This window comes from Methylocystis sp. WRRC1 (assembly GCF_020733155.1).
In the GTDB taxonomy this organism is placed as follows: domain Bacteria; phylum Pseudomonadota; class Alphaproteobacteria; order Rhizobiales; family Beijerinckiaceae; genus Methylocystis.
This window is the reverse complement of sequence record NZ_JAJFZJ010000001.1, coordinates 1181552-1239222: the sequence shown is the minus strand read 5'-3', so window position 1 is coordinate 1239222 and position 57671 is coordinate 1181552. Positions and strand designations below refer to the sequence as shown.

Genomic DNA, 57671 nt, shown 5'->3' with positions numbered 1-57671 from the left:
GCGTCTCAAGAGCAAAAAAGTAAAGTCGAGCAAGGAGGCCGATGAACATGCCGATCGTCAGTTCTCCCATGATTATCGCGCCGAGTTTTAGAGGATCAGCGCCCCGTAGGCCCGGTTGAAGGGTATCGATGAGCGCCGGCGCGAGCGCCAGCGTGACTCCGATCGCGATGTACAGTCGAATGCGCACCGGAACGCGCTCGCTCGAGAAGCCCGGGGCAACCATGAGACAACCGCCGATGCGGCAGAAAATAATGAAAGTCGGCGCGATGGCGCTTTCGAGCGGCGTCAAGATATCGTTCCAAGGGATTTGATCTGAACGCCACCGGCGATTTCGAGATGGGAGAGGACTGCTTGAGACGGAAACAATCGGCCGATGATAAGGCGGACATAGGGCCGCGCCTCGGGGGTCGTGAGGAGGACGAAGACCTCGCCGCGATCCATTCGCTCACGAATTGCCGAACCGCCATCTATCGAGAATTTCTCGACCAAGGTGGGATCGGCGTCGAAGCCGATGAGTTCGCCTTTGGCGTCGCGTTTGAGATGCTCGTGAAAAAACAGATCCCAGCGGTTGCCAAGTCGCAAAATATTCAGTGCCCCGTCAACAGAGAGATCGCTGCAGATTTGTGAGGCGAGGCGCGTGCGGACATGTTCGACGATCGGTTCTGCGCGGCGCGCGAAGGGCGCAATTTCTGCAATCGATTCGAGAATGAGCTCGAAATTGCGGATTGACACTCGTTCAGCGAGGAGAAGTTTCAGAACACCCTGCAACGTGGAATTGGTGATGAGGTTTGGAATCATATCGTCGACGAGGCGCCGATATTCCGGCTCGAGCCGCTCGATCATGGCGCGCATATCCTTGTAGGTAAGAAGCTGCGCGAGATTATTACGTAGTGTTTCCGAAACGTGGGTTAGGAGAACAGATACCGGGTCGACCGGTGTAAATCCCTGCCGCCTCGCTTCATCGACCATGGCGTCGGGAATCCACATGGCGCGCATTCCGAAAGCGGGATCGACGGTTTCCTCACCAGCGAGGTCTGGCGCAGCGCCACGACCAACGATGACGAGGTGATGACGAAGGCGCAGTTCATGTGCGGCGACAAGGGCGCCCTGGATGCGGATTTGATAATTCTTCGGGCGCACGTCGAGATCGTCGGTAAGCTTGATTTCAGGAAAGACAAAACCATATGTTCGGGCGAAGTTTCGGCGCATCTTGAAGACGCGTTGCCCGAGTTCGGCTTGTGCCGGCAGCAGCCCGGCCCAAAGTTGTTTCCCGAGACAAATCTCGACACTTGTCGTTTTTAGAATCTCCTTCGTCGATTCTTTTGCTTCCTGTTGCGCTTGCCGCTCGAGTGCAAGCTGACTTTCGCTTTCCAGTTGGCGCGCCTTCTCGGCCTGCTTCGGGATGAGGTAGGCGACAAACGCCATGACGCCACCCAGCGCGGCGAAGGGCGTCAGCGGCAGACCCGGGATTAAGGCGAGAACGAACATCAAGGAAGCTGCGACAAAAAGCGCCCGCGGATACATACCCAGCTGACGCAAGATGTTTTGCTCGGCGGAGCCGCGCGTGCCGCCTTTCGAAACGAGCAGGCCCGCCGATAGTGAGACGATCAGTGCTGGAATTTGCGATACGAGACCGTCGCCGACGGAGAGCTTTGTATATACGTCTGCGGCCGCGGCGAGCGTCATACCGTGGCGCGTGACGCCAATGATTATGCCACCGAAGATATTCACGGCGAGAATGATGAGGCCAGCGATAGCGTCGCCGCGCACAAACTTCGATGCGCCGTCCATAGAGCCGAAAAAAGCGCTTTCTTCCTCAAGCTCACGGCGCCGGACCTGCGCCTGTCGTTCGTCGATCAGGCCGGCGGACAGATCGGCGTCGATCGCCATTTGCTTGCCGGGGATGGCGTCGAGCGTAAAGCGTGCGCCGACTTCCGCGATACGCGTCGCGCCCTTGGTGATAACAAGAAAATTTACAGTTACGATGATAGCGAAGACTGTAAGACCGATGACGAAGTCGCCGCTCATCACGAGTCGCGAAAAGCCGCTGATGATGTACCCGGCCGCAGTCGAGCCTCCCGCCCCATTCGAGAGAATGAGGCGTGTGGTGGCGATATTGAGTGAAAGACGCAGGATCGTGGCGACCAGCAGGACTGTCGGGAAAGAAGAAAAGTCGAGCGGCTTTTGAATCCACAACGCGACCATCAGGATCAGCACGGAAAGCCCGATGGAAAATGCTAGCCCTGCGTCGAGAAGAAATGGCGGAATGGGCAGAAAGAAAATGCAGAGAATGAAGACGATCGACATCGCGAAACCGATGTCTTTCGAACTGCCTTCCGAAGGCCCCGGCCTCATGCCGACGGCGTCAGACATTTATTCGCTCCATCGCGCGGCGGCGCGAGCGGCCGCCGTCGTTTGCTTTCAGAAACCCGTTTCGATACGCGAATACACGAATTGCGCCAGGGCATAGATTTTCGAGCCGATGAATGGCGCCGATAGGCTCAGAACGGCGAGCATGGCGACGATTTTCGGCACGAAAGTCAGGGTCATTTCCTGCACCTGCGTGAGCGCCTGAACAAGCGCTACGATGACGCCGACGACCATCGCGGCGCCGACAAGCGGCCCGGAAACGAGTAGAATCGTGACGATCGTGCGATGCACGATCTCCAGAGCGTCGGCCTCGTTCATTCTCAGCTGATTGTCACGCCGGGGCCGAGCAGCACCTTGCGGCCGTCGGCGAGGACTGCAATCATTCCGCCGTCATCGATCATCACGGATTTGACGACGCCGCTCGTCTTTCCATCCGCAGATGAAACTGTGCGGCCAATGAGAGAGCTGGCCTGCGACAATGCGGAATTTTCATTGAGGGAAGCGAGCAGCGAATTTGTCTGGATGGCCTGTTCGACAGACGCGAATGTCGCCAGTTGTGTGACCGTCTGCGTCGGGTCCATCGGCTTCATTGGATCCTGATGCCGGAGTTCGGTTACGAGAAGCTGAAGAAAAGCATTGTAGTTTCCGGCGTCGGCTGCTGCGTTCGCGACGGACGCCGCTCTTGTGCTGTTGCTTGTCGCGAAAGGCGTTATTGGCGCTGTGACGGGCATGATGATTTTCTCCTTAGGCGACGTCGCGAGCGTGGACCTCGCTCGCGCGGTCTTTCAATTCTGCTTCGATGGGAAATAGCGCGCGCACAGCCTTGAGCGCCTCGAACATTCGCTTGTTGTCGATCTGGCGAACAGCAACGCCGAGGCCATCGAGTATGCGACGGTCGCATGCGCCCTCGTTGAGCGAGACCAGCAGATTCCGGGCCAGCTCCATCGCCGCGTCGCAATCATTGGGCGAAATCAATATCGTCTGTATGGCGAAATAGAGCTGCTTGAGGGGCGTCGTGGCCTCCTCTGCCTGCATGACGTGATTTTCCAGCAGGAAGGTGACGTCGTTGAGAAGTTCGAGGCAGACCTTTCGATCGACCCGCAGAACAGCTCCGTTGATGAAGATTCGTTCGCCGCGTCTTAGAGAGATATTCATATCAGACAAGTCCGTCTGCGATGAGCTGGTTGACTTCGATAAGGCCGTCGAAATTTACCGAACCGCCGGTGTCGATCAGATCAGCCTCGCGCCGAATCCAGAGACCAATGGAGATCAGCGAGGCGCGCAGGCTTTCGGGCAGTCCGTTTTCGTCGTTGCTGAGATCTTCCATGAATATCGCCCACAATCGCCTCAGATAATTCGTCGCCTCGAAAGCTTCGGGAGTCAGCGGGCCACGCGTCTTGGCGACGGCGAGTTTCTTGATGGCGATCTCGAGCGCTTCTCGCTCCTTCGCGCGGGCGTTTTTTCCAGATTCGCTGGCGATCTCGGCGTAGCGTTGCTGATACATCGCGCTCCTGCTTCCAATTCGACTGTCAGAGATATTTGGCGAGGCTTAGCTGCGTGATTTTCGCAGTGAGCGTGTATGCGGTTTCGATCTGTGTCATCAGACCGTTTACGCGAGCCGCCGCTTCGGTTGGGTCAACAGTTTCGAGGCTGTTCAGGTTCATTTCAATGGCGTTGGACTGGATCGTCATCGTTTGATTTGCATTTACGACATTGCGCTGCATGACGCCGACCTGAGCCTGGGTCTTGAGAAGCGCGCTGATCGAATCGTCGATCACCTCGGTCGCCGATTTCAACAAGGCCTTGTAGGCCGCGGAATTCATCCCGCTGGCGCCGAGATCGGTCATCATAGTGTATGCCATTGCGAGCTTTTGCAGGGCTGGAGCATTGGCCGTCACCGAAGTGTCGATAGTAACCGACATGGAAATTTGGCTCCGCAACGGCTGGTCCGACGCGTTCGACCAGTCCGTCTTCCACGCTTCAGGGGCGAAGAGAGCGGTCATGGGGCCTGAGAGGAACGCCTGCATTTGGTCGCCGGTGATGTCTGCGACGCGAGGGTCTGTTTGCGCAAATCCGAAGTTCGCGATAAAGGCGGCGTCGAGCGCGACTTTGTTCGGAGAGGGAGGATCGGCGAAGTAATTATTGATCGGCGCAACTTCGCTGTTTACGCCGGCGAACAGGAAGGAGTCGCCATCGCCGCTGTTCAACGTCGATATGAAATTTGAGAGCGATACGCGGGCCTGTGTTTCGATTGCGCCGACATCGCCGCCGTCGTCCAAGGAGGACATGAGCGTTGCGCGCATGGCTTGCGCATTGGAGAGAAGATTTGCGATCGCCGTCTGCGTTGTGTCGAGCCTTGTCGATACGAGGTCATTTGTGGCGAGGATCGACTGCGCAGTGTCATAGGTGTCGCCGAGCGAGTAGCTCAGTCCGGTCCGCATGCCAAGGGCGAGGCCGAGATCGGCGTGACGGCCCGTCGCCAGCTCTTTTTGGCTGCGGTCGAGATCGCGCTGCAATTCCACGAGCGTACGCCGGAGCGAGGTTGTGATGGAATATGTCGATGTAAGGTAGAACATGACGGGCACTCACTAACGAACCGCAGCGAACAGCGTGTCGAACATTGCGTTTATCGTCTCGAGAAGCTTGGCGGACGCCTGATAGGAGTTTTCAAGCGCGAGCATTTGCGACATCTGATCGTCGAGGTTTACGCCTGTCGCATTGGAAAGAGCCTGCGTCGTTTGCGCCACCATGGCGTCCTGATAGGTGACGTTCTTCTCTGCCTGCGCGCGTTGCACGCCGAGCCAACCAATCGAACCGGCGGCGATGGCGTTCAACGATCCGCTCGCGCCGAGTCCGGCCCCCGGATCGAAACCTTGCTGCGTGGACGGCGCATTCACGAGTTGCAGGAGGCGTTCTGAATAGGCGGCGCCGCCGCTCTTATTGTAGACGTAATCAGGATTGCCGGAAATGCCGCCGTCGCGCAGGCGGCTGACGACGCCGCCCTTGTCGGGGTCGACATTGGCGTTGATTGTGATCTGGCCGGCAAGCCCGGGAATAAGCGTCGATCCGGGCGCACCGGTTGCTCCGGGATAAGTGAAAAGACCGGGCAGGGGCGCGCCGCCACCACCGGTTTGATCCGTTTCAGCAAATGCGGCGACGAGTCCGCGCGCGATTTCGTCGAGCTGCTTTTGAAACTGCGGCGCCGTTACGTCCCGCACCTGAGCGAATCCATTTATTGCGCCGGACTTCAGCGCCAATGGCGAATCCGCCCCGGTGACCTGCACGCCGTCGATATAAACAGCGGCGCCCGCGACGCCGGCGGTCAGCGTGGGGGTCGGCTGGAAAGTGACTGATCTGGGCGTCGTCTCGAAAAGCGTGACGCCGCTGTCGGTGTAAATCACCATGTCGTTGTTCGGCCGCGTGACGGTCGTGACGCCGATCTCGTTCGAGAGTTGCGTCAGTAGCGCGTCGCGCTGATCGAGCTGGTCAGTGATATCTGCGCCGGCGGCGGTTCCCTCGACGATTTCCCGGTTGAGCGCCGAGAATTTCGCGAGGATGTCGTTGACGCCTTTGACCGATGACGCGATGTCTTCATCTGCCTGGCGTCGAATGCCCTGAGTGGTTTTTGTCGCATCGTTGAGCGAGGCGACGACGTCCCTCGCAGCGGCGAGCGCGAGTTCCGCCGCCGTTTCATTGTCGGGCGCTGCGCTATAGTTTTGCAATGCGGTCGTGAGCCTCGTGATCATCGAGGCTGGCGATCGACTTTGCGCGGGGTTGGAAAGATTGAGCGCCCGGTCGATCTGGTCCAGCGCATCGGAGATTTGCGCGGCGGAGCCTTGCGCGGCGGTCGCCGACAGCATGCTGCGAAAGAGCGTCACATTCGCCATGCGGCCGACGCCGAGGAATTCCGCGGAGCCATTGGGAGCCGTAGCGATTTGCGAATATTTCGCGTTCACGCCGGGACGACCGGCGTTCGATATGTTGCGCGAGACGACGCTGATCTGGCTCGATATGGTTCCGAGCGACTGCCCGGCAATTATGCTCGCGTTGGTCAGGGTCATGCTCACTGAACTCCGGCTTCTGTCACGCGCTTACTTTAGATTGTTGAGAACCTGCAGAATTTCCGACGCGACCTGGAACGACTGCGTATTGGCGGTGTACGAGCGCTGCGCGATGATCATTGTTGACAGCTCCGTCGCGAGATCGACGTTCGAGGCTTCGAGAGTCGCTGACGCAATGTCGCCGAAACCGCCCTTCCCGGGCGCGCCGACAGAGATGGGGCCGGAGGCGCCCGTCGCGGTATAGACGTTGCCGGTGTAGCTCGCGAGCTCCGTTGGCGCGGCGACATTGGCGATGCCGATCAGGTAGGCGGGCACCATCTGTCCGTTGTCGAGCTGGTAGCTCAGCGTGCCGTCCGACGAGATCTGCACCTGGCGGATAGCGCCGGCGGCGTTGCCGTTGACGGTGGCGTTGTTCACGACGAATGGCGCGCCAAGTTGCGTCGTATTGCTCATGTCGAGCGTTACCGACGCGCCACCCGGGACGGTGAAGTTGAGCGTGCCGCCGCTGGCGATGGATCCGTTGGCGGGGTTGAAGGTGAGCGTTTGCGTCGCGATCGGCCCGGAGGCATAGGGAAAGCCGCCCGATGTGGCGCCGGAAGCGTCATACATCGTCATTTCCCATGTGTTGTCCGCCGTCTTTGCATAATAGACGTCGAGAACGACAGGTTTGCCGAGATTGTCATAGACGGTGAGCGACGTCTTGGCGCTGAATTGCGCGCCGGCGGTGTTGGTCGACGGCAGATTCGCTGCGGGAACGACCGTCGCCGACACGGGAAGATTGGCGGACAGCACGCCCGACGTCGTCGGATTCGCGTAGAGTCGATCGTTGCGGATCTGCACGATGCTCATGCTGGAGAGCGCGTTTGTGGCAGAGGTCGTCGGCGCCGCGGGGCCGGCGGGAAAGCCCATCAGATAATAGCCGGCGGCGTTGACGAGCCGGCCCGATGAGTCCGGCACGAAGGAGCCCGCGCGCGTGAGAAAGGTTCCGCCCGCGCCATCGGAGACGACGAAGAATCCGTTGCCGCGAATAGCCATGTCTGTCGACGAGCCCGTATGCATGAGGGCGCCCTGGCCCGTGATGTCGTAACGGCTGCGCGTCGACACGCCGCCGCCGAACTGGTTGGAGCCTTGAAAACCCGAGAGCACGGTGAGGAAATGCGTCGTGGCGCGCTTGTAGCCGACGGTGCCCGAGTTCGCGATATTTTCGGAAATATTGGCGAGCGCGTCGGACTGCGCGGACATGCCCATAATGGAAGTGTTGAATAAACCAAAAGTACTGCTCATGGCGCGCTCCGGATATGCTGGCCCGTCGTGAGTAAAGTCCCGCGAGCTTGTCCGAAGCTTTCATCGGCGTTGTGTGGCTTATTGCTTGGCAACCCTTCATTCGCTTAACAAAACATTACTCGGTTCCGCGAGAAGCGTTCGGAGAACGTGCTTAATGGAAAAGCCTGTCCTGGATGGCGTGCGTCTCTATCGTGGAATGTCGATGCTCGCGCGCTGGCGCGCGCAGCGCAGCGGCGAGGCGACCTTCACGCGTCTCGAAGATGCGCCGCGCGACAGACGCGGCGAAAAGCGGCGCATTGCGCATTTGAAATGGGGCAAGGCGCTCGATTGCGCAGACCGGTTTCTGTGCGAATGTGTGTTGAGCAATCGCACGCGTGGGGGCGCCTGCTTGAGGCTCGCGCGAAACATCACATTGCCGCAAAAATTTCAGCTCTATGATGATGATAGCGACGAAATTTTTGACGCGCAGGTGATCTGGCGCCGTGGCGGCGAGATCGGCTGTCGTCTGTCGCTCACGCCGAGGACGGACAAGGCGCGCGTCGCCCGTCGCATGCGGGAGCGCTACTATGCCCTCTGAGGCGGTAGTGAAGCAGGCGAAGCTTCAAGCCTCGCCTGCGACAAAATATCTCAACCGTCTGGTCTGAGCCCATTGCGCGGCGCTGTCGGCGCTGGCGACGAAGGACGTCGCGTCGAATGGCGCACGCTTGTCCTCGGCCGCGCGGGCGACGAGGCCAGCTGCGATCGACAGCAGCACGGTCGTCGAGGCCTTTACGAAGAGCATGTCGTCCGCGCCGGCGTCCTTGGCCTCGGCGCGCATGCGCGCGATGAGGCTGCGGACTTCATAGTCGAGCACTTCGAGGTCGCGTCGCAGGGGCTGTTCGAGCCGCTGGCATTCTTCAATCGACATGACGGCGATTTCGTCTCCGTCCATAACGCTCATCTTACGCCTCCGGTTTACACAACGCTTCGCGACCTTCGTTCTGACGATGAAAGCCGCGTGTGAATAAAGAATTGTCGTTCGACCATCGAGACCGCGGTTTGACGCTTTTCCCCGCGAGGCGGCAAGCCTCGCGCACAATTTGCAAAGGGCTCAGCCCGGCCAGGCGACACAGCCCGATTGCTGAAGTTGAGTCTTGAGCGCAATGGTCTCGCCCTTGAGTCGTGCGACATCCTCTAGGCGGCTGCCCTCGAAGAATGTTCCCATCAGGGTCGGCACGCCGAAGGCTCGGATATCGTCCTGGGCAGCGATGTGGTCTTGCGCCATCTCGGTATAGACCAGCGTGCGTTGCGCCTTGTCGAGCATGAGTCCGAGCTGCCGGCAGGTGGCGCCGTCATAGTCGGCCGGATCGATTGGCAGGGGCATGATTTCATTATGGCGGGCGGCGCAGGCGGAAAGGCTGATGAGCATCGTCAATAGTCCCGCTCGCGCCAGTCGCCACATCCGTCGTCTCCACCCGCCGCCGGTCCCAGCGCCGACGCTGACACATTCTTGCAGGGAGAGGCTGGCGCGAAGCCTTCGGCGCTCATTCGGGGGTGCGGCGTCATGGCCGGCTCCGCCGCGTTTTGACCGATATTGGATTGTAATTATTCGGACTTATCTCAGGAAAGCCGCTTGCGGGACAGGACGGGCGGCAAGGCGGGAGCTTTTTTCGCGTCCGCACGAAGGATAGATCAAGACGCGCCGGGGCATTGTAGGCATACTGCCTTGCGGGACTCATTTGTCCCGACCGGCGAGCGCGTCGGCTGAATGGACAGGGAAGAGCATGAGCGTTGATCGCGAGCAGGAGCCGGGGGCCCTGCGGCGGAAGAAATCCGGCCGGGCCAAGCCGGCCCCGGAGGTCGAAGGCGGCAAGGTCGAAAGCGGCAAGAAAGCGAGCGCGAAAGCGGCCAGGCCGAAGCCATCGGCGAAGGCCAGGTCTGCTCAATCCGCGGGGGCCGGGAAGGCCGCCGCAAAAGCCGGCGCCAGGCGAGGCGAGAAGCCAGCTCCGGCCGCGCCCGCCCAATCAGTCAGGACCGAGACCCCGCTCGCCGGCGTGGAGTTCGGCCTCATGGCCGAGAACATGGCTCAGCTCGTCGATCAGGGCCGAAAGGCGCTCGCCGCCGCCATCGGCAGCGCGGACGGCGGGGGCGCGCGCAGCGAGCTTGCCGCGAGCGTCGCCGACGCCACGAAGACGCTTGGCGTCGTGGCGGAATACTGGCTGGCGAAGCCCGACCGCGCTGCGGCGGCGCAGGCGGAACTCTACAGCGGCCTGACCGACATCTGGCGCCAGACCCTGCGGCGATACACCGGCGAGGAGGTCGAGCCCGTGGTCGAGCCGGAGCCGGGCGACAAGCGGTTTTCCGCGCCGGAGTGGCGGGAAATCCCCTTCTTCGACTGGTTGCGCCAGTCCTATCTCCTTGCCTCCCGATGGGCCGGCGAGATGGTCGACAAGACCGAGGGGCTCGATCCACAGACCCGCGCCAAGGCCGCCTTTTATACGCGGCTCATCTCCAGCGCGGTTTCGCCGTCGAATTTCGTGCCGACGAACCCGGAATTGCTGCGCGCCACGGTCGAGGCGCGGGGCGAAAATCTCGTGCGCGGGCTGAAAATGCTCGCCGAGGACATTTCCGCCGGCGGCGGCGTGCTGAAAATCCGTCAAAGCGACGACAAGAAATTCGAACTCGGCGTCGATCTTGCGACTACGCCCGGCAAGGTCGTCTGGCGCAACGACGTGATGGAGCTGATCCAATATGCGCCGACGACCAACGAGGTCTACGCGCGGCCGCTGCTGATCACGCCGCCCTGGATCAACAAATTCTACGTGCTCGATCTCAATCCGGAAAAGAGCTTCGTGCGCTGGGCGGTGGAGCAGGGCTTCACGGTCTTCATCATCTCCTGGATCAACCCCGACGAAAGCAAGGCCGAGAAGGGCTTCGAAGCCTATATGCACGAGGGCGTGCTCACCGCGCTCGACGTCATCGAGAAGGCGACCGGCGAACGCAAGGTGGCGGCGGCCGGCTATTGTGTCGGCGGCACGCTGCTTGCGCTCACGCTCGCCTATATGGCGGCGAAGGGCGACGACCGCATCGACAGCGTCACTTTCTTCGCGACGCAGGTCGATTTCTCCGCCGCCGGGGATCTGCAGGTTTTCGTGGACGAGGCGCGGCTTGCGGCGCTCGACGAGAGCATGGCCAAGACCGGCTATCTCGAGGGCGTGAAGATGGCCAACGCCTTCAACATGCTGCGGCCGAACGAACTCATCTGGACCTATGTGGTCAATAATTACATGAAAGGCGTCGAGCCCGCGGCTTTCGACCTGCTTTACTGGAATTCCGACAGCACGCGCATCCCGCGCGCCAACCACTCGTTCTACATGCGCAGCTGCTATCTCGAGAACCGCATCACCCGCGGCGAGATGGTCATGGACGGCGTGACGATCAATCTGCGGCTGGTGAAAATCCCTGTCTATGAGATCGCCACAAAGGAAGACCACATCGCGCCGGCGCAGTCAGTCTACCGGGGCGCGAAATTCTTCGGCGGCGACGTGACCTTCGTTCTCGGCGGCTCGGGGCATATCGCCGGCATTATCAATCCGCCGTCCAAGGGCAAATATAATTATCTGACCGGCGGGCCAGTGAAGGGGACGCTGGAGGACTGGGTCGCCAACGCCAAGGAGACCAAGGGCTCCTGGTGGCCGCACTGGCTCAAATGGGTGACGGCGCAGGCGCCGCGCAAGGTTCCGGCGCGGCAGCCGGGCGGCGGCAAGCTCGAGATCATCTGCGACGCGCCCGGCGAATATGTGCGGGTGAAGGCGTAAGCCGCCGGAGGAAGCGATCCGGAGCCTTCATGAGCTCCGGATCGAGTCACCGCATTTTTCGGCGTCACCCCCGCATCGCCTTGACCATCTCCAGCACGGCGGGCAGACGGTCCCAAAGCCAGTAGGCGCCCGCGAGGCCGATCAGGAGCGAGACACCATAGACGAGCTTGTCGTGGCGTTTTCCGTCCGTGTGGCGGTCGATGTAGAGCAATATCGGAAGCACGACCATCACGATCGCGATCTGTCCCGCTTCGACGCCGATGTTGAAGGCGGCCAGCGCCGGCACGACGGCGCCCTGCGGCACGCCCATTTCGGTCAGCGCCGAGGCGAAGCCGAAACCATGGATGAAGCCGAAGAGGAAAGTGTTGCGCCAGCGGCTGTCGACGTCCTTCGACCAGAAATTCTCGGCCGCGACGAAAATGATCGAGGCGGCGATCAGCGCCTCGGTCAGCGCGGAGGGCAGGGTGAAGATGTTGAGCGCCGCAAGGGACAGCGTGATCGAATGCGAGACGGTGAAGGCGGTGACGATCTTCACCACCGGCATGATCCGATGCGCCCAGAGGATCAGGGCGAAGAGGAAGCAGAGGTGGTCGTATCCGGTGACGATATGTTCGACGCCAGCCTTGAAGAACTTCCACATCAGCTGGCCGGTCGTCTCCATCGGCCTGGAGAGATCGAGCGCCGGGTCTGTCGGATAGAGCATGGTCTCTCCGGCGTTCTCTGCTCCCGTGAGAGTGACGAGATGCTTGCCCTTGGGGCCCTGCGCCTGCAGCAGCCGGGTCGCGTCATAGAAAACCGTGCCGGTCGTTCCCTCGCAGTCGAAACGCATAACGACGAGCGCGCTGTCCTGGTTCGTGGGGTCTTCACCCGACTTTTCGACCTTGCCGACGCAAGCGCGGCCCGACTTGTCGCGCATGGCGACGCGCTTGGCGACGAATTTGCCGATTTCCGCTTCCAGGACGCCGGGCGGCGAGAGGTCGACATCCGAGCGTTCAGCCATGGTTTCCTGAAACATGCGTTCGAGGTCCGTGGCGAGGAAGCCGACGTCTACGACATAGACCCGGTTGGCCTGCGGCGCGATCTTGCCGGTCGAAATGTCCGGCGTATGCGCGAGCGCGGGCGCGGCGAGGCCGACGCAAAACAAGATTAAGGCGGCCAGTCTCGTCCACATCCCGGTCATTACGCGCTCCCCATGATTTTTGTTGGCGCGCACCATGCCAAAGGAGCCCGCAGCCGACAAGACCGGGAGCCTGCGTCGTTGCGGCGGCTGCGCGACGCCGTTAAAGAGAGAGGGGATGCGGCCAGCGACGGCCCGGCGGAGAGTTGCGATGCAGCGCGTGACGGTGACGATCGACGACGATCTGATGAGCGCCCTCGACGATTATATGGAAGCGGGCGGTCATCAGAACCGGTCCGAGGCGGTGCGGGACCTCGTGCGCGCCGGTTTGCTGAAGCAGCCCAAGGCCGACGACGCGGCGCGCCACTGCGTCGCGGCGCTCGTCTATGTCTATGACCACGAGACGCGCCAGCTCGCCAAGCGGCTGACGCACGACCACCACAGCCACACCGACATGTCGATCGCCACGCTCCATGTGCACATGGACGCGGCGACCTGCCTCGAGGTGTCTCTGCTCAAGGGCCAGAAGTCGGAAGTGGAGCATTTCGCCGGCCACATCATCGGCGAGCGCGGCGTGCGCTATGGCCAGCTCGTGGTTGTTCCCGCAGAGGCCGAGCGCTCCGATGACGTGGACGCGCAAGCCCATCGGGGTCACGCTCACGCCCATTATTCCGGGTGATCGGTTCTTGAGCTTTTAACGACCGGGGCCGCCCTTCTGCACGGCGCCCGTTCTGGAAATCACGGCGCTTGCGCCTGCCAGGCTGGCGTAATGAGCCGCCTCATCGACCGACGGGAGCAGACGGCTTTCCGCTGAAACTGGAGCGGCCGGTCGCCAGGCTCGCGGTTATGTCGGAGGCTTTATCGATGTTGTCGGAATGACGGGAGGTGGTCGCCCGCCGCTAACATTGCCCCCGAAGGGATGCTAGAACGGCGGTCCAAGACCGCAGGACGACCATGCGCTTCTCTCCCTCCTTCCTCGACGAAATCCGGGCCCGCGTGCCCGTTTCCGAGGTGGTGCGCCGAAAGGTGAAGCTCACCCGGCAGGGCAGGGAGTGGCGCGGGCTCTCACCCTTCAACGCCGAGAAGACGCCCTCTTTCTACGTCAACGACCAGAAGGGCTTCTTCCACGATTTCTCCTCCGGCAAGCATGGCGACGGCTTTACCTTTCTGATGGAGACGGAAGGGCTTTCCTTCCCCGAGGCCGTCGAGCGCCTTGCCGGTCTCGCCGGCCTGCCCATGCCGGTTGAAACACCGGAGCAGCGCGAGCAGGACGAGCGCCGCGCCACGCTCGGCGACGCGCTGGAATGGGCGGCCGGGTTTTTCGAGAAGCAGCTCGCCGGCCCCGCCGGACGTGAGGCGCGCGCCTATCTCGACAGACGGCAGATTTCCGCCCGGTCGCGGGCGCAGTTCCGGCTCGGCTTCGCGCCGGCCGAGCGCCATGCGCTGCGCGACCATCTCGCCGCAAGGGGCGCCACGGTCGAAACCATGATCGAGGCGGGGCTCCTCATTCATGGCGAGGACATCGCCGTTCCCTACGACCGTTTCCGCAACCGCGTGATGTTTCCGATCTGTGACCGCTCGGGGCGGGTCATCGCCTTTGGCGGGCGGGCCATGGAGGCTGACGCTCAGGCGAAATATCTCAACTCCCCCGAAACGCCGCTCTTTCACAAGGGCGCGACGCTCTACAATCTTCACAACGCCCGCAAGGCGGCGCATGAGTCTGGAGCCGTCGTCGCGGTCGAGGGTTATATCGACGTCATCGCACTGACGGCCGCGGGCTTCCCCCACGTCGTCGCCCCGCTCGGCACGGCGCTGACCCCCGAGCAATGCGGGCTGCTGTGGCGCATGGCGGAGGAGCCGATTCTCTGCTTCGACGGCGACAAGGCGGGGTTGAAGGCGGCTTTCCGCGCCGTAGACACGGCCCTGCCCCTGGTCGGCCCCGGCCGCACGCTCCGCTTCGTCCTGCTGCCCGACGGACAGGACCCTGACGAGCTTTTGCGGGCCGGCGGGCCGAGCGCGGTGGCGCAGGCTCTCGGCCAGCCCTTGCCGCTCGTCGATCTCCTGTGGATGCGGGAAACCGAGGGCGTCGCGCTCGACACCCCGGAACGGCGCGCAGGGCTCGAGCGGCGCCTGCGCGAGGTCGCCGGCCAGATCACGGATGAGACGCTTCGCCGCCACTACCAGCAGGAGCTGAGCGAGCGGCTGGACCGACTTTTTGGCCGGGGCGCGGCCCGCTTCACGGGACGCCGCCCGGACGCTTCGCCCCGCGATTTTTCCGCCCGCCGTCGCCAATGGGGCGGGCGGGGAGAGCCCGCCGGCGCCTCGGTGCGGATTGGCCAGTCGCTGGCCAATTCGCCGCTGTTTCGCGGCGTCAAGGCGACGATCACCCCTCGTGAGGGCCTGATTTTACTGATACTTATGAACCATCCCGAGGTGCTGGCGGCGCAGGTCGACGACATCGCCGCGCTCGATTTCGCCTCGCCCGAGGCGGCGGCCATGCGGGACGCTCTGGTGCATTGGGCGGAGGCGGGCGGCGGGGACAGGCTCGAGCTCAGGCGGTCGTTGGAGGAGAGCGGCTTCGCCAATCTGGCCGCCCGCATCGCGGGAATGGTCGCCCATGCGACGATCTGGAGCGTCCGTCCCGACGCCGCCCCCGCGGACGCCGCAGAGAGCCTGCGTCAGGCTTTAGTCTTGCATCGCCGCTCCTGCGCGTTAAATAAGGAGCTGCGCGCGGTGGAAGCCCGGCTCGCAGAGAATCCAAACGATCAAGATTCCGCGCGGCTGAGGGATATTCAAACCCAATTGACCGCGCTAGATGGCGCAGAGGCTGCGTTGGAAGGGTTCGGGACCCTTTCCGGACGCAACTCTCGCACGTTATAATCTTTAGTCTTGCCGTGCGATCTCGGTTTGGTTAGCGGGACGTTAAGGTCGCGCGGGGATGTTGGGGCGAATCGGGAGCGGGACGCTACGCGTCGGTCCTGACGCTGATGCACGGGGCCGGAGGCGGCGGTCCCGGTTAGAAAATTCGGAATATGCGAGCCCTGGCCGGCATTCGGAAGCCGGACGGTCAGGGACCCGTGTGGAGCTGTTCATGGCGAAGAAAGACGAAGAAAAGGTCGAAAACGAGGCTGGGGCGGCGGTGGACACCGCCGACGGGCCGCTTCTCGATCTCAATGACGCCGCCGTAAAGCGGATGATCAAGCTCGCGAAAAAACGCGGCTTCGTCACTTATGCGGAACTGAACGCGGTCCTGCCCTCCGAGGAAGTGTCCTCGGATCAGATCGAAGACGTATACGCCATGCTCTCCGAGATGGGCATCACCGTATCCGAGGGCGACGATCCAGATGACGTTGAGGCCGAGGAGCAGGCCGAGGAGGAAGAGGGGGAGGGCGGCGATCTCGTCGAAAGCCCGCGCTCGACCGCCGTCGCGACGCGCACGTCCGAGCCCGCCGACCGCACCGACGACCCCGTGCGCATGTATCTGCGCGAGATGGGTTCGGTGGAGCTTCTCTCGCGCGAGGGCGAAATCGCCATCGCCAAGCGCATCGAGGCAGGGCGCGAGGCGATGATCGCGGGGCTTTGCGAGAGCCCGCTGACCTTCCAGGCCATCATCATCTGGCGCGAGGAGCTCGAGGCCGGCAAGGTCCTGCTGCGCGACATCATCGATCTCGAGGCGACCTACGCGGGGCCGGACGGCAAGGCCGCCGGCAAGACGTCGGGAGAGACGGAGGGCGAGATGGCGCCCGCCACCGCGCCGCGCACGCCGCCCGCCGGCCTCTCCGAAGAGGCCGCGCCGCCAGAGGAAGCCTTCGAGGAAGAGGAGGACATGGAGAATTCGGTGTCGCTCTCCGCCATGGAGGCCGAGCTGAAGCCGAAGGTTCTCGAAACCTTCGCGCGCGTCGCGGACGCCTACAAGAAACTGCGCCGTCTGCAGGATCAGAACGTCGAGAACAAGCTCAAGAACGAGACGCTGACGCCGGCGCAGGAACGCAAATACAAGACGATCAAGAAAGAGATCGTCACCGATGTGAAGTCGCTGTCGCTGAACCAGAATCGCATCGAGGCGCTGGTCGAGCAGCTTTACGACATCAACAAGCGTCTCATCGGCTATGAAACCAAGCTTCTGCGTCTCGCCGACAGCCATGGCGTCGCGCGCGAGGATTTCATCGACAAGTTCCACGGCTCGGAGCTCGACCCGAAATGGGTGATGCGCGTGGCGCAGCTTCGCTCCAGGGGCTGGAAGGAATTCGTCGCGGAAGAGAAGGACCGCATCAAGGATCTGCGCGCGGAAATTCATGCGCTGGCGACCGAGACGGGACTCGAGATCTCCGAGTTCCGCAAGATCGTGCATATGGTGCAGAAGGGCGAGCGCGAAGCCCGTCAGGCGAAGAAGGAAATGGTCGAGGCGAATCTGCGTCTCGTCATCTCCATCGCCAAGAAATACACCAATCGCGGCCTGCAGTTCCTCGATCTCATTCAGGAAGGCAACATCGGCCTGATGAAGGCGGTCGACAAGTTTGAATACCGCCGCGGCTACAAGTTCTCGACCTATGCGACCTGGTGGATTCGCCAAGCCATCACGCGGTCGATCGCCGATCAGGCGCGCACGATCCGCATTCCGGTGCACATGATCGAGACGATCAACAAGATCGTGCGCACCTCGCGCCAGATGCTGCATGAGATCGGCCGCGAGCCGACGCCGGAGGAGCTATCGGAAAAGCTCGCCATGCCGCTCGAGAAGGTGCGCAAGGTGCTGAAGATCGCCAAGGAGCCGATCTCGCTCGAAACGCCGATCGGCGACGAGGAGGATTCGCATCTCGGCGATTTCATCGAGGACAAGAACGCGGTGCTGCCGATCGAGGCGGCGATCCAGTCGAATCTGCGCGAGACGACGACGCGCGTGCTGGCCTCGCTCACGCCGCGCGAGGAACGCGTGCTGCGCATGCGCTTCGGCATCGGCATGAACACCGACCACACGCTGGAGGAGGTCGGCCAGCAGTTTTCGGTGACGCGTGAACGCATCCGCCAGATCGAGGCGAAGGCGCTGCGCAAGCTAAAGCACCCGTCGCGGAGCCGGAAGCTGCGGAGCTTCCTGGATAACTGATAAGGATTTGGCTGACGCCCCTCGTGCATCGAGACGCCTGCTTCGCAGGCTCCTCAGCATGAGGGGCTTCTGAAAGACTTGCATAGGCCTCATCCTGAGGAGAGAGCGAAGCTCGCGTCTCGAAGGACGAGGCCGCCTCAATAGTTTGTGAGGGTCTAAGGGACGTTCACGACTCCCTTTTTGTTTCGGCGTCCATGCGCGAATTTTCCTTCGTATCGCGCATCGTCGCATAAACAACCAGCGACACGAAGATTGCAGCGCTCGCATACCAGTAAAACCAGCTCTCGCGCCCCTGCGCCTTGAACCACAGCGCCAAATATTCCGCGGAGCCGCCGAAGACCGACACCGTCGCCGCGTAGGGCAGGGCGACGCCGGTGACGCGGATGGCGGCGGGGAACAGCTCCGCCTTCACGACGGCGTTGATCGACGTATAGAGCGCGACGATCAGCCATGCGCAGCAGATCAGCGCGAAGGCGCTCCATGCGTCGCGCACATTTGATATCGCCGTCAGCAGTGGAACGGTGAAGAGAGTTCCAAGTGCGCCGAACGCGATCAGCATCGGCCGCCGCCCGACGCGGTCCGACATTGCGCCATACACGGGTTGCAGCATCAGCGCGAAGAGAAGCGAGCCGGCGGAAATCCATGTCGTCTCCGTGGCGCTCAGTCCCGCCGAGAGCTTCAGGAATTTCTGCATGTAAGTCGTGTAGACATAAAAGGCGATGGTGCCGCCAAGCGTAAGACCCACGACCGTCATGGTCTCGCGCTTGTGCGCAAGCAGGGCGCGTAGCGAGCTGACCGAAGGGTCCCCGCGCGACGCCTCGAAGGCGGGGGTTTCGGCGAGATCGCGGCGCATCAGGAGCGCGACGATCGCAAGAAGAGCGCCGATCGCAAAGGGAATGCGCCAGCCCCAGTCGCGCAGCGCCGCATCGTCGAGCGCGAAATTCTGCAGGATCAGCAGCACGAGGAGCGCGAGCAACTGCCCGGCGATCATCGTCACATATTGGAAGCTCGAGTAGAAGCCGCGTCGCTCGGGCGTCGCCGTCTCGGCGAGATAGGTCGCGCTCGATCCATATTCGCCTCCGAGGCTCGCCCCCTGCAGCAGTCTTGCAAAGAGCAACAGCGTCGGAGCCGCGGCCCCTATCGACGCATATGTCGGAACAAGCGCGATGATGAGCGAACCCGCGCACATCAGGAGCACGGAAAGCATCAGCGCCGCGCGCCGGCCCCGATTGTCGCCGATGCGGCCGAAAATACAGGCGCCGATGGGGCGCATGAAAAAACCGAGCGCAAAGACGCCGGAAGCCGAGAGCATTTGCGCGACCGGATCGTCCCCGGGAAAGAAGGCGTCCGCGAAATAAAGCGAGAAGGCGGAGTAAACGTAGAAATCGTACCATTCGACGAGATTGCCGATGGAGCCGGCCAGGATCGCGCGCAAACGCGCCGACACGGCTGCGGCGTTCGCGTCCTGCCTGTCGGGTCCGCGCTCAGACAAAACCGCTCGCAATATTGACAGCCAGCGCCAAAATCGTCGTGTTGTAGAAGAAAGCCAGCACGCCGTGCAGGAGCGCGATCATGCGCATGGTTGGCGAAGAGGTCGCTACGTCACCCGTCTGGCAGGCGACGCCGATCACATATGAAAAATACAGGAAATCCAGATAGAGCGGCGCATTCTCGCCGGGGAAAATCAGCCCGCCGCGTTCCTTGCGTTTCCTTTCCGGCGAGGCGGCCTGCTCGAAGTAATATTCATGCGCATAGTGGAATGCGAAAATGAGATGCATGAAGAGCCATGAGTTCACGACGGTGATGACGGCCAGCAGGATATGCGGCGCCTTCTCGATGGCCGGGGACGATTTCACCAGACCGAGCTCTTCGATGATCGCGCCGATCGCCACGCAGGCGGCGGCTGTCGCTAGAAAGAGGACGGCGCCGCGTCCTTCGTCGGCGAGCTGCGCGCGATCGCGAATGGCTTCACGCGTCGCGCCGGCGACGATCCGGGCGGCGGCGGCGAGATAGAGAATTACGGCGACATTCCAGCCTACGAGGCTTCGCGTCACCGTGCTCAATTCGATCGGAGGATGGCTGAGCCACATCGGCGGCTCGAGGATCATTTCCGGCAACGTCATGCCAACCACGGCGCCGATTGCGGCGCAAACAATCAGACGGAAATGCGCGCGCGCGCCCTGGAGCGGCGACGGCAGGCGAAACGGGATTCTGACGGTCGCCGGGTCGCGCCCCTCCGACATGTCACTACCCTCAATTGCGTCGCGCGGCGACGAAACGCGCGGCCTCGGCGAGAATTTCCGTCGCGTCGCCAAGCCCCAGCTCGGCAAGCGCGGTGGTCGCCTCGTTGACGAGCTGGTCGCATCGCGTCCGCGCCGCGTCGAGTCCGAGCAGGCTGACCAGCGTCGCCTTGCCGCGTTCAGCGTCCTTGCCCGCGCGCTTGCCGAGCGCGGCGGTGTCGCCTTCCGCGTCGAGAATGTCATCCGCGATCTGGAAGGCGGCGCCGAGCGCCTCTCCGTAACGGCGAAGCGCCTTCTTCTGCGCGGGCGCCGCGCCGCCGAGGATGCCGCCGGCGTCGACGGCGAAGCGCAGCAGCGCGCCGGTCTTCATCGCCTGCATCTGCATGGTTTCAGCCTGCGACAGCGGCGTCGCAGCGGTTTCCGCCGCAAGGTCGAGCGCCTGTCCTCCCACCATGCCGCCGAGACCCGCTGCGCGGGCGAGCGCGAGAACGAGGGAAACGCGCAGCGAGGCGTCAGGATGCGTCGCCGGGTCGGCCACCACGTCGAAGGCGTAGGTCAGAAGGCCGTCGCCGGCGAGAATGGCGGTCGCTTCGTCGAAGGCCTTGTGCGCGGTCGGGCGGCCGCGGCGCAAATCGTCGTCGTCCATCGCTGGGAGGTCGTCGTGCGCCAGCGAATAGCAGTGGATCATTTCCAGCGCGCAGGCCGTGCGAAGCGCGCTCGCGCCCTCGACGCCGAAGAGCCGCGCGCTCTCGATCACCAGAAACGGCCGAAGCCTTTTGCCGCCGCCCAGCGAAACGTAGCGCATGGCCTCGAGCAGCCGCGCGGGACGCGTGATTTCATCTGCGAGCGGCGCGGGCGCGAGCAGCGAGTCCAGCGCTGCTTCGGTCGCTTCTGCGGCCTGGTCGAGACGGCGGCGAAATTCCTCGGCGCGGGCGGCGGCGTCCATCGGCGATCATGTCCTTCATATGTGGTCGCGCGTCCATGCTGCGATGGGGAGGCGCTTGCTCTGGCTGCTTTGCTGCTAGCAAATTTGCCGCGAAAGCCCAAGACTCGGAGCTGGGGAACTTCCCCAGCGTCGCCGTGATGGCGGCCAAGATGCGGCATTTTCGCGGCTTTCATTTCCATGCAAACTTCGACGGTGTTGCATATTTGCGACAGCTATCGCCGTTCGCATTTCCTAATCTTCGCGCGGCGCCTGAATCGATGAACGGCTGGCGGCAGGTTTTCCGTCTGCTGGAGCGTCTTGGCGTTTACATAGGCTGCGCGGCGGATTCCGGGTGTTGCGTCACGAGACGTTGCGGAGTCGCTCTGTGGAACGAGAGTTCGAGCGTCATCCCTAAAAGGAGAATACGCATGAAGAAGATTTTGCTGCTGACGACGGTTCTCGCGACCGCCGCGCCGTTGATGGCGTGCAACTCTCCCGGCGAGCGGGCCGCGGGCGGCGCGGTCATCGGCGGTCTTGGCGGCGCGGGCATTGGCGCGCTGGCGTCCGGCGGACGCGCGGGCGGCACGCTGGCCGGCGCTGCGATTGGCGCCGCCGGCGGCGCCCTGGTCGGCGCGGCGACCGCTCCGCCGCAGCGCTGCGCGCGCTGGGGATGGGACTATTACGGCCAGCGCGTCTGCGTGGCGTATTACAATTACTGAGCGCGACTGACGCATCGAGCATAGACCGCGGACGGCTTTCGTCTGCGGTCTTCAAGTGTAGACAGCTAGCCGCGGGGCCACAGAAATCCCGACAGGCCGGGAATCGGGTCGGTCATCACCCGCAGCTTTTCGCGGCCGATGACCAGTTCGGCGCCGCCGAAGATTTCGTGCGCGAGCCGTTTCAGCTGGTCGGCCGAAAGCCCAAGACTGGTGAGGCTGGACGTCAGCGCAAGCATGTCGCCCTTTGCGCCGCCCATCATGCCGCTGACCCCGGTGAGCACGCCGCTGAGCAGGCTGCGGCGGCGGGGGGCCTTTGCAGCGTCGGCGACGGCTTCCCGCGCGCCGGGAATCTTGTCGATCAACTCGTCCGCCGGCCCATCCGGATTCTGCTTCAGCAGAAAGCCGAAGACATGGCCGATCGCGAGACGCGCAACGGCGGGTTCGATCCCAACGGAAGCGGCGATATGCCCAACCCATTGATCCATCGCACGACCTTTCCTCGTAGGCATTCAAAAGGCGGCAGGCTTGCTACCGGCGCCGAAACAATGGCTGCGGGCATAATCAATCCAGCGGAAAGCCGCAACCTTGGCTTGGCCGGCCGAGCTTGCCCTTCGCCGACCGCAAGGCGTATTTCGCGACGGGCTCAGGGGCCTTGTTCGAGCAATTCCGTGATCGACCCGTTCGTGTGACGGCGCCGGATCGCCTCGGCGAAGAGTTTCGCCGCGCCGACAATGATCAGGCGATCCTTCAACGCCACCACGGTCTTGTCGGTCGCAGCCAACGGAACCGTGTCCGTTATCGCCAGCCTGTCGATCGGCGCGTCACGAAGTATATCCGGCGCAGCGCTTGCAAACACGCCGTGCGTCGCCACCGCCCAGACCTGCGTCGCGCCATGTGCGCGACAGGCCGTCGCCGTGCGCGCCATCGTGCCGCCGCCGGCGATGAGATCATCGAGAATGATGGCGATGCGATTATTGACGTCGCCCGCAAAAATTTCCCCGACGACACGGCCCTCGCTGCGATATTTGTCCATGAAGGCCTTGGCGACGGGCCGATTCAACATGCGCTCCAAACGCTGGCGAAAAAGCTCTGCACGCTTTTCACCGCCAAGATCGGGCGAGACCACGGCGACCGGCGCGTCGCCGATTTCCGTGATCAATTGTTGCGCAAAAATCGCCTGCGCGTCGAGGTGGATGGTTTCACAACGAAAGGCGTTCTGGAACGCGGCGATATTATGGACATCGACGCAAATGACGCAATCCGTCGCCACCGATTCAAAAAGCTGCGCAACGTAACGCGTAGTGACGGGATCGCGCGGCTTGGTGCGGCGATCCTTGCGCGCGAAGCAGAGATAAGGCGTCACCGCCGTTACGCGCGTCGCGCCCGCGTCCTTCAGGGCGCCGATGAAGAACAGCATTTTGCAAAGCTTGTCCGCGCTGCTTGCGAAAGCGTCGCCATGCAGGCTCGAAACGACGTAAACATCGCGTCCGCGCACGCTCTCCAGCGGCCGAACTTTATATTCGCGGTCTTCAAAAGCGCGATCTTCGAGTTGCGAAAGCGAAACCCCGAGGGTCCGGGCAATCTCTTCGCCAAAATGCACAGCCGAGTCGAGCGCAAATAGCGCAAACGCGCCGTCTGCGCGTTCCAGCAACGGCCAGGCGGGCGCGCTGACATCCAGCGCTTTGATGGCGACAGCCGCAAGCACAGAGTCGATCGTTTGTCCGTTTTGCGAGAGGGGGGCAGCGAGGACTTCGACGATCGCGCGGTCGCGTCCATGTGAAACGGAAGTGAATTGCGCCAGCACCGGCTGGCTTGCGCGCCGCACCTCCTCGAACAAGCGACGCAAACGAACAGCGCCACGCCTGTCTTCAGCCTCGTTCAGACGGTCGCCCTTGCGGCAGGCGCCTAGCAGACGCTGCGCGGCGATCTCTCCATCGATGAGCGCAAGGTCTGCGTCGTCGAAACGATGAACGAATATCGATTGCGCGGCTTCCTGTTCCTGTGAAGAGAAGCGGATGGTCTCGCGGCGTGGCGCAATGACGCCGGCGCGCGCCGCTTCCCAGCGTTCCAGCACGACGCCGAGCGCCGCCGTCGGTCGCGGCGCGAAATCCAGACGTTCAAAAAGCCGTTTGAGCGGCGGGTCAGTCAGCGCCATGGTTGTCATCGAAAGCCTCTATGCACATCACTCCGAATTACAATCGCCCCATCGACATGCTGTTCGTGACATTTGCTCATCCGAGAGCGAACGCGTGTTTCTACTGGTGATCCCTTGCGCCTGTTGTTTCGCAGTTCCGAATTTCGTCACGCGCTATTCGGGCTCCCCTTCGCGCAAATGATATTTCATCATGTCGACGATGGCCGTCCCATGCTCGCTTCTGCTTGCGATTATTTCGCCGAGCCGCTGACTCGAAATCAGCGTTTCGTCTTCGTCCGGCTCTTCAATATAGGCCATGGCCCATGCCGCGAATTCGCGTTCTTCGACCCAGCCTTCCTCTACGACGGCGACTTCGGTGTGGCGAGGATCATTGGCAATTTTCTGGAAGAGATCAGCAACCGCAGCTCTGCTTCCCTCCAAAATTTGCGCAAAGTGGCGGTCATTGAACGTTAGCGCGCCGGTAATTCCGGCGGCGCGGTTGTTTCGGCGCGAGACCGCAAGAATATCGCGGATCGCATCCGTCCAGCACGACTGGCCAGCCACGAGAGCGCTCCGGCTGAAATAGACGATCCGATAAATCTCGAAACTTTTGAGGAGCGGTTTGCTGTCGGGCGCATGGATCGAAGCCGGCGCGGCTTTCGCCGGGATCACAAGGGATTGCGCTCCTTGTTCAGCTTTTGCGCCGTCTGTCATGACTCCGCCCTTGACTATCGAGCCGCGAAATAGTTCCAGGAATGCATTCCAGCGCGCAGATCGCTCGAGCATTCTTAAGTTCAACGCAAATCAACGCCCACAAAACGATAGTTCGATCATTCGCCGCGCACAATGGACAATGCCGGTCTGGTGCATGGGTGCGCCCCCTCAAGGACGCGTCCGCAACATCGCATACGCGCTCCCGGGGTCACTCTCTCCCGGCGCCATCGCGACCGAAGGCGGGACCATGGATGTGCTCCAGGAACCAAACGGCCGCGCGTTCGACAACGTGCTCCAGCGTTCCCGGTTCCTCGAACAAATGAGTGGCGCCGGGTACGATCTCCAATTGCGCGACGCAATTCAGCTTTCCCAACGCCTCCTTGTTGAGCTCGATTACTTCGTGGTCGAGACCGCCGACGATCAACAATGTCGGGGCCTGCACTTGGCCAAGCGCCGTTCCTGCGAGGTCCGGACGTCCACCACGGGAAACGACAGCCGATATGCGCGGGGCCGCCTGCGCGGCGGCGACCAGCGCTGCGGCGGCGCCGGTGCTCGCGCCGAAAAGCCCCACTGGCGCGCCACTAACAATCGGATTCGCCAAAGCCCAGCTTACGGCCTCCGCGACGCGGGCGCCGAGCAGAGGAATATCGAAGACGTTGCGCCGATCGCGCGCCTCGTCCGAGGTGAGCAGATCGAAAAGCAGGCAAGCGAAGCCGCATTTGACCAGTTGCTTGGCGACGAAAATGTTCCGCGGGCTGAAGCGTGACGATCCGCTTCCATGCGCGAAAATGACAATTCCGATTGGATCGGAAGGCAAATACAGCGACCCCTCCAGCTCATGCTGGCCTACTGCGACACTGATTACCTTGAAATCTTTCGTGGTCATGCGAATCTCGAAAACATCATCGGTTTTTTCCAACAGGCGCGTTTCATCTGGATTACGTGAGAAGCATCGCCGCGCCGTTCAAGCTGAGCGGTTGGTATCGCGCTATATTTTTCATGACATCCGGCGAATGAGGGAGCGTTGAGCATGCAAACACAGCCGAAGATCGATTTTCAGGGTTTGGAAGCGTCAGCTGAGCGACGCGAAAAAATCATCCACCAGATCGAACGGCTCGAAGAGCGATATGGTCGCTCAACCTCCTGTCGGGTTGTCGTGAAAGGACCGGGCGGCCACCATCAGACCGGCGGCCTCTACGAAATAAACGTCCATCTGTCGCTGCCCGACAATCGGGAAGTCGCGATCGAGCGCACGCCTCATCTCGACGAAAGGTTCCAGGATTTCGACTTCGCGCTCAACGATGCGTTCAAGCGCGCGCGGCGTCAGCTCCAGGACCAGGTGGGCTTGATGCGGGGCAAAGTGAAGCAGCATGAGGAGGCGCCGTCCGCCGTGATCAAGAAGATCATGACGGCCGACGGCTATGGATTTCTGGAGAGCGCGGACGGTCGCGAAATCTATTTCCATCGAAACAGCGTGCAGGATGCCGATTTCGATGATCTGAAGCCCGGCATGCGCGTCAGCTTCAAGGAGGAGGAGGGCAAGGACGGTCCTCAAGCGAGCCGCCTTTCGCCGATCGGTCGTGAAATCTAATGAGCGAGGCCGTCGGCGCCGACGCCGCGTCGGGGTCATTGCCGCGGTGGGAGCACTTCCCTCATGACGCCGACATCGGTGTGCGCGGCTTTGGCGGTACTATTGGCGACGCGTGTGAACAGGCCGCGCTGGCGATGATTGCCGCGATCTGTGATCCCGCAGATGTCCGGCTCAAACGCAGCGTCGAGATCCGCGTGCAGGCGCCCAATCTGGATTTCCTGCTCGTCGACTGGCTCAACGCGATCGTCTACGAAATGGCGGAACGTCGGATGATCTTCGGCGCCTTTGCCGTCGTCATCGATAGAAATGCGCAAGGCTACCACCTGAAAGGACGCGCTTTGGGCGAAACAGTATCCCGGGAACGCCATTCTCCTGCTGTCGAGGTGAAAGGCGCCACTTTTACTGAACTAGCATTTGTAGAAGATCGACCGCGACTGTGGCGCGCGCAATGCGTGATCGACGTGTAGCGCGAACGGACTGATCGCGAAGGGGAGCGCGCGATGGATCTTTCACGTTTCGAGAAGCTTGGCGACACGGCGTGGAAAGTGTCGCCTTTCGGAGCGATGCGCGTGCCCGCCATTATCTATGCGAGCGAAGAGCTCATCGCGGAAATGGACGATAAGGTCTATGACCAGGTCACGAATGTTTCGAAGCTCCCGGGAATTGTGCGGGCATCCTACGCCATGCCGGACGCCCATTGGGGATATGGGTTCCCAATAGGCGGCGTCGCGGCGTTCGATGCCGACCAAGGCGGCGTGATCTCGGCTGGCGGCGTCGGCTTCGATGTTTCCTGTGGCGTTCGCACGCATCTCACCCATCTGACGCGCGAACAAGTAATTGCCGTTCAGCAGGATCTGGCCGACGCGCTTTTCGAACATGTGCCCGCCGGCGTGGGTTCCGAAGGCGAGATCGGACTCGATGTCGCGGAAATGAACGCAATGCTGCTCGGCGGCGCGCAATGGGCTGTCGCACGAGGGCTGGGGCGAGCTGACGACCTTGATCGCATAGAGGAATCTGGCTGCTCAGCAGGAGCGGCGCCAGATGCCGTATCCGAACACGCCAAGAAGCGACAGCGACACGAAATGGGCACGCTTGGCTCGGGCAATCATTACCTGGAAGTTCAGGAGGTTGATCAAATTTTCGATCCCGAGATCGCTACCGGTTATGGTCTCGTCAAGGGTGAATGCGTCGTGACGATCCATTGCGGTTCGCGTGGTCTGGGGCATCAGATTGGAACCGAGTTCCTGCGCGAAATGGCGCTCGCGGCGGAAAGCCATGGAATTGTGCTTCCCGACCGGGAACTGGCCTGTGCGCCAATCAAATCCGAACTCGGGCAACGCTATCTTGGAGCGATGCGGTCGGCAATCAACTGCGCGCTCGCCAATCGCGAGATCATCGGACATCTTGCGCGCGAGACATTCGCGAGATTCTTTCCACACTACGAATTGCCGCTGATGTTCGACGTTTCGCACAATACCTGCAAGGTCGAGAACCATATGGTCGACGGTGAGACGCGCAAGCTCTTCGTTCATCGCAAAGGCGCAACACGCGCTTTCGGTCCAGGGCATGCCAGTCTTCCGGAAGCATTGAAGCCATTCGGTCAGCCTGTGCTGATCGGCGGCAGCATGGGCGCCGGGTCCTATGTGCTTGCCGGTGTCGCGACGAGCGAAGAGCAGGCATTTTCGTCAGCCTGCCATGGCGCCGGGCGACGGATGAGCCGTCACGCCGCGACGCGCGCCTGGGGCGGCCGCAAGGTTGTCGACGATCTGCGATCACAGGGCATTATCGTGAAAAGTCCTTCCCTGCGCGGGGTCGCGGAAGAAGCGCCGGGCGCCTACAAGGACGTCCGCGCTGTCGTCGAATCGGCGGAGGTCGCCGGGCTGGCGAAAAAGGTCGCCTTTTTGAAGCCGCTGATCTGTGTGAAGGGTTGAGCCTGCTAGATTTTGCGATGCGAAATGCGGAGAAGGGATAGAACTGCATATGGGGCGCCGGTGATGATCTCAACAGGTATAGGCGCCGCCGTGGATACGGAGTCCAACGCGCCTTCCATCCAAGATAAGCTTCGCTTTCTCCGCGACGTTTCAGCATATGCGTATCATCCCGCGAGCGTCAGCGTTGTCGAAACGCACATGTCTTATGTGTTTCTCGCCGGCGCGAGGGTTTATAAACTCAAGAAGCCCGTGCGGTATCCTTTTCTCGATTTCTCGACGATAAGCGCCCGTGAGCACAATTGTCGCGAAGAAGCGCGGCTCAACGACAGACTTGCTGCGGGCGTTTATCTCGGCGTGGTTCCGCTGACCTTCGATGAAGCGCAGGGACTCGCCATCGGCGGCGACGCACCTCCTGTCGACTGGCTCGTGGTTATGCGCAGGCTGCCGCAAGAATACATGATGGACCGCCTGATCCGCGACGGAAGGCTCACCGAGGCGCAGATCGATGCGATAAGCGAGAAATTGTCCAAATTCTATCGTAGCGTCGAGTCTTCGTCGATAACAGCAAAAGACTATTCAGCACGATTCTTTTCAGAGCAGGAAAAAAATCGCGATATATTGATGCGAAGAAATTTCGCGCTAGACCATGGCCGAATTCCCATCCTCCTCGACCTTCTTGACGCGACCCTGACGACAAACCGATCCCTATTGGAAAGGCGTGTTCACGATGGCGCTGTTATCGAGGGTCATGGCGATCTGCGACCCGAACATATCTGCTTGTGCGAACCAGTTGCGATCTTCGATTGTCTCGAGTTCAACAAAGAGCTGCGACAAGTCGATCCCTTCGATGAATTGGCCTTTCTTGGCGTCGAATGCGCGCAGCTCGGCGCGGGAGAGCTTGGACAGATCCTGATCGATAAATGCGGGCGTCTGCTCGGGGAAAAGCCGCCGCGCCAACTGATCGCGCTTTATTCTGCGTGGCGCGCAATCCTTCGTGCGCGCCTCTCGGTTGCGCATCTTCTCGACCCGACGCCGCGGCAGCCAGAGAAATGGGAGCCGCTCGCAAGCCGCTATATCGACCTAGCGCAGCGTGCGCTGACGTCAGACCTTTGAACTTATAGCTAGCGGGAAGCTGCGATGCCCTTCCATGACCGCACAGAAGCAGGACGCCGTCTCGCGACAAAGCTCGCGAAATTCAAGGGAGACGATGTTGTCATCTTCGCCCTGCCGCGCGGGGGCGTTCCCGTGGCAGCGCCAGTCGCGCAGGCGCTTCATGCGCCGCTCGATCTTGCCCTCGTGCGCAAGATCGGCGTTCCATTCCAGCCGGAGCTCGCAATGGGCGCGGTTGCAGATGGCGGCGAGCCAATAATTGTTCGCAACGAGGACGTCATCGCCATCGCGGGGGTAAGCGACGCTCAGTTCGATGAGGTTCGTCAGCGCGAGATTGGCGAGCTCGACCGTCGCCGGCGTCTCTATCTCGGGGCGCGCGTAAGACCGGAGGTAAACGGTCGAGTGGCGATCGTCATTGACGACGGCGTCGCGACCGGCGCAACTACGCGCGCCGCACTGCGCGCCGTTCGCGCGCGGAACCCAAGAAAACTCGTGCTCGCCGTCCCCGTGGCGCCAACCGATACACTCGACGCGTTGCGATCCGATGCGGATGAAATCATCTGCCTCGAGTCCTATCGGAATTTCGGTGCGATCGGATTTTTTTACACTGATTTTCGTCAGATAAGCGACGAGGAGGTTATCGCCGGTCTCGACAGGTTCGATACCGGCAGCAAGAAGTCTGCCGACGCAGGCGCGCCGTCGCAAACCACATGAAGGGCGCATAAAGGTCATGAGCGACTCCGAGAATAGCGAAAGCCGGGCGCATCCGTCGCCTCAATCGATTGACGCAATCGGAGAAGTCGTGTTGCAGGTCGTGCGCGACCTCGTCTCTGAATTACATCCGACAATGGTGGATGCCCGCCTCGTGCGCTTGGATAGCGATCTTGATCGCGATCTGGCGCTGGACAGTCTCTCTCGTGCAGAACTGCTTTTACGGCTAGACCGAAAATTCAGGGTGCAACTTCCAGAGCAATTGATTGGAGAGGCCGACAGCCCGAACGATCTCGTTCGAGCAATTTTGGCGGCCGGTCCGGCAATGGGGGGAACGCCCCGTATCTCTCGCCTGGATTTGTCGGGCGCCGAAGAAGTCGAAGAGCCAATCGAGGCCGCCACATTGATCGATACTTTGACAACTCATGCACAAAATCACGGCGCGCGTGAACATGTTTTCCTGTGGGGCGGCGCCAGGGGGCCGGAGCGATTGACCTATAGGGATCTGTATCATGAGGCGCTCGCTGCGGCCGGCGGTTTGATCGAGCGAAGGATAAGTCCCGGAGATCGCGTTGCCATCATGTTACCGACCAGTCGCGACTTCTTTGTCGCCTTTTTCGCCGTCCTTTTCGTCGGCGCCATTCCCGTGCCGATCTATCCGCCTTTCCGCCTGTCGCAAATCGAGGATCACCTGCGTCGGCAGGCCGGAATTCTAATCAACGCTGAAAGCGTCGCGCTAATTACAAACGCAGAGATTGGAGTCATCGGGGAATTGTTGTATGGCTTGGTCCGCGCGCTCCAGCATATCGAGACGATCGCGGATCTTTCAAAGGCGCCGCTCCTACAGGCTCCGTTGCCGGCGAAAGCAGAAACACTCGCGCTCATTCAATATACTTCCGGGAGCACGGGTGATCCGAAGGGCGTCGTGCTTTCTCACGGAAATCTCCTTGCCAATATACGCGCCATGGGTTCCGTGCTGAAGGCATCGTCCGCCGACAGAGTCGTGAGCTGGTTGCCGCTCTATCACGACATGGGCCTGATTGGATGTTGGCTTGGCGCGCTTTACTATGGCGCGCCAGTGATGATCATGTCGCCGCTCGCATTTCTCGCAGATCCTGCGAGATGGCTTTGGGCGATTAGTGACCACAAGGCGACGATTTCTGCGGCCCCAAATTTCGCCTTTGAATTCTGTCTCAAATCGATCGAGGAATCGCGGATTGTGGGAATCGATCTCGCCTCGCTGCGCGCGGTCATGAATGGCGCGGAGCCGGTCAGTCCAATCACTATCAATCGTTTCATCGACAAATTCGGCCCCTTTGGTTTTCGTCGGGAGATGATGGCGCCAGTGTACGGTCTGGCGGAGAATTCTGTGGGGCTTGCATTTCCGCCTCTTGGGCGCGGACCGTTGATCGACAGAGTCGATCGACAACTACTCGATCGCGATGGCTTGGCGCGCCCGGCGGCAGTGGATGTCGATGACGTCGCGATGCTCGTCGCCTGCGGACAGCCGCTTCCACATCACGAAATTCGCGTCGTCGACGATGCTGGACGGGAGCTTCCGGAACGGCGCGTGGGTCGGTTGCAATTCAGGGGACCATCAGCAACAAGAGGGTACTTTCAAAATCCGGAAAAGACGCGTGCGCTGTTCGACGGCGACTGGCTGGAGACGGGCGATCGGGGTTACATCGCCGGTGGGGATGTTTTTGTTACAGGAAGAATAAAGGATCTCATTAAACGCGCAGGGCGCAATATCTATCCCCAAGAATTGGAAGAGGCGATCGGCGCGATCGAAGGCGTAAGGCGAGGATGCGTCGCCGTGTTCCCGTCGCTCGATCCCCACGCAGGAACGGAACGATTGATCATTATGGCGGAGACGCGCGTCGCCGATCCGGTCGCGCGCGAGAGTCTACGTAAAACAGTATTCGAGACCTCTCAGACCCTGCTCGACCTGGCGCCCGACGAAATCGTGCTCGCGCCGCCGCATTCCGTGCCAAAGACGTCGAGCGGAAAGCTGAGGCGGTCCGCCGCGCGCGCGATGTTTGAATCTGGCCTGTGGGAACCAGGGCGTTCCAACCCACGTTGGCAACTTATCCGTGTCGCCGCCGCCGGAATTGGCCCCCGTTTACGGCGTGGCGTTTCGAATATTGTCACGATTGCCTACGGAGCCTATGTCTGGAGCGTGCTGATATTGATAGCCTCCTGGGTGTGGCCTTGTGTTGTATTATCACCCGTGCAGTCGTTCCGACACAACGTGCTACACGCAGGCGCGCGGCTGTTCTTCCGCCTGAGTGGAATTAGATTGAACACACAATATGAGTCCGCGTTGGTGCCGAGGAATGCGATTATCGTTGCAAACCATTCGAGTTATTTAGATGCAGCGGTCTTGGCGGCGGTTCTTCCGGGCGAAATTTGCTTTGTAGCGAAAGAGGAACTCGCGCATCAATTTTTCGCCGGCGTCTTTCTCCGTCGTCTCGGTGCGGTATTTGTTCGCCGACTGGACCCCGCAGAGGGCGTGAAGGACGCCAGGGCCGCGCTCGAAGCCGCGCGCGCCGGCGCATGCATCGTATGGTTTCCGGAGGGAACCTTCTCGCGTATGCCGGGCTTGCTGGAATTTCATGTCGGCGCTTTCATCACCGCCTCCGAACTCGGGCTCCCTGTCGTTCCAAGCACGATCCGCGGTACGCGCTCAGTCTTGCGATCCGATTCCTGGCTCCCGCGACGTGGGGAAATTTTTGTTCATATTGGCAGGAAGATCATGCCATCGGGGACTGATTTCGCAGCGGGCTTACATCTTCGTGACCTCGTTCGCGCGGAAATCCTGAATCATTGTGGCGAGCCTGACCTAGCCCATGAACGAGCATTACCGCCGACCTGATATAATGTTGCTTGATGCATCAATGTGATCCGACGTGGATTTGCGGCTGACGGTAGGTCCAAGCTAAGATGAATTGTGAGGATCATTCAGCAAGAGACATTAATCCGTAGCTCCGTTTGCCAATTACGTGAGGCGGATCTGGTGTATGCAATTCCCTACTTGAATGACAACGACTCGAGCTTCTGCGGATGATTATAGTCGACAGAGGATCATTCAAACGGTTGCGCCTAGGAATATTCCGCTAAGGACCGCTTAACCTCCTTCGATTACAGTCTTCGAATATCGGATTGATACGCGGGCGAGATAGCGCGTGATCAAGGGCATGAAGCCGATTCCGATACGCCGGTGAGATCCGGCATGTCCCCCGAGGGATCCGTCCTCCAATGTCAATGTATGCAAGAAGCCCGGCGCGAGTCGGGTTTTGAATCTTCGCGTCTCGGGATGTCGGAACTCGGAGACACAATGCGTGTGGCCATCAATTGCACGCCGGCATGACGTAGATATTGGCAGACGAATCGTGACGGGAATACCTGTGAATCGAGGGACAAAATGCGAATCATGACCAGATTACTCGCCCCGATATCGGGTCTATCCCTTACGCCCTGGCTACTGATTGGAGCCGGTTCGACGACGAGCATGCTCCGAGAGCATCCCTGGTTCGCGCTTATCGTTGCATTCACGACTGTGGTTTCTGCAATAGTTCTCTTTTACATACTTCATTCGGAATCAACTGCTGCAGCCGATGCCCTTGAGGGGGCAATTGCTCGGTCAAGACAGAATGGGTTCAACATTTCATTGACTGACGGCGACCGAGACCAGCCGCATTCGGCTGTCTTGAAACTCGCAGACGATATGCGCCAGGCTCTGAAGGCTCGAGAAGAGGATATTCTAGGAGAGTTCGAAAGGCAGAAGACCATTGAAAGCGAGAAGAAAGCCACGTCGGAGGCCGAGGCGCAGGGATATATTGACGCGCACAATTTCTTTATGAAATCATTTTGTGCCGCGCTTCAGGAATTGGCTGATGGCAATCTCGCCGTCCGACTGAACCACCCATATTCAAAAGACTATGAACAGCTTCGTCATTGTTACAATCAAACGCTTGACCATCTGAACAATGCATTCGGGAAAACGATATCGGGCGTGCACAATCTGACCACATCGACAGAGAAGATTTCCGTAGCGGCCGAATCTCTTTCCAATCGGACATGCCAGCAGGCGGCCAGTCTCGAAGAAACTGCAGCCACATTGAAGCAAGTCACGTCAACCGTAAGTAAGACTGCCGATGGGGCGCAAAGTGCACGCGCCTTAGTGTCCGAGGTCCGCGTAGACGCAGAAAGCAGTAGTGACGTCGTGCGGAAGGCAATCGACGCCATGGGCCGTATTGAGAAATCGTCAGAGGAAATTGAGCAGATTATCGGGGTAATCGACGAAATTGCATTTCAAACAAACCTTCTTGCGCTGAATGCCGGCGTCGAGGCGGCGCGGGCCGGTGAGGCAGGAAGGGGTTTCGCCGTCGTCGCTTCCGAAGTCCGCGCGTTGGCGCAGCGTTCTGCGGAAGCGGCTAAAGGCATCAAGGGCCTGATCGCAGCCTCGACTTTGCAGGTGCGCGAAGGCGTGCAGCTTGTCGCGCAAACCGGAAACGCACTGAATCGCATCGTGTCCCAAGTTTCAGACGCGAATTCAGCCGTTGCGGAGATCGCGGACGGAGCGAAAGAGCAATCGACTGCGCTACTGGAGATAAATACAGCGGTCGCCCAGATGGATCAGTTTACGCAGCAAAATGCGGCAATGGTCGAGGAAACGACAGCGGCGACGCAGCGCCTGCAAGGCGATATTGCGGCTATAGTAAGCGCTGTGTCGGTCTTTACTCTTCAAGACGATGGTAAGGGTGACGCTCAAAAGACGCGCTTGCAAAGCCTATCACAGGCGACGACGCCAGTTCGCCGCACCTCCGTTTCGTATGCGCGGCAAAATAGCGCCGCTGCAGCGGCAAAGATCAAAAGTGAGCCTGATGAGCAGGACTGGGCGGAGTTTTGAGACATGAGAGCTGCTACAGCACAAACGCAAGGAAGCGATCCTCAAGAGTTCATTGCCTTCCATGTTGGCAGTCAGACCTATTGCATAGATATCATGGCTGTGCGTGAGATTCGCGGGTGGACCCCAGCCACGCCTCTTCCGCATGCGCCCGGCTATGTCCGAGGCGTGATCAATTTGCGTGGCGCAGTTTTGCCCGTAATTGATCTGGCTGCCCGGTTGGCGCTACCTATCAAGGAGCCGACAGCTCGACACGCAGTAATCGTCGTTCAAAATGAAAGCCAGGTTGTCGGATTGCTGGTGGAAGCCGTTTCGAACATAATGATGGTTTCTCCAGACGCTATCCAGCCCACGCCAGAGGTAGCTTCGGAACTGTCGCGTTCCTTCATCAAAGGAATCGTCGCTGCGGAGAGCGAGGTTATCAGCGTTCTTGTAATCAAGAACCTTCTTCCTGAGACGCTCGCGGGGATACAATAGGGACTTTGGGAAAGTAAGGTGAAAAATCACTCAAGGTAAGCGCTAATCGCGTCACGATAACGAAGTCGGGAAATACATCTCATGGACGGGTCGAATATTTGCTCCGGTGATGCGCTGGTGCTGCCGGAAGCATTGGATCTACGCGAAGCGGCCCCTCTCGCCGCGCGGCTCCTTTCCTGCCGAGGCGAACAGCTAAGAATCGATGCATCGAACGTCAAGAAGATTGGCGTACAGTGCATCCAAGTGATCGTTTCGGCCTATTTGACGTGGGAGAGAGACGGAGTAACTCTTTCATTGGTCGAGCCGTCGAGGGAGTTTCGTGAAGCTTTCGCAACCGTAGGTCTGGACATCTCCAAATTCACTGAAAAGGAAGTCACGAAATGAGCAAGACAATATTGACTGTCGATGACTCGCGAACCATGCGCCAAATGCTCGAACTGGCGTTGAGTGATGCGGGTTTCATCGTCGTCCAGGCGGAGGACGGTGTTGATGGTCTTGAGGCTCTGGAGCGAACGAAGCCCGATGCGATCGTTACAGACATCAACATGCCGAGGTTGGATGGATTCGGATTCATTGAGGGTGTCAGGAAGCATGAAACCTGTCGCGTCGTTCCCATCCTGGTGCTTACTACAGAGAGTGACAACGAAAAGAAGGAACGCGCCCGGCGAGCTGGCGCAACTGGTTGGATCGTAAAGCCATTCGATCCTGCGAAGCTCGTAAACGCAATTCGACGCGTGACCGCCTAATGTCGGGAGCATGCAATGGATCATCTAGCGGCAATCAAGCAGACCTTCTTTCAGGAGTGTGAAGAGCAGCTTTCAGAGTTGGAAAGCGGCCTTCTAAAAATTGAAGATGGGAACCACGATTCGGAGACGGTTAACGCTGTCTTTCGCGCCGTTCATTCGATAAAAGGCGGCGCTGCAGCGTTCGGCTTCGATGATCTGGTCGAGTTTGTTCATGTGTTCGAGTCGACGCTCGATTTGCTGCGGTCAGATGCGCTGAAGCCGACGCCAGGCGTTACGAAGGTGCTACTGCACTCATCCGATGTTCTTTCGGATCTCGTGAGGGCTGTTCGAGACGATATCTCCTGGGATCGACAAGAAGTTGACATAACGAAGGCTAGCCTCGAACAACTTTGCTGCGACCAATCGAGTGACGGTGAACAAGCGTCTCAACAACAGGATTCATCGGAATCTGGCTTAGATTTTAGTCCTATCGCAATTTCCCTTGATTCGATTTTTGCTCCCGATGGGGAAGCAACGGTAGATGAGGACGCGCGCTTTCGCGTCTATTTCAGGCCGAAGCCTTCCTTGTACACAAGAGCTAATGAAGCGCTTCTGATCCTTCGAGAGATCAACGCGCTTGGTTCGTGCGTGACCGATTGTAATTCGGACGAACTTCCATTCCTCGCCGAACTCGACCCGGAAGGAGCCTATTTATCGTGGACAATTGAGCTGACTGGAAAGGCTTGCGAGAGCGAGGTTCGTCAAATATTCGAGTTTGTTGAGTCTGATTGTGACTTCGACGTAACGGTCATTAATCCGGACAATAAAGCCGAAGGCGCGATGGGGAGGCGTGAAGACGCGGCCGAAGTCGAAAAAGGCACGAACTTTGAAAGCTTTACAGTCGAGGTTGACGAGACGAGAGCCAAGGAACCGGGGAACTCTTCAATAGATGAAGTTGTCGGTGAAAGTAAGCAAGCGTCTCCCGTGCATGGATCACCACCTACGCAGGCAACCATTCGGGTAGACCTCGATAAGGTTGATCGGCTGATAAATCTGGTTGGCGAGCTAGTAATCAATCAAGCGGTACTATCTCAACGGGTTTCAGAGGCCGGGTTGTCGCGGGCGTCGTCGGTCGCAATTGGGCTCGAAGAGCTGGAGCAGCTGACGCGCGATATACAGGATAGTGTGATGGCTATCCGAGCCCAACCTGTTAAGCCGATTTTTCAGCGTATGTCGCGAACAGTTCGAGAGGCTGCGGCGATCACGAAGAAGTCAGTTCGTTTGATCGTTGACGGCGAGGGCACCGAAGTCGACAAGACGGTCATTGAGCGACTTACCGATCCGCTGACCCATATGGTTCGGAATGCGGTAGATCACGGAATCGAGTCGCCAGAGGCGCGCATTGCCGCTGGAAAACCCGAGGAAGGGACCTTGCGACTCTCGGCTATGCATCGGTCTGGGCGGATTGTAATAGAGGTTTCGGACGATGGCTCAGGCATTAATCGTAAGCGCGTCCGAGAGATCGCGGTCGCAAAGGGTCTCATTCCGGAGAATGCGGCGTTGTCAGAGGAGGAAGTCGACGGGCTTATCTTTTTGCCCGGCTTTTCGACGAATACAACGGCTTCGAGTATCTCGGGTCGAGGGGTCGGCATGGACGTCGTTAAGCGAGCCATCCAGGCTCTAGGAGGACGGATTTCGATTTCCTCCCGCGAAGGATATGGTTCGACCTTCTCGATGAGTTTGCCGCTTACCTTGGCGGTTCTGGATGGGATGGTCGTGACCGTCGCAAATCAAACATTGATTATTCCACTAACGGCGGTGGTTGAGACTCTTCAACCGAAAATCGAGAATGTGCATTCCCTTGGCGCGGGAGTGCGGGTCATTGGGAACCGAAATAGCTTCCTGCCGCTGATCGACGTCGGTTTCGTGCTTCGCTACCGATGCGACGAAATCGATCCGACAACGCAGGTCGCCTTGGTGGTTGAGTCCGAGAGTGGAGAGAAATGTGCATTGCTCGTGGATGCGATCCAGGGCCAACGACAAGTCGTCATCAAGAGTCTCGAAGCGAATTACGGTAGAGTGCACGGGATCGCCGCAGCCACCATTCTCGGTGATGGGCGGGTGGCCTTGATCGTTGACGTTGACGCGATCGTAAATCGATTGCGCGCGGATACCGATATCGAGGCCGGCCTTCAGGCTGCTGAATGAGTCGGGCGAGGCGGGGCTCGGATGCCTGGATTTCTGCAATTATCTTCGGGCCGCCGATCGATCGATGAGATCGGGAGTGGAAGATCAGGCCGGATGTTTCGGATCGACGAGTGATGACGCAATTTCTCCAGAAAAATGGCGAGTCGGGGTGGGGACCGTTTCCCTTCACCGACGAGGATTTTCGTAAAATCTCGAAAATCCTGCATGAGGACGCGGGTATATATCTTTCGAGCGCGAAGGCGACGTTGGTTTATTCGCGATTGACAAAACGCTTGCGCGCGCTCGGTCTGGAGAATTTCCGAGATTATTGCTCGCTTATCGCGAGCGATGGAGGGGTAGACGAACGGCAAAAGATGATCGCTGCTTTGACGACAAATGTAACGCGGTTTTTCCGTGAGCCCCACCATTTCGAGCACCTGAAGACGCATGTGGTGGCGAGGAAGGCGGAGCATGTTCGCAAGGGCGGCCGTCTGCGGATATGGTCGGCGGCATGCTCGGATGGACAGGAGCCATATTCGATTGCAATGACGATATTGTCGGTGATCCCGGAGGCGGCGACGCTCGATGTTCGCGTGCTGGCGACGGATATCGATCAGAATATGATCGCGCATGGGCGCGCCGGCGTATATGGCCAGGATGCGATGAGCGCGGTGCCGACCGAAATGCGCGAGCGTTGGTTCTCCCCGGTCGGAGGCGCTTCGGTTCGCATGTGGGAGGTGAGCGAGAAACTCGCGTCATTGGTTTCCTTCAGAGAACTCAATCTTGTCGGACCTTGGCCGATGAAAGGACGATTCGATGCCATATTTTGTAGGAATGTGGTTATTTATTTCGAGGAAAAGACTCAGCAGGAGATCTGGAGACGGTTTCCGCCGGCTCTGACGCCGGATGGTAGGCTATATATCGGGCATTCCGAGAGAATTGCTGGTCAGGCTGCAGAGAGATTTGTCAGCGACGGCTTTACTACCTATCGGTTGCGAGAAGGCGCCGCACGATGAAAAAATGCAATGTCTTGATCGTCGACGATTCTCGTACCATGCGTGCGCTTATTGCATCGTCACTTTCGTCGGATCCGGGAATCGAGGTTGTCGGCGAGGCTGGTGATCCATTCGAAGCGCGGGAAGCGATGAAGCAGCTCAATCCTGACGTCGTCACGCTCGATATCGAGATGCCGCGGATGAACGGACTTGATTTCCTCGCCCGGATTATGGCGCTTCGCCCGACGCCGGTGATCATTATCTCCAGCCTGACGGAAAAGGGCGCAGAGGCTACGATTAGGGCGTTGGAGATTGGCGCGGTCGACGTGATCGTCAAGCCGTCTGCACGTAACGCCAACTCGCTAAAGGATCTTGCGTCGCGCGTGAAGGAGGCCGCCGGGGTCAGGGTATCCGCTCGCGCGCCGGGGCATCCTGTGACAGCGCACAAAGCGCATGCTGACGAAAACTTCCGTTCGGATGGCCGCATCGTCGCGATCGGGTCTTCTATGGGCGGCGTTGAAGCATTGTGTACGGTGTTGGCGTCATTTCCGGAGAATTGTCCGCCTACTGTGATTACGCAGCATATGCCGGCTCAGTTTACCCAGAGCTTCGCATCGCGACTCGATCGTATTTGCAGGCCGCAAGTGAGGGAAGCGTTTCATGGCGCCCCTCTGCAGTCGGGGCAGGTATTTGTGGCGCCCGGCGGGTTGGCGCATCTGGAGATCGGCGGGACAAATAGGCTTGAATGCCGCCTTCGTGAGGGCGACCTGGTAAGCGGCCATAGACCTTCGATCGACGCCATGTTCGCTTCGGTTGCGCGTGTGGCGGGAGACCGTGCCGTTGGGGTCATTCTCACCGGCATGGGGCGCGATGGCGCACAGGGACTGTTGACAATGCGTTCGGCCGGGGCGGAAACGCTCGGACAGGACGAAGCGACTTCGCTGGTTTACGGGATGCCGCGAGCCGCGTTCGAAGCGGGCGCGGTCGGAGTGCAACTGCCGCTTGGTGAGATTGGCAGGCACATTCTGAAGGCCACAAATATGCGTAATGCGAGGGAAGTATGTCGATAGCAAACCAACTCAGAGTGCTTGTGGTCGACGACACCAGCACCAGTCGTATGTTGATCCGTGATGGCCTAGAGCAAATCGGTCTGAGGAACATTTTTCTTGCGCATGACGGCGAGAAGGCGTTGGAGTTCATGTTGAGCACGCCTGCTCATTTGATCATCTCCGACGTCAATATGCCGAAGCTCGATGGTCTGGGTCTTCTGAAGGCGGTTCGTGAATATACGCCGACGCGGCGTGTTCCTTTCATAATGCTCACCGGGCGAGCCGACACGGCAGTGCTTGAGGCGGCGAAAAAACTGGGCGTCAACAATTACCTGATGAAGCCGTTCACGACTGCAACGCTGAAGACCGCAATCGAAGCAATTGTTGGAAGGTTGTGATGACTGATCAGCTAACGAAAATTCATGTGATCCAGGGTGAATATCGGGTAGTTGATCGTCCTAATGTCGTGCTTGCGACGATTCTTGGATCGTGTGTCGCTGCCTGTCTGCGTGATCCAGAAGCGCATGTAGGGGGAATGAATCATTTTCTTCTTCCTGGAGATCTTGACGGGACGAAAGCGGCTGACGCCGAAAGGTATGGCGTTCACCTGATGGAATTGCTGGTGAACGGCCTGTTGAAACGTGGCGCGCGACGGGAGCGGCTCGAGGGGAAGTTGTTTGGCGGCGCGCGCATGCTTGATGGTCTCCCTGACATTGGCTCTAAGAACGCGAGTTTTGCGAGGAGGTTCCTCAACAACGAGGGCATAAGGATCGTGGCGGAGGATCTTGGAGGCGCGCGGGGGCGGCGGCTCGAATATTATCCGCTGTCGGGGCGCGCGCGACAGATTTTCCTTTCCGGCTATGTTCACAAGTCGCAACCGGCGGAAGCGGCTACCGTCAAGCCGGTCCTTGAAGGAACGCTTGAATTCTTTTGAGCTTGGCTCCGTGCGGTATTCTTAGAAAATAAAGATTGGGTGAAAGACATTGTTATCGTGCTGGATGAGATAAATACAATCAATGTTTGTAAAAGTGCGTGAAATCAACGATGCGACAAAGGCGTGCTGAAAATGATCAAGGCGCAGGATTCTCAGCCGATCATCGAAATTCTCAAGCGGGTGGCGCGTGAGTTGGACGACGCTGCGGTTTCGGTCAATGATCTGAGTGGAATGGTCGAAACGTCCGTTCGAAACGGGATCGCCCGAAACGAAGTATTCTTGCGCTCAGCCCAGACGGTCGACATTCTGCACCAGAGGCTGGAAGGTCTGTCGCATTTCGTGACGGAGCTTGCTGAACTCATGCCCTCCCATTGGGAGGTTGAAAGTCATGAGGCTGCGCGAAAGCTCAAACTTTCCAGGCTGAAAAATCGTCTCGGACATTCATATGACGGACCCGAGTCAGGAATTCATCATTCTTCTGGAGATTTTGAACTTTTGTAGACAATCGCGTGAAAAAAGTCAGAGCGGGTCAGTTACTGCCGGCTTTACAGTCGTGAGTGATCCGTTGGGGACCTGATCGGTTTCACGTGCGACCGATCGCTCGTTACTGATCGGGGTTTGGCGAGGGTGAAAATCAACGCGCAATGACCTTTCGGTGATCGCGGCATGGCGCGTCCTATGGGATGGCTTTCCCGAAAAGGAAAAGCCCGGCCATGGAGGCCGGGCTCCCCTCTGGATCCTCCGGCGCCGGCGGTTGACCGTAAAACCCGCCGACGAGGAAGCGACCAGACCGGCGCCGATCTTAATGAGATCACGGCCGGAACGGTTGTAACAAGTCCTATAACATCATAGATGTTTAAGCAACACTAAACGTGAAATTTGTGGATTTAAGGTTGCCCGATTGTAAACTTTCCGCTGCCCGAAATTTCTGCGTGAGGCGAACGGGGTTCGGTTTCAAAAATCTGTTATTGGTGGGAGCCGTCGAGGAAGGCGCTCGATCGTAATTATTGGGATCGTGGGACGGCGAACCAACCGGGGAGGTTTGGCGCCGCGGGCTTGGCCGCTATCCTCATTCGAACCACACGGCGGATGGCGCGGGCGCGGGCCTCAATTTCTGCTATTGGAGGAATCTCGGATTTCGTGAAGAGGCGTTACGTTAAGCTTGGTGTGACGCTATTGGGGCTATTTCGTTTTCCAACTGTCGATATGGGGCCGCTGCAATGCAGACGCCGTGAAATTGCAATGGCGGCATAAGTGGTGAATCGGGCGGGTCGGTCCAGCGACAACGACCGCAGCACAGGTTTTGCTTGGCTCGGCCGTTATGGAAAGGCAAAGATCCCGCTCGTCGGCGAGGGGCGTCGGTTCTATGGGGCGACGCGTCAATGCCGGCGGAAATGCCTTACGTTTTGGCGGCCTTCGTCGACCGATGTCGGAGGACATCCGACGGAACCTTCGATCATTTACAATAAGGGCGAGGCGCAAATGTTTATTGCCCCCGGCGCAACCAACGCATAGGTTTTTGTGCGTCGGATTCAGGCAATGATAGCGGCTTGCATAATTGCCGACAAGCGCGCCGGACGGAGGTCTTTGTGGGTCATTTCACGTTTTGTAGTCTCGCTTCCCCCTGATCCTGAAAGACCGGGTCAGTCTGTCATGTCAATCCGGTAGATGATCGACGAAGTGGTGGCAAGCGGCGGAAGCGCCATCGACGCGCATCTTGCCGACATCAGCGAATTTCGGCCTTGCGGAACGCTACGCTGTAGGCTTTCAGAAAGCATGGTGAACTTTTGGACCGCCGCTTCTCGGGATTGCGTCGCGCCGCGCGCCGGGAGGAACAGATTGGGCGTTACACGAGGACAGCCCGAATGAAAGTACTCATCGCCGACTTCGATTTCTTTACGGCCATCGGCGGCGGTCAAGTCTTCTACCGGCGCGTCGTCGAACGAAATCCGTCGATGACCTTCCATTATCCATCGCGCGGTCCCGACCTGCTCATGAAGCGCGCCAATTTGCTGCCGCCGAACGCTCAGCCCTTCGCCTTCGATCATGCTTCGGTTGCGATCCAGCCCTTCGCCTTGCCTGCGGAAATGCATTGGTCCTCGCGGCATTTCATCCAGCAATTCGCGAGCGTCGCGGCGGCGGTTCAAGGCGAGAATTTCGACGTTCTCGACATCCCGTCTTTTTTCCCGGTAGGTTCGGTCGCGCGATCCGTCCTGTCGGCCTATGGAGTCCTTGTCGAGCGCGTCGCCATATCGATGCTGGGCTGGGCGAGCGTGAGCGCTCGCGCCGCCTATGCGCACGAAAGTTCGAACGGCGTCGTCGAAGCTCTCGAGATCGTTGAAAAGCTGTCGATGGAGACAGCCGATATCCGGTACGCCATTTCGGATATTCAGCTTCACCAGCAATGGCGCACAGACATGCCGGTCGCCCAGGTCGACATGCACGACACTATAGAACTCATACCTGTTCCCGACCAAGCGCCGCCCGGCGATGGTCCGCCGGATCTTTGGTATGTCGGCAGACTCGACGGAGCCAAGGGGCCGGATATTTTCATCGAAGCCGTCAGCCGTGTGCCCCGGAACCTTTATCGCGGCTGCCATCTGACAGGTCCCGACAGCGACTGGGCGTCGGCGGGCGAACGGTGGTCAGACCATTTGCTTGCGCTCGCGAGGGAGCGGGGTGTCGATGCGACATATGTCGGCAAATTGGACGACGCAGAATTGCGGGGGAATGTATTTCGGGGTCGGACGGTCGTCGTCATCCCGTCGCGCACCGATACTTTCAATTACGTTGCGGTTGAGACGACGCTCAATGGCTGCCCGATTCTGCTGTCGCGGCGCGCGGGCGCGAGCGTTTTCCTGACCGAGCGGCACCCCCATGTCGCGCCCCCCGTCATCGATCCCGACGACTGTGACGGCCTCGTCGAACAACTGAAGGATCTGCTGGAAAACTATTCTGAGCGCGCGGCCGCGCTACGACAAGCTCTGCGTGAAAAGCCCTTCCCGGCGCCCCGCGAGGGCTTCATGGAAGCCATTTATCGGTTGGCGCCTATCAACCGCCCCGAGGCGCGTGCGAGCGCGGCTACGCTTACAGAAACGATCTGCAGGGAAATACCGCTGGACCGCCCTATGGCGCGGTCCTGGAGGCCGGTGCGACGGCAAACGCCACCGATGGTCAGTATTGTCATCCCCACCTTCGATCGACCTGAGCTGCTCGCGCCGACGCTTGCCGCCCTCACGCGACAGACTTTCGAGGATTTCGAGGTCGTCGTCGTGGATGACGGATCGAGCCAGGCGACGACCATTCGGCGCGTGGTTGACGGCTTCGCGCCGCTCGTGCGGCTCGTGCGTCACGGCAACAGCGGCGAAGCGGGCGCAGTCAATTTCGGCCTCGAGGAGTCGCGGGGCGAGATTATTGGCGTCCTGTCCGACGACGACTTTTATCATCCCGACCTGATCGGCGAGAGCGTTCGCGCCCTCGCCGCCCGGCCAAAGGCGATCGGGACATATTGCGACTGGGACATTGTGGACCCCTCCGGCTATTTCGTCGAGGCGCACCGGCTCCCGGCGTTCGACCGGCGTCTGATGCTTGGCGCGCATTGGTGTCTGCCGGGTGTCGGGGCTTTCCTGCGCCGGCGGATTTTCCACGAGATCGGCGGGCGCGACCAGACCTTCCGTTGGGTCTCCGATTTCGACCTCTGGCTTCGCGCGACCGCCCATGGAGACCTCGTGCACCTGCCGCGCAAGCTCGCCTATTGGCGCCTCCATGGCGCGAACCTCACCACCTCCGACCGGCGCATCCTGATGGCGGACGAACGCATTCACCTGATGGACCGACTGTTCGCGGACCCGGTCGAACCTGCGACGGCGGCCGAAAGGCGCGCGGCCTATGCCGCGGCGCATCTCGCCGCGGCGGCGATCATCGGACGATCTGACGCTCCAGCCGCATTAGGCCATATCGCGCGGGCGAAAAAATTCGACCCCGGCGTGATGAAACGGCTGCCGCCCAATATGGCGGGCTATCCGGCGGTCTGGCCCGAAGGAGCGCTCTGAACCGGATCAGGTGGCCGCTTCGACTTCGCGCGCGCCGATTCTGGTAAGGAACGCCGCATAGGCCTCCTCCGACTCCGCTCCCTCGAAGCGCAGGGCATGGCCATTTTCCGCGCCATCGACCGAAAGCGTTACGACGCCGGCGCCACGGTCGACGCGCAGTATGGCGGCGGAAGGCTCGATGATCATCGTCAAAGCATCGCTTTTGCCGATCGCGTAAGGCGTCGCACGCGGCGGCAGGGACCAGAGCAGAACGGTCCGCCAGAGCTCGGCCTCAGCCGGCCTCATAGTTACAGTGGCGGTTTCGAACACCTTGCGCGCCCCGTGCAGACGACGGATCTCATCACCCCGCTCGCGCACGGGCTTCTCCATCAGATGCGTCTTCACTGCCGGATGCTCGAAAAGCGCGCTCGGCGCGCGCCCACGGCGCCAGCCGGTCGTCACATAGTCCAATAACGCGGCGTCGGGCGCTGCGGATTTGAGGTTGTAGCGGCGCGCGTACCACTCCCGGTCGAAGATTTCGTCGGGCCGCCGGCCGTCCCGCGCGCCGCCGATGACATAGTCCTCGAGTGGGCAGACGCCCGCAGCCGCGACTTCCGGATAATTATCCAGATACCAGATTGTTGAAAACGCCGGAGAAGGATCACGTCCGATTCGCCACCCGGATTCGAGATAGTCCGCCGCGGGCGTCGCGCCACTCGCCTCGACGTCGGGATAATGCGCGTGATACCAATCGGTGTCGACAAATGCCACGAACGGCGAAGCCTCCTCCACGGCGACTTCGGCCGTAGCTGCGGGGGGGTGCGTGAGCCGCATCAGCCGAATGATCTGCGCCCGGCGCACAACCGGACCGAGATCGGCGAGGAAGGCGGCGACGAAGGGGTGGTCAAGTTCAGGAAATATCGAAAAGGCCGGGTCTGACCAGTTCTTCACCAGATGCGCGAGCGCCCTAGCGCTTGCAGGCTCACCCAAATGGATTTGGGCGTAGCGCGCGAGGTCGAGATCTGGATGGGGAGACAGGCCGCGCGCGGCACCCACTCGGATGAAATGCGACAGTTCGGGAGCCTCGCATAGCGGCTCGATCCCGTTCGCCTTGCGATACCAGGCGGCGGCGAACCAGGGATTGGGATCGCGTCCTTCTCGCCATCCGGTGACCATGTAATGATCAAAAGCGTCGACGTCGGCGGCTGCTATGTCCGGATAGGCGGTGCGATACCAGTCCGCATCGACGAGTATTCTAAGACTGCGTTCTTCGGTGAGCGTGAGCGGCCGGGGATTGCAGTCGGGCGACAGCTGCGCATCTTCAGTTCGCCAGGAGTCCAGCAAATGCTGATAAGCCGCTATGCTGGGACTGTCCTGCCCAAGATAGCGCGCAGCGTAGAAAGAGAGATCAACGGCGGGATGCGGCGGGACGCCGGCCGCGGCGCCCGACCTCACAAAATGGGCGAGCGCAGGCGTGTCGCCAGAAACGCCTGCCTTTTCGCAATAGAAATCGGGCAGGAACCAGGGATTTGGCGCGCGCCCCTCAAATTGGCCAGCCTCGAGGTAATGCGCAACGGGATCGCACCCCGCCGCAGCCACGTCCGCGTGGGTTTCGAGATACCAGGAACGGTCCACCAGTCGCGCAAGCGCTGCCGGGGAGGCCGGATCGATATCTGCTACAGCGCCTGAGGCGCGAGATTGCTCCAGAAGATAGAGGAGGGCCTCCGCTCTCGGCCAACGCTCGTTGAGGTGAGCCAACGAAAAATGAACGAGATTCACGTCCGGATGTGGGGCCAGACCCATCGCCGCGCCGACCTGCACGAAGTGTTCGAGGGGGCAGACGTCCTGCGGAACGCCCGGCAAAGCGCGATACCAACCCGTGCAAAACAGGCGATTGGGATCGCGCTCCTCGCGCCAGCCGCTTCCCCGGTAATGCTCGACCGGATCCGCTCCCGCTGCGGCGACGTCCGGATATTTCCCAAGATAGAATTCCGGATCGATGAGGCGGTCGACGAGGCTCTGACCGGAATCGGCGTCGTCGAAGCGCCTGCGCAGCGCCTCGGCTCTCGCCTTGTAGGCGCCCACCCGCTGCGCCGCGTCGCGTGCAATATCCGCATCAGGATGCGGGGCCAGTCCGGCGGCGGCCCCGACCCGCAAGAAATGTTCCAGTGGGCGCGCGTCCTGTGGAATATTCGAATGGCTCAAATACCATTGCGTGGAAAACCATCCGTTGGGATCGCGCCCTTCACGCCAGCCATTCTCCCGGTAATGCTCGACCGGGTCTACGCCGGCGCCAGCGACGTCAAGATTTTTCGCGAGATAGAACGCGGGATCGACCAGGCGGTCCGCCAGACTTCGCTCCAATTCTCCATAGCAATCGAAAGGCGGCGCCCACCAGGGCGCGCCAGTGTGACGCCCGCTCCGCGGCGAAGCATAGGCCACGGCGCCTATCGTCGAGCGCGCAGCGAAGACGCGCCAGAAGCAAGCATCCGTTGACTCGACGCCAGGCTCCTGCCCGTCGATCAACCGGAACGCTTCCAGAACAGCGGCTTTTCGAAAACGCGTTCCGACGATCGCGCCGGCTCCGGTCGTTTCGGCGAAGAGACCATTGTCGATCGTCGGCAGGCAGGCGTCGAGCCCCTCCACCTCCATCCGGACGCTTTGCGCCGCGACAAGCGCCGGGCTCGGCGAGATGACAGACACGATGACGAAGTCGGTCGCGCCGCCAGAACAGGCGAGGCGAAGCGCGTCCAGCGGATCGGCGCCGTCGGCGCCGAGCAGGCGCACGTCGGTCGATTCTCCGGAGGCGCACAGGAGATGGCGCACGAACGCCATTCGGGCGAGCAGCCATGAGCCCGCGGAGAGCGCTTCTCCCAACGCGAGATTGATCGCGGGCGCAAGCGCCCGTGCCTCGCCAATGCGCGCGGCGACGCGGTCGTCCATCTCCAGGCTAGAGGGCGCGTAGCGCCCCGCAATCAGCTCGGGGCTTCGTTCGACTGCGAGCATTTCGCGCAATGCAAGTCGGAGCGCGAGGTCGAACAAGGCGAGATCGCCAGCGCTGGCGTCCACGCCGCCGACCGCTGCAAGCGCGTTCTTCTCGACGATGAGGCTCGTTGTATCCGCATCGCCTGCGATGATGTCGGCGACTGCGACTGAGGCCGCCGAATTCGGACGACCGGCCGGCCAATCCTGTCGCGCAGGCGCAGCAACGCAGAGCGCCGGCGCGGCTAATTCCGCAAGCCGCGCGACATCTCGGTCGAGGCGGCGAAAATCGCGGCGATCCGCTGGTCCGACAAAGGCCAGCACGTCGCCATCGGCCTCCTCCGCTCCCGCCGCGAAAGCTTCAGCCGCAGAGCGGAAGCTTCCCGTCAAAAAAGCGATTCGACCGGCAAGTGGCTGCGGTATCCGCTCCGCCGCTTCCATTCCGGCGTTCCCCGCCGCCAGCACCCTGAAATTGTCGTCGGTCGACGCTAAAATTGCGACGAGTTGGTCCCGCGCAGAAGCGACATCGTCCACGACGGCGAGAATGACCGTGACTCGAGGTGAACTCACTTTCTGACCACTCCGGCGTTGGTCCTCGCGGAACCGGCGACCAGCCCGCGATATTGCCCGATCATCGCGCGGCCGTTTCGAGTCGCGTCCCAACGCGCTTCGGCTGTTGATCGATTGTAGATAGCGGCCGCATCCACCAGCGCGTCGTCGCTTGCGGCTCTGGCGATGGCGTCGGCGAGGCTGGCGATGTCGTGCGGCGAGACCATGAAGCCGGTTTCGCCATTTTTGACCCATTCGCAGCCGCAAGACGTGTTCGCCTGGATCGGGAAGCTCCCCATCGCCATCGCTTCGAGCAACGTGGTGGATATGCCGTCCGAGACGCCGAGGCCGATCGTGATGCGCGCCTCGGAGATGCGCTCGAGCGCGTCGGCGTGGCTATCCAGATACGAGTCACAGACAATGTCTAGACCGGTCGCTGACGTCAGTTCGGCGGCCATCTCGCGAACCGCTGGTCCGGCGAGCGCGATACGGATGCGTCGCCCCTGCAGGACGGGGGCAACGAGCTGAAGCGCGGCGAGGATGTGAAGCGCGCGCCCGGCCCAGTTATGATAGCCCTTCACGAGAATCTCGCTGCGCTGCGATGGCGGCGCGAGATCCTGCAGCCGCGGCGCCTCTTCGAACGCCATGCCGCCGGACGCCGGCGTCGGCGGCAGAACGGCGCCTCTGAATCCCATCTGCCGCACGATCGCGACGTCCCGCCTGCATTCGGCGAGATAGGCGTCGATCGATTGGGCGATCGTTGCGAGACGCGCGCGGTGATCCGGGAGCTTGCGATAGAGGTAAATGTCGCTTCCCCAGTTCGACAGCAACCATGGAGGAAATTGCGCGGGCGAATGTTGGCGGGCGGCGAGACAAAGATAGCCCGCCATCTGGATTTCCATTGAGTGGACGAGGGCAGGGCGCAATAGTCGAATTGCTTCGAGAAGGTGAAGCGGCTGCGCGAAGACGACGCCTGCGCTGAAGAACGGCGGTCGCCACGTCTCGTAGGCCAGGGCGACGTTCGTCGATTCGACCGCGTGGTGAGGCACGACGCTCGTGTCGAAGACGCCGATCTCGTCTGCGTCGAGGGCCGCGACATCATCGAGGGTGCGAACGACCCGTGATTTGGCCAACGATGCGCTGAGGGTCTCCTCATACACCGGCAGGAGGACGAAGCGAAGATCCGGCGCGCGAACCATGTTGAGCCAGCGCGCGGTATGAACGCTGTTGGGCATGGCGACGACAAGGATGGTGTGGCGTCCATCTTCCGGCGCGCGCATTTTCCCGCCTCGCCGAATCATCTAGCGAGACCCATAGCCACCGCGGCGAGATGCTGAGCGAAGATTCCCGGGTCGAACGCCGCGCGCGCATGCATTATAGTAGATGGCGTCGTCCAGCGTCGCTCCGGATATTGGATCGCGAGCAGGACGGGAACTCTTGCGGCTGCGGCGGCGTCAATCCGCATATGCGCCGCTGACCTGAACGCGACGCCTGCATAGAGGGTCACATCTCGAAAATCCTCGTCCGAAATCGTTTGCAAGGTCTCGACAGGCTCGCCCGTGTCGTAAGTAAACGCGGCCAATGCAATGGCGACGTTCGGATCCGTAACGTTCGCGAACATGATCCGGTAAGCGCTGATCCATTGCACAGTGTGATAAAGCGCGGAAATCACCATCATGGCGCGCCCGTTGGTCGACTCTGCGCCGTCGAACAACAGAGTTCCTTGGCTGACGCCATTCGTGAGCGTGGTTATTGTCATATCGTCTCCGCAGGCGGCAGTTCATAGAGCCGCTGCGCCTCCGCAAGATCATCGGGGCGCCCGATGTCAATCCATTTCCCATCGTGGTCATAGACTGCGACAGTCTCTCCCGCCTCGACGAGCTGCATGATGAGATCGGGCATATCCAGCGGGACATTGGGGCGTATCAATGCGCGCGCGCGAGCCTCAAGCGCGTATATTCCGATGCAGATCCTGTGATGAGCCACCGGCTTTTCCCGGAAACCGACAACTTGCCCCTGGTCGTTGGCGTCGACGACGCCGGAGTCGATCTCGAAACGACGCAGCATTGTCGCGACAGAAAGCGCAGCCCCTTTACGTCGATGCTCAGCCACCATGCGTCGAAAGTCGAGATCGGTAAGAATGTCTCCATTCATCACCAGCAGTGTTCCACTGACTTCTGCAAGCCCGCCTATCGGCCCTGCAGTGCCGAGCGGTCGATCCTCGTAAATGTAATCCAGGTCGAGCGAGACGCGCGTGCAGTCTGTGAAATAGGCGCGAATAAGCGGCGCAAGGTGATTGACCGCCAAAGTCACCCGCTCGACGCCATGTTCGCTCAACCGTTCCAATATGACTTCAAGTATGGTTCTGTCGCCGATTGGCATCAACGGCTTGGGAAAATTCGCCGTGAATGGCCGCAGCCGCCGTCCCTTGCCGCCTGCCAACACGAGTGCGCTCACATTTTGCAAATCTTCCACGGATCCGTGGTTTGAATTTTGCATCGACACGTCGTCAGGCTCCTGCAGTCGTCTTGTCAAATTGCGTAACCGGACCAGCCGAAAGCGCCAGTATTCGCTTTCCACCAGTCGATCGTCTGACGCAGACCATCCTCCAGAGAAGTCTCAGGGCGCCAGCCTAGAATTTCGGCCGCGTGACGATTGTCGGAAAGGAGACGCCCGACTTCGCTTGCGGCCGGACGTTCGCGCGCGTCTTCTGCGACGATTGGTCGGTCGACTTCAAGTATGCGAAGGATCATTGTGGCGAGTTCACCCACGCTGATGTCATGGCCAGTGCCGAGATTGCAGACAGCACCTTCCGCGCCGGTGGCCTCGGCCGCACGAACGAAGCCGGAGACGGTGTCGGCCACGAAGGTGAAGTCGCGCCGCGGCCACAACGCCCCTAGGCGCACGCAATCACTTGTCAACGCCTGCTGGATGATCGTGGAGATCACGGCGCGCGGCGACTGTCGCGGACCATAAGTATTGAACGGCCGGATAACAATTGCAGGCGCGCCAAAGCTGCATACATAACTCTCGACCAGCTTGTCCGCCGCGATCTTGGATGCGGAGTAAGGGGACTGCCCCTTCAACGGATGCGTCTCATCCATGGGAACGCGCTCTGCGGTTCCAAAGACTTCGCTGGTCGATGTGTGAATGACGCGGCGCACGCCATGGCGCCGTGCGCCCTCCAATATGTTCAGGACGCCCGTAACATTCACATCGAAACAGTCGCGCGGCGCCTCATATGAGTAAGGGATCGAAATCCGCGCGGCGAGGTGGAAGATGGTGTCGACGCCTTCGCAGCATTTCGAAACGAAGTCACTGTCGATAATGTCTCCACGACGAATCTCTAGCTGGTCTGGCGAACGCGTAAGCACTTCGTCGAGGAAACCGACGCTGCCAGACGAACCATAGCGCAAGAGGCAGCGGACCCGCCACCCGCGCGCGATCAACCGTTCGACGAGATGGCTGCCAATGAACCCTCCGGCTCCTGTAACTAGTGCTAATTGCAAACAACGCCTCCTGAAGTAAAGTGGATAATTGGCAACGCGAAGCGTTTGGTCATCTGTAACACATATTTTAAGAAAATATATCTCGGGAAGCCGCTTATCCTGTGGTTTTAACGCATTGACGGTAGACATTTGGCTCATCTAGTTTGCGCTTGTGCCTCTCGGACGACCGCGGTTCGTAATACGGATGACAAGCCCTCAACCCTTCGCTTTAGTTACTGGAGCAACCGGATTTATCGGGCGTCGTCTCGTTGCGCTTCTTACGGACAAGGGCTGGCGGTTGCATTTGTTTGCGAGAGTTGGGTCGAATCCATCCGTCTTAGCGCCAGACGCAAGTGTGTTTGTCGGAGATATTTTTTCGTCCGACGCCATCGCTTCCGCCGCATGTGGCGCTCAGGCTATTTTTCATCTCGCAGGAATTGCTTCGGTTCGGCTCTCGAACGAGAATCCTGTGGCAGCGAGGCGACTCGCGACGGAAGGAACGCGCGCCGTAGTCGAGGCCGCGCGGAAGGCTGGCGTTCCGCGCGTTGTAATGCTTTCGTCCGCTCACGTTTACGGTGAGCCGCAATATCTTCCGATCGACGAAAAGCATCCGCTTGCGCCACGAACAGAATATGCAAAAGCCAAGCTTGCGGCGGAAGAGGCGGCGCGCGATTTTGGGAGCGCGCAGGGAATTTCCGTTCGCATCTTGCGACTGTTCAATGTGTACGGACCCCGTCAGTCGAGCGAAGTCGTGACAGCGGAAATCATCCAGCAGGCGCTATCGGACGGAGCTATTCGCCTTCGTGATGCATCAGTGCGCCGGGACTTCGTTTATGTCGACGATGTCGCTGAAGCGCTGCTGGCGGCGAGCTCGGATGGAGTCGCTGACGGAGTTTATAATATCGGCAGCGGAGCAGCAATTTCGATTGCCAACATCGCCGCGCGCGTCGAATGCCTGTTAGGTCGCGAGCCGACACGCTGGAGCGAGGGGAGCGAAGACGAGCTTCGCTGCAATATCAGTAAGGCCGTGACATATTTGGGTTGGGCGCCGAGGACGGATCTGGACGCAGGGCTGAGGCGCACGATCGACGCTGCGCGTTTCCCCGACAGTCATGACAGCGCGCAGGCCAATGCGAGTGCATATCTTGATCGGCCAAAGGTCTCCATTGTAATTCCGGTTTATAATGGCGCGAACTATCTCGCTGAGGCGATCGACAGCGCTCTTGCGCAAACCTATGCGAACTTCGAAGTTATTGTGGTCAATGACGGTTCCGATGACGGGGGAGCCACGGCAAGAATTGCGCAGGGTTACGGTAACCGGATTCGCTATTTCGAAAAGTCGAATGGAGGCGTCGCCAGCGCGCTGAACCTTGGCATCGCCGCCATGCGCGGCGAATTTTTCAGCTGGCTGAGCCACGATGATCTCTATCACCCTGAAAAAGTCGCCTGTTCCATCGACGCCTTGCGGGCGGCGGGGCGACCCTCGTTGGCTTTCTGCGATTTTGCCTATTTCAACGAGGGAGGGGAAACCCTTCACGAGGTTCGTTACGATGGTGGGAAAGAATGTGAACGACCGATCGATGCTCTGCTGGGCGGCAGGTTCAATGGTTGCACCTTTCTGATACCGCGGCGCACCCTTGAGGATCTTGGCGGCTTTCGTGAAGGATTGCCGACGACCCAGGATTATGAATTGTGGTTCCGGATTACTGACCGTCTCCCTTTCATCCATGTTCCGCGCCTGCTTGTTCGCCAGAGACTGCATCCGCTGCAGGGGTCGCGGACGAGCAGTCATCTCGATGAAGCCGACAGGCTCATGGTTCATATCGTGGATCGCGCTTCGTTCAACTCGATGCGGCGCCATGAAGGTTCGGTCGAAGCCTTTTTGGTTCGGCAGGCGCGCCGCTTCACATCGCTACCCTATTCGGGCGCGGCGGCCTATCTCTGCTTCCGGGCCAGGCAAGAGTTGCTTCACGTTCCACATTTGATGGCGCTGCTGCCGGGCGCTGCTCCCGAACATAAACAAAGAACCCGCTTCACACACCGTTTTATTGCTGACAATCGAGGCTACGATCTGGCGACGACGATCGAACAGGCTGAAACCGACTTCGTCTTTCTCACATCTCTCCCGCCATCCGATGAAACTGTCCTGAATGCGCTTGAGAGCTTGTACCTGTCGGATATTGCGGCAGCGGCGAAGCTCGAGAGCGCCCAACCCGATTCTCTCGACGGTGTGATGATCCGACGTTCATTGCTACCGGAAGGATTTGAGCCGGGCAGATTTCATGTGTCAGGCTGGACCGATGCGCTAGGGCCTGGACGGGTGGTGACATATCAGAGCGCTGTCGCAAGCGAGGATTCGCCGCCCAATATGGGTTGCGTGTCGACCAGATCAGTGCTCTCGCTCGGTTGCTTGGCGCGCGTCGTCGATTGCGACTGGTACCGCAAGCGCTACGACATGGCGGGCGCAAGCGATGCGGAAGTGTGGAGCGACGCCTTTGGCGAAGGCGCGCGCGGCGGACGCAATCCGAGCCCGTGGTTCAGCGCAAAATATTACGGGCGACAGGTTCTGGATCTCGTCGATTCCAATCTTCCGCCGCTTCTGCATTTCTTGCAAAAGGGCGCAGCGGCCGGCCTCTCGCCGAGCGCCCGTCTGGTCGCGATTCAAGATCGGCCGGAGATTGTCCGGACCATTGGCGTCGAGATTCCCCCGAACGGCGCGTTGCAAGGAGATGGTATAGGTGCATCGCTGACGCGCGCGCATCGCGCGCAGCTGCCCACGGTGCTCCTGATTGGACACAACTGGGGCGGCGGCATGCTCACGCATATGAAGTCGCTGGCGAATGCATTGCGCGGAAGCGCAAACACGTTGTTTCTCCTGGGGGCGCCTGGTTCAGCGACTCTGGCGGCCGAGCCGGAAGCTATGGACAAACGTCTCCACTTTCAAATTCCTGCTGAAATCGACGGGCTTGTCAGTCTCCTGCGACACATCGGCGTCGATCATGTGGACGTTCATCATGTTGTGGGGTTTGAGGCCGAGGCCGATTTAATACTCGATGCGCTCGGCCTTCCTTACGACCTGACGCTTGTCGACTATCATTGTGTGGCCCGCAACTATCATCTGGCGGACCGCAGAGGCCATTTCGTCGGCGAGGCTCGGCTCTCTGCACGGGATCCGGAGATCGTCCGGACTCAGCCGCTGCGGGTCTATCGCGAGGCCGGTCGACGGATCGGGATCTCCCGCGACGTGACGGCCCGACACCGTCGTCTGGCGCCCGATTTTCCCGTAATCTGTACGATCGTCGACTGGACGCGGCCGAATGCGGATACGCGCGATCTCTATGTGCCGAGGGTCTGGCCAGACGAAAATCTTCGAGTCTTGTTGTTGGGATACCTGCACGAGGGCAAGGGCCGAGATCTCGTCATGGAGGCGGCGACGCTTGCGGCGGAACGCGACCTCCCTGTCGAGTTCCACATCCTTGGCGATCTGGACGGCGCCGCTCTTCCGCCTAAGCTCGGAACGCTCAAGCTCCATGGTTCTTTCGAGGCTGGAGACCTGTCTCGGCGGATCGGCGGGATCGCGCCGCATGTTGCTTGGTTCCCGAGTCAGACACCGGAGACCTGGTGCTACGCGCTCTCGGACGCGATGCTTGCATCGTTGCCGGTCGTCGCGCCTGCTTTCGGCGCCTTCGTCGAACGCTGCCATGGTCGTGATGCAACATGGCTCCTTCCACCCAATCTTGGTGTCGAGGGCGTCGTCGACTTCTTCGTCGAGCTTCATGCGCGGGAACTCGATGTTGCGCCGATTTGGGCGCCAATCGACCATTTGCCGCCTGCTCAGCGGTTCTATTTCGATGACTATTTACGACCGGCCCTCGCCGCGCATGCGAAGCGCCGAGAACGCGAAGCGGTCGACGCGCTCGAACAGGTCTAGCAGGACTTCCCGAAAACTCTCAAGTCAGGAACGATATCGTGAGTAAGCTCTTTGAAGGTAAGCGGATCCTCATCACCGGCGGCACCGGATCGCTCGGAAAGACTCTTGTCCGTCGCCTTCTGGGCGGCAGCGAAGGGCGTCCGGCGAGAATCGTGGTGCTCTCGCGCGACGAGGCCAAACAGCATCAAATGCGGGTCGATTATCACAATTTGCGTTCTCCCACGGACGAAGTAATCTACGACAACTTCCATCGGTTGCTGCAATTCCAGGTCGGAGACGTGCGTGACTACGCGACAGTCGAAATGGCGCTGCGCGACATCGATATCGTGATAGGCGCCGCGGCGCTGAAGCAAGTCCCGACCTGCGAATATTTTCCCTTCGAGGCCATCCAGACAAATGTGCTGGCGGCGGTTAACATCGTCACCGCCATCGCCCGCCAACAGTTGCCGGTCGAAACCATCGTCGGCGTCTCGACCGACAAGGCCGTGCTCCCGGTAAATGTCATGGGGATGACCAAGGCCCTGCAGGAGCGGACGCTCATCAGCGCGCAAATGAAACTGCCGCACACTCGAGTGGTTGTCGTGCGCTACGGCAATGTGCTGGCGTCAAGGGGCTCGGTGATACCTCTGTTCCAGCAGCAGATCGCGGCCGGCGGCCCGGTCACCATCACCGACGAACGTATGACGCGGTTCCTGCTCGGCCTCCCCGAAGCCGTCGATGCGATCTTCAAGGCGGTGCGCGAAGGTCGTCGCGGTGAAATCTATGTGCCGAAAATCGGCGCCGCAAGGATTGTCGATATTGCGAGCGCAATGATCGGGGATCGCGGAATTCCGATCACGACGACCGGGATTCGCCCAGGCGAGAAACTTCATGAGGTTCTCATTTCCGGCGCGGAAGCGGCGCGAACAGAGGACTGCGGCGCCTACTATGCTGTAAAATCGATTCTCCCTGAGGTAGACTCCGATCCGATTGTTTGTCCTGTGGAGTTCTCCGAATATTCGTCCGATATTTCCCCGATGAGCAAGGAGGAAGTGTCGGAGCTTCTTGAGAGTCGCGGATTGATGGCGCCGCCGCCGTCCCATGGCGAAGTTCTTGCCTGATCCGTCGGCGCCGAGAGGGTCTCATGAAAGTTATGACGGTTCTCGGAACACGGCCCGAGATCATACGACTGTCGCGGATTATAGCCCGTCTCGACGTATTGACAGCCCATGTCCTCGTCAATACGGGACAAAATCATTCGGCGTCGCTGTCTGACAATTTTTTCACGGAGCTCGGCGTGCGGGCGCCGGATCATCACTTCGGTATCAGCGAGCCTGATTTCGCACGGCAGATCGGCCGGATTCTTTCGGCCAGCCATGATGTGATCAAGTCGGAGAGACCCGACCGACTGCTGATACTGGGCGACACAAATTCTGCACTCGCAGCCATCGCCGCGAAGCGATTGGGTGTCCCTGTATTTCATATGGAAGCCGGCAATCGCTGCTATGATCCGCGCGTGCCTGAGGAGGTCAATCGACGGCTAGTCGACCACTCCAGTGATGTGTTGATGCCTTACACTGAACGAAGCCGGCAGAACTTGTTGCGCGAGGGTTTTGCGCCGGATCGC

Annotated in this window: 50 protein-coding genes (2 of these 50 running past the window's edge); 26 read left to right on the top strand and 24 right to left on the bottom strand. The window is 60.2% G+C overall.

Annotation, left to right across the window (positions count from 1 at the left end; all coding sequences use genetic code 11):
* The 9 genes in view from LG047_RS06090 to LG047_RS06050 are tightly spaced (at most 48 nt apart) and all read right to left on the bottom strand, a layout consistent with a single transcriptional unit that may run on beyond the window.
* Positions 1–289: the 5' portion of a flagellar biosynthetic protein FliR gene (locus LG047_RS06090; protein ID WP_227965945.1), read on the bottom strand. 464 nt of this gene lie to the left of the window's left edge; 289 of the gene's 753 nt are visible here — the first part of the coding sequence; it begins with the start codon at positions 287–289; its stop codon lies off the left edge, out of view.
* On the bottom strand, positions 286–2373 hold the full coding sequence (gene flhA / locus LG047_RS06085) for a flagellar biosynthesis protein FlhA (protein WP_227965944.1): 2088 nt from the start codon (positions 2371–2373) through the stop codon (positions 286–288). The genes LG047_RS06090 and flhA overlap by 4 nt, the downstream gene beginning before the upstream one ends.
* 48 nt (positions 2374–2421) lie before the next feature.
* Complete coding sequence (locus LG047_RS06080; RefSeq protein ID WP_036285925.1) at positions 2422–2688, bottom strand: flagellar biosynthetic protein FliQ; 267 nt, start codon at positions 2686–2688, stop codon at positions 2422–2424.
* A gap of 2 nt (positions 2689–2690) precedes the next feature.
* Positions 2691–3101, bottom strand: a complete 411-nt coding sequence (gene flgD, locus LG047_RS06075) for a flagellar hook assembly protein FlgD (RefSeq protein ID WP_227965943.1) — start codon at positions 3099–3101, stop codon at positions 2691–2693.
* Between the two features lie 13 nt (positions 3102–3114).
* Positions 3115–3525, bottom strand: coding sequence for a flagellar biosynthesis repressor FlbT (gene flbT / locus LG047_RS06070; protein WP_227965942.1), 411 nt, complete (start codon positions 3523–3525; stop codon positions 3115–3117).
* A 1-nt stretch (position 3526) separates the two neighbouring features.
* Positions 3527–3874 carry a flagellar biosynthesis regulator FlaF gene (gene flaF, locus LG047_RS06065; protein WP_036285930.1) on the bottom strand — a complete coding sequence of 116 codons (348 nt, stop codon included), beginning with the start codon at positions 3872–3874 and terminating at the stop codon, positions 3527–3529.
* A gap of 25 nt (positions 3875–3899) precedes the next feature.
* On the bottom strand, positions 3900–4946 hold the full coding sequence (locus LG047_RS06060) for a flagellar hook-associated family protein (RefSeq protein ID WP_227965941.1): 1047 nt from the start codon (positions 4944–4946) through the stop codon (positions 3900–3902).
* A 12-nt stretch (positions 4947–4958) separates the two neighbouring features.
* A complete protein-coding gene (gene flgK, locus LG047_RS06055) occupies positions 4959–6431 on the bottom strand; it encodes a flagellar hook-associated protein FlgK (RefSeq protein ID WP_227965940.1) in 1473 nt (490 codons plus the stop codon).
* Between the two features lie 30 nt (positions 6432–6461).
* Entirely contained in the window at positions 6462–7715 is a 1254-nt protein-coding gene (locus LG047_RS06050; RefSeq protein WP_036285934.1) for a flagellar hook protein FlgE, read from the bottom strand.
* A gap of 154 nt (positions 7716–7869) precedes the next feature.
* Here LG047_RS06050 and LG047_RS06045 point away from each other — a divergent pair, with 154 nt between their 5' ends.
* Positions 7870–8292 carry a hypothetical protein gene (locus LG047_RS06045; protein ID WP_227965939.1) on the top strand — a complete coding sequence of 141 codons (423 nt, stop codon included), beginning with the start codon at positions 7870–7872 and terminating at the stop codon, positions 8290–8292.
* Between the two features lie 24 nt (positions 8293–8316).
* Here the strand turns inward: LG047_RS06045 and LG047_RS06040 are convergent, their stop codons facing one another.
* Both LG047_RS06040 and LG047_RS06035 read right to left on the bottom strand, forming a co-directional pair.
* Complete coding sequence (locus LG047_RS06040) at positions 8317–8655, bottom strand: hypothetical protein (protein WP_227965938.1); 339 nt, start codon at positions 8653–8655, stop codon at positions 8317–8319.
* Positions 8656–8805: 150 nt separating this feature from the next.
* Entirely contained in the window at positions 8806–9129 is a 324-nt protein-coding gene (locus LG047_RS06035) for a hypothetical protein (protein ID WP_227965937.1), read from the bottom strand.
* Between the two features lie 349 nt (positions 9130–9478).
* Here LG047_RS06035 and LG047_RS06030 point away from each other — a divergent pair, with 349 nt between their 5' ends.
* On the top strand, positions 9479–11512 hold the full coding sequence (locus LG047_RS06030; RefSeq protein WP_227965936.1) for an alpha/beta hydrolase: 2034 nt from the start codon (positions 9479–9481) through the stop codon (positions 11510–11512).
* A 64-nt stretch (positions 11513–11576) separates the two neighbouring features.
* Here the strand turns inward: LG047_RS06030 and LG047_RS06025 are convergent, their stop codons facing one another.
* The gene (locus LG047_RS06025) at positions 11577–12692 is read right to left on the bottom strand and encodes a HupE/UreJ family protein (RefSeq protein ID WP_227965935.1); all 1116 of its coding nucleotides are present in this window, start codon (positions 12690–12692) and stop codon (positions 11577–11579) included.
* A gap of 148 nt (positions 12693–12840) precedes the next feature.
* Between LG047_RS06025 and nikR the strand changes: the two genes are divergently transcribed.
* The 3 genes from nikR (at position 12841) to rpoD (ending at position 17733) form a co-directional block, all read left to right on the top strand.
* A complete protein-coding gene (nikR, locus tag LG047_RS06020; protein ID WP_036285944.1) occupies positions 12841–13308 on the top strand; it encodes a nickel-responsive transcriptional regulator NikR in 468 nt (155 codons plus the stop codon).
* 275 nt (positions 13309–13583) lie between these two features.
* Positions 13584–15509 (top strand): DNA primase, encoded by a 1926-nt coding sequence (dnaG, locus tag LG047_RS06015; RefSeq protein ID WP_227965934.1) that lies wholly within the window; start codon positions 13584–13586, stop codon positions 15507–15509.
* 211 nt (positions 15510–15720) lie between these two features.
* Complete coding sequence (gene rpoD, locus LG047_RS06010) at positions 15721–17733, top strand: RNA polymerase sigma factor RpoD (protein WP_036289071.1); 2013 nt, start codon at positions 15721–15723, stop codon at positions 17731–17733.
* Between the two features lie 166 nt (positions 17734–17899).
* Here the strand turns inward: rpoD and LG047_RS06005 are convergent, their stop codons facing one another.
* The 3 genes from LG047_RS06005 to LG047_RS05995 are packed head-to-tail and all read right to left on the bottom strand — an operon-like array spanning position 17900 to position 20919.
* Entirely contained in the window at positions 17900–19225 is a 1326-nt protein-coding gene (locus LG047_RS06005) for an MFS transporter (RefSeq protein WP_227965933.1), read from the bottom strand.
* Positions 19218–19976, bottom strand: a complete 759-nt coding sequence (locus tag LG047_RS06000) for a DUF1345 domain-containing protein (protein ID WP_227965932.1) — start codon at positions 19974–19976, stop codon at positions 19218–19220. Before LG047_RS06000 ends, LG047_RS06005 begins: the two co-directional genes overlap by 8 nt.
* Positions 19977–19986: 10 nt before the next feature.
* A complete protein-coding gene (locus tag LG047_RS05995) occupies positions 19987–20919 on the bottom strand; it encodes a polyprenyl synthetase family protein (protein ID WP_227965931.1) in 933 nt (310 codons plus the stop codon).
* A gap of 407 nt (positions 20920–21326) precedes the next feature.
* On the opposite strand from LG047_RS05995, the gene LG047_RS05990 reads away from it, so the two are divergent.
* Positions 21327–21617, top strand: a complete 291-nt coding sequence (locus LG047_RS05990) for a hypothetical protein (protein ID WP_036289073.1) — start codon at positions 21327–21329, stop codon at positions 21615–21617.
* A gap of 65 nt (positions 21618–21682) precedes the next feature.
* On the opposite strand, the gene LG047_RS05985 is transcribed toward LG047_RS05990, so the two are convergent.
* The 4 genes from LG047_RS05985 to LG047_RS05970 all read right to left on the bottom strand — a co-directional run bounded on the left by LG047_RS05985 (position 21683) and on the right by LG047_RS05970 (position 25351).
* Positions 21683–22102: a hypothetical protein gene (locus LG047_RS05985; RefSeq protein WP_036285951.1), complete on the bottom strand. Its 420-nt coding sequence runs from the start codon at positions 22100–22102 to the stop codon at positions 21683–21685.
* Between the two features lie 158 nt (positions 22103–22260).
* Positions 22261–23772: a ribose-phosphate diphosphokinase gene (prs, locus tag LG047_RS05980; RefSeq protein WP_227965930.1), complete on the bottom strand. Its 1512-nt coding sequence runs from the start codon at positions 23770–23772 to the stop codon at positions 22261–22263.
* Positions 23773–23925: 153 nt separating this feature from the next.
* Entirely contained in the window at positions 23926–24423 is a 498-nt protein-coding gene (locus LG047_RS05975; protein ID WP_227965929.1) for a BLUF domain-containing protein, read from the bottom strand.
* Positions 24424–24673: 250 nt separating this feature from the next.
* Positions 24674–25351: a dienelactone hydrolase family protein gene (locus LG047_RS05970; RefSeq protein WP_227965928.1), complete on the bottom strand. Its 678-nt coding sequence runs from the start codon at positions 25349–25351 to the stop codon at positions 24674–24676.
* 144 nt (positions 25352–25495) lie between these two features.
* On the opposite strand from LG047_RS05970, the gene LG047_RS05965 reads away from it, so the two are divergent.
* The 17 genes from LG047_RS05965 (at position 25496) to LG047_RS05885 (ending at position 45136) form a co-directional block, all read left to right on the top strand.
* Entirely contained in the window at positions 25496–26056 is a 561-nt protein-coding gene (locus tag LG047_RS05965) for an HPF/RaiA family ribosome-associated protein (RefSeq protein WP_227965927.1), read from the top strand.
* A complete protein-coding gene (locus LG047_RS05960) occupies positions 26056–26523 on the top strand; it encodes an archease (protein ID WP_227965926.1) in 468 nt (155 codons plus the stop codon). The genes LG047_RS05965 and LG047_RS05960 overlap by 1 nt, the downstream gene beginning before the upstream one ends.
* A gap of 33 nt (positions 26524–26556) precedes the next feature.
* Complete coding sequence (locus LG047_RS05955; RefSeq protein WP_227965925.1) at positions 26557–27987, top strand: RtcB family protein; 1431 nt, start codon at positions 26557–26559, stop codon at positions 27985–27987.
* A 198-nt stretch (positions 27988–28185) separates the two neighbouring features.
* Positions 28186–29100, top strand: a complete 915-nt coding sequence (locus LG047_RS05950) for a hypothetical protein (protein ID WP_227965924.1) — start codon at positions 28186–28188, stop codon at positions 29098–29100.
* Between the two features lie 24 nt (positions 29101–29124).
* Positions 29125–29811, top strand: a complete 687-nt coding sequence (locus LG047_RS05945; RefSeq protein ID WP_227965923.1) for a phosphoribosyltransferase — start codon at positions 29125–29127, stop codon at positions 29809–29811.
* A gap of 16 nt (positions 29812–29827) precedes the next feature.
* A complete protein-coding gene (locus LG047_RS05940) occupies positions 29828–32683 on the top strand; it encodes an AMP-binding protein (protein ID WP_227965922.1) in 2856 nt (951 codons plus the stop codon).
* Positions 32684–33241: 558 nt separating this feature from the next.
* Entirely contained in the window at positions 33242–34720 is a 1479-nt protein-coding gene (locus LG047_RS05935; RefSeq protein WP_227965921.1) for a methyl-accepting chemotaxis protein, read from the top strand.
* Between the two features lie 3 nt (positions 34721–34723).
* Positions 34724–35194, top strand: coding sequence for a chemotaxis protein CheW (locus LG047_RS05930; RefSeq protein ID WP_036285962.1), 471 nt, complete (start codon positions 34724–34726; stop codon positions 35192–35194).
* Between the two features lie 81 nt (positions 35195–35275).
* Positions 35276–35578: an STAS domain-containing protein gene (locus LG047_RS05925; protein WP_227965920.1), complete on the top strand. Its 303-nt coding sequence runs from the start codon at positions 35276–35278 to the stop codon at positions 35576–35578.
* Positions 35575–35940, top strand: a complete 366-nt coding sequence (locus LG047_RS05920) for a response regulator (RefSeq protein ID WP_036285965.1) — start codon at positions 35575–35577, stop codon at positions 35938–35940. The genes LG047_RS05925 and LG047_RS05920 overlap by 4 nt, the downstream gene beginning before the upstream one ends.
* 15 nt (positions 35941–35955) lie before the next feature.
* The gene (locus LG047_RS05915) at positions 35956–38127 is read left to right on the top strand and encodes a chemotaxis protein CheA (RefSeq protein WP_227965919.1); all 2172 of its coding nucleotides are present in this window, start codon (positions 35956–35958) and stop codon (positions 38125–38127) included.
* Positions 38128–38240: 113 nt separating this feature from the next.
* Positions 38241–39122 (top strand): protein-glutamate O-methyltransferase CheR, encoded by an 882-nt coding sequence (locus LG047_RS05910; RefSeq protein ID WP_227965918.1) that lies wholly within the window; start codon positions 38241–38243, stop codon positions 39120–39122.
* Entirely contained in the window at positions 39119–40171 is a 1053-nt protein-coding gene (locus LG047_RS05905; RefSeq protein WP_036285969.1) for a chemotaxis response regulator protein-glutamate methylesterase, read from the top strand. The genes LG047_RS05910 and LG047_RS05905 overlap by 4 nt, the downstream gene beginning before the upstream one ends.
* Positions 40162–40548: a response regulator gene (locus tag LG047_RS05900; protein ID WP_036285970.1), complete on the top strand. Its 387-nt coding sequence runs from the start codon at positions 40162–40164 to the stop codon at positions 40546–40548. Before LG047_RS05905 ends, LG047_RS05900 begins: the two co-directional genes overlap by 10 nt.
* Positions 40548–41084 carry a chemotaxis protein CheD gene (locus LG047_RS05895; RefSeq protein ID WP_227965917.1) on the top strand — a complete coding sequence of 179 codons (537 nt, stop codon included), beginning with the start codon at positions 40548–40550 and terminating at the stop codon, positions 41082–41084. Before LG047_RS05900 ends, LG047_RS05895 begins: the two co-directional genes overlap by 1 nt.
* A gap of 132 nt (positions 41085–41216) precedes the next feature.
* The gene (locus LG047_RS05890) at positions 41217–41585 is read left to right on the top strand and encodes a hypothetical protein (protein ID WP_144259748.1); all 369 of its coding nucleotides are present in this window, start codon (positions 41217–41219) and stop codon (positions 41583–41585) included.
* A gap of 1364 nt (positions 41586–42949) precedes the next feature.
* Entirely contained in the window at positions 42950–45136 is a 2187-nt protein-coding gene (locus LG047_RS05885; RefSeq protein ID WP_227965916.1) for a glycosyltransferase, read from the top strand.
* A 6-nt stretch (positions 45137–45142) separates the two neighbouring features.
* Here LG047_RS05885 and LG047_RS05880 read toward each other — a convergent pair whose 3' ends face one another.
* The 5 genes from LG047_RS05880 to LG047_RS05860 form a co-directional block, all read right to left on the bottom strand.
* Positions 45143–48667: a hypothetical protein gene (locus LG047_RS05880; RefSeq protein WP_227965915.1), complete on the bottom strand. Its 3525-nt coding sequence runs from the start codon at positions 48665–48667 to the stop codon at positions 45143–45145.
* Positions 48664–49926: a glycosyltransferase gene (locus LG047_RS05875; protein ID WP_227965914.1), complete on the bottom strand. Its 1263-nt coding sequence runs from the start codon at positions 49924–49926 to the stop codon at positions 48664–48666. The genes LG047_RS05880 and LG047_RS05875 overlap by 4 nt, the downstream gene beginning before the upstream one ends.
* A 17-nt stretch (positions 49927–49943) precedes the next feature.
* A complete protein-coding gene (locus LG047_RS05870) occupies positions 49944–50405 on the bottom strand; it encodes a hypothetical protein (RefSeq protein WP_227965913.1) in 462 nt (153 codons plus the stop codon).
* Positions 50402–51103 (bottom strand): sugar phosphate nucleotidyltransferase, encoded by a 702-nt coding sequence (locus LG047_RS05865; protein ID WP_227965912.1) that lies wholly within the window; start codon positions 51101–51103, stop codon positions 50402–50404. Before LG047_RS05865 ends, LG047_RS05870 begins: the two co-directional genes overlap by 4 nt.
* 74 nt (positions 51104–51177) lie before the next feature.
* On the bottom strand, positions 51178–52155 hold the full coding sequence (locus tag LG047_RS05860; RefSeq protein WP_227965911.1) for an SDR family NAD(P)-dependent oxidoreductase: 978 nt from the start codon (positions 52153–52155) through the stop codon (positions 51178–51180).
* Positions 52156–52339: 184 nt separating this feature from the next.
* Here LG047_RS05860 and LG047_RS05855 point away from each other — a divergent pair, with 184 nt between their 5' ends.
* The 3 genes in view from LG047_RS05855 to wecB are tightly spaced (at most 38 nt apart) and all read left to right on the top strand, a layout consistent with a single transcriptional unit that may run on beyond the window.
* The gene (locus tag LG047_RS05855) at positions 52340–56065 is read left to right on the top strand and encodes an NAD-dependent epimerase/dehydratase family protein (protein ID WP_227965910.1); all 3726 of its coding nucleotides are present in this window, start codon (positions 52340–52342) and stop codon (positions 56063–56065) included.
* A gap of 38 nt (positions 56066–56103) precedes the next feature.
* Positions 56104–57165, top strand: coding sequence for a polysaccharide biosynthesis protein (locus LG047_RS05850; protein WP_227965909.1), 1062 nt, complete (start codon positions 56104–56106; stop codon positions 57163–57165).
* Between the two features lie 23 nt (positions 57166–57188).
* On the top strand, positions 57189–57671 hold the start of the coding sequence (wecB, locus tag LG047_RS05845) for a non-hydrolyzing UDP-N-acetylglucosamine 2-epimerase (protein WP_227965908.1). It continues 630 nt past the right edge of the window; 483 of the gene's 1113 nt are visible here — the first part of the coding sequence; its start codon is at positions 57189–57191; its stop codon lies off the right edge, out of view.

What these genes read in the sequence shown, in the direction of transcription:
- flhA (WP_227965944.1), bottom strand. Translation starts at nt 2,373, where the DNA reads ATGTCTGACGCCGTCGGCATGAGGCCGGGGCCTTCGGAAGGCAGTTCG.
- LG047_RS06080 (WP_036285925.1), bottom strand. Translation starts at nt 2,688, where the DNA reads ATGAACGAGGCCGACGCTCTGGAGATCGTGCATCGCACGATCGTCACG.
- flgD (WP_227965943.1), bottom strand. Translation starts at nt 3,101, where the DNA reads ATGCCCGTCACAGCGCCAATAACGCCTTTCGCGACAAGCAACAGCACA.
- flbT (WP_227965942.1), bottom strand. Translation starts at nt 3,525, where the DNA reads ATGAATATCTCTCTAAGACGCGGCGAACGAATCTTCATCAACGGAGCT.
- flaF (WP_036285930.1), bottom strand. Translation starts at nt 3,874, where the DNA reads ATGTATCAGCAACGCTACGCCGAGATCGCCAGCGAATCTGGAAAAAAC.
- LG047_RS06060 (WP_227965941.1), bottom strand. Translation starts at nt 4,946, where the DNA reads ATGTTCTACCTTACATCGACATATTCCATCACAACCTCGCTCCGGCGT.
- flgK (WP_227965940.1), bottom strand. Translation starts at nt 6,431, where the DNA reads ATGACCCTGACCAACGCGAGCATAATTGCCGGGCAGTCGCTCGGAACC.
- LG047_RS06050 (WP_036285934.1), bottom strand. Translation starts at nt 7,715, where the DNA reads ATGAGCAGTACTTTTGGTTTATTCAACACTTCCATTATGGGCATGTCC.
- LG047_RS06045 (WP_227965939.1), top strand. Translation starts at nt 7,870, where the DNA reads ATGGAAAAGCCTGTCCTGGATGGCGTGCGTCTCTATCGTGGAATGTCG.
- LG047_RS06040 (WP_227965938.1), bottom strand. Translation starts at nt 8,655, where the DNA reads ATGAGCGTTATGGACGGAGACGAAATCGCCGTCATGTCGATTGAAGAA.
- LG047_RS06030 (WP_227965936.1), top strand. Translation starts at nt 9,479, where the DNA reads ATGAGCGTTGATCGCGAGCAGGAGCCGGGGGCCCTGCGGCGGAAGAAA.
- LG047_RS06025 (WP_227965935.1), bottom strand. Translation starts at nt 12,692, where the DNA reads ATGACCGGGATGTGGACGAGACTGGCCGCCTTAATCTTGTTTTGCGTC.
- nikR (WP_036285944.1), top strand. Translation starts at nt 12,841, where the DNA reads ATGCAGCGCGTGACGGTGACGATCGACGACGATCTGATGAGCGCCCTC.
- dnaG (WP_227965934.1), top strand. Translation starts at nt 13,584, where the DNA reads ATGCGCTTCTCTCCCTCCTTCCTCGACGAAATCCGGGCCCGCGTGCCC.
- rpoD (WP_036289071.1), top strand. Translation starts at nt 15,721, where the DNA reads ATGGCGAAGAAAGACGAAGAAAAGGTCGAAAACGAGGCTGGGGCGGCG.
- LG047_RS06000 (WP_227965932.1), bottom strand. Translation starts at nt 19,976, where the DNA reads ATGTCGGAGGGGCGCGACCCGGCGACCGTCAGAATCCCGTTTCGCCTG.
- LG047_RS05995 (WP_227965931.1), bottom strand. Translation starts at nt 20,919, where the DNA reads ATGGACGCCGCCGCCCGCGCCGAGGAATTTCGCCGCCGTCTCGACCAG.
- LG047_RS05990 (WP_036289073.1), top strand. Translation starts at nt 21,327, where the DNA reads ATGAAGAAGATTTTGCTGCTGACGACGGTTCTCGCGACCGCCGCGCCG.
- LG047_RS05985 (WP_036285951.1), bottom strand. Translation starts at nt 22,102, where the DNA reads ATGGATCAATGGGTTGGGCATATCGCCGCTTCCGTTGGGATCGAACCC.
- prs (WP_227965930.1), bottom strand. Translation starts at nt 23,772, where the DNA reads ATGGCGCTGACTGACCCGCCGCTCAAACGGCTTTTTGAACGTCTGGAT.
- LG047_RS05970 (WP_227965928.1), bottom strand. Translation starts at nt 25,351, where the DNA reads ATGACCACGAAAGATTTCAAGGTAATCAGTGTCGCAGTAGGCCAGCAT.
- LG047_RS05965 (WP_227965927.1), top strand. Translation starts at nt 25,496, where the DNA reads ATGCAAACACAGCCGAAGATCGATTTTCAGGGTTTGGAAGCGTCAGCT.
- LG047_RS05960 (WP_227965926.1), top strand. Translation starts at nt 26,056, where the DNA reads ATGAGCGAGGCCGTCGGCGCCGACGCCGCGTCGGGGTCATTGCCGCGG.
- LG047_RS05955 (WP_227965925.1), top strand. Translation starts at nt 26,557, where the DNA reads ATGGATCTTTCACGTTTCGAGAAGCTTGGCGACACGGCGTGGAAAGTG.
- LG047_RS05950 (WP_227965924.1), top strand. Translation starts at nt 28,186, where the DNA reads ATGTCTTATGTGTTTCTCGCCGGCGCGAGGGTTTATAAACTCAAGAAG.
- LG047_RS05945 (WP_227965923.1), top strand. Translation starts at nt 29,125, where the DNA reads ATGCCCTTCCATGACCGCACAGAAGCAGGACGCCGTCTCGCGACAAAG.
- LG047_RS05940 (WP_227965922.1), top strand. Translation starts at nt 29,828, where the DNA reads ATGAGCGACTCCGAGAATAGCGAAAGCCGGGCGCATCCGTCGCCTCAA.
- LG047_RS05935 (WP_227965921.1), top strand. Translation starts at nt 33,242, where the DNA reads ATGACCAGATTACTCGCCCCGATATCGGGTCTATCCCTTACGCCCTGG.
- LG047_RS05930 (WP_036285962.1), top strand. Translation starts at nt 34,724, where the DNA reads ATGAGAGCTGCTACAGCACAAACGCAAGGAAGCGATCCTCAAGAGTTC.
- LG047_RS05925 (WP_227965920.1), top strand. Translation starts at nt 35,276, where the DNA reads ATGGACGGGTCGAATATTTGCTCCGGTGATGCGCTGGTGCTGCCGGAA.
- LG047_RS05920 (WP_036285965.1), top strand. Translation starts at nt 35,575, where the DNA reads ATGAGCAAGACAATATTGACTGTCGATGACTCGCGAACCATGCGCCAA.
- LG047_RS05915 (WP_227965919.1), top strand. Translation starts at nt 35,956, where the DNA reads ATGGATCATCTAGCGGCAATCAAGCAGACCTTCTTTCAGGAGTGTGAA.
- LG047_RS05910 (WP_227965918.1), top strand. Translation starts at nt 38,241, where the DNA reads ATGACGCAATTTCTCCAGAAAAATGGCGAGTCGGGGTGGGGACCGTTT.
- LG047_RS05905 (WP_036285969.1), top strand. Translation starts at nt 39,119, where the DNA reads ATGAAAAAATGCAATGTCTTGATCGTCGACGATTCTCGTACCATGCGT.
- LG047_RS05900 (WP_036285970.1), top strand. Translation starts at nt 40,162, where the DNA reads ATGTCGATAGCAAACCAACTCAGAGTGCTTGTGGTCGACGACACCAGC.
- LG047_RS05895 (WP_227965917.1), top strand. Translation starts at nt 40,548, where the DNA reads ATGACTGATCAGCTAACGAAAATTCATGTGATCCAGGGTGAATATCGG.
- LG047_RS05890 (WP_144259748.1), top strand. Translation starts at nt 41,217, where the DNA reads ATGATCAAGGCGCAGGATTCTCAGCCGATCATCGAAATTCTCAAGCGG.
- LG047_RS05885 (WP_227965916.1), top strand. Translation starts at nt 42,950, where the DNA reads ATGAAAGTACTCATCGCCGACTTCGATTTCTTTACGGCCATCGGCGGC.
- LG047_RS05875 (WP_227965914.1), bottom strand. Translation starts at nt 49,926, where the DNA reads ATGCGCGCGCCGGAAGATGGACGCCACACCATCCTTGTCGTCGCCATG.
- LG047_RS05870 (WP_227965913.1), bottom strand. Translation starts at nt 50,405, where the DNA reads ATGACAATAACCACGCTCACGAATGGCGTCAGCCAAGGAACTCTGTTG.
- LG047_RS05855 (WP_227965910.1), top strand. Translation starts at nt 52,340, where the DNA reads ATGACAAGCCCTCAACCCTTCGCTTTAGTTACTGGAGCAACCGGATTT.